This is a genomic window from Tumebacillus sp. BK434, assembly GCF_004340785.1.
Taxonomy (GTDB): Bacteria; Bacillota; Bacilli; order Tumebacillales; family Tumebacillaceae; genus Tumebacillus_A.
The window spans coordinates 1-56,031 of the sequence record NZ_SLXS01000007.1 but is presented as its reverse complement, the minus strand read 5'-3'; the positions used below and the strand labels follow the sequence as shown (position 1 = coordinate 56,031).

Here is a 56,031-nt window from a genome sequence, read left to right as displayed (position 1 = left end):
TGACGGTTCGAATCCGTCACGTTTCCCGGCAAGCGTTTCACCGCCACTTGACGCATCAGCGACTCATCGTGTGCCAAAAACAGATCGGATGCACCGCCAATCGCTTCCAGCAGCCGGTACCGGCCTGCCAAGATTCGCTCGTTCATGCCAATCCCCCCGTCGTATTCCCCGCGCTGCAACCATCGGACAAACTTCGCGGGCCATCATATACGTAATACGTATCAAAACCGTGGATTATGCGGGTAACATTTCTACTAGTTTATACCTTCCCGTCGATAGATAGACGCGAAACGCTAGAATGTAACCGAAATGTTACTTTGGCGTTGAACCGATACGCTCCTTACTTCTTCGTCAAACGCAGCCATTTTTGAGGGTATGCCAGTGCGCGCTCAAAAGTTCCGGCAGTTGCGACAGGTCGCCGATCTCAACGGCAAGCGCCGGGTCGGGGCAGGTCTCTTCCCGCCGGTTCAGCCAGAACGCTTTGATGCCCAGCTGTGCGGCACCCGTCACGTCCGATTGCCACGAGTCGCCGATCATCACCGCCCGCTCAGGCGTCCCGCCCGCCAGTTGCAGCGCCGCTTCAAAAACGCTCCGCTCCGGCTTCTGCGCGCCGGCCGCCTCTGAGGTGAGCAGATGATCGACCAGCCCTTCCATCGCACACTCTCGCAATTTTCCCTGCTGCACCGACGTAAATCCATTCGTCACGACGACGATCTTCGCCCCCTGTTCGCGCAGCCAGCGCAGGAGTTCATGCGCGCCCGGCACCGCGCGGCGCGAACGGCGATACGCGGCTTGGTAGCGCTCCGTCAACGCGTCTATTTCACGTTCCGCGAGCTCCTGCCCGCACCCGGCAAACAGCCGGCGAAAGCGTTCCACCCGCGCCTGCTCCAGCGTCAGATTGCCTTTTAACACTTCGCTGTGCATGCTGTCCAGCATGATCCAAAATTCATGCTCCAGCGCCTCGACCGTCTTTTGCTGCAATGCCGGATGTTCCTGCCACAGCGTGCGGATGCCCGCCTGGGAGGAATGGCGGTGATCGGACAGCGTTTCATCCAAATCGATCAATACCACGTTCATTTTACGATCCCCTTTTGCATAAACCGTTCCCGCACCGCATATCAATCTCGTAAACCACTTGCTAGGAACGGAGGAAGTATTCATGTACAAACACGTGCTGATTCTGCAAAAAAACGCCTGCTCCACCTTGCTGGAAGAGATCTCCGCCGACCCGACCCCGGTCTACGCGGCCGCCGTGCTGACGATCGACTCGTCTGCCGAAGCGGTGCAAGTCCTCGATGGTCTGGTCTGGGAGCATGTCATCCTCGCCGCGGCAGATGCCGACTGCATTCCGGCTTTGGAAGTCGCCGCCGGACTGCCCGGTCGCATCGCCGGACTCCTGCTCTTGAACCCGCCGGAGATCTCGATGGCTCTGCCGGCAGTCGTCCCCACCCTCGTGCTGACGACAGGCGGACACGTTCCGCCCGCCAAACTGATGGCTGAGCACTTCCGCCTGCAGGACAACCCGAGCGGCCAGCTGCGCGAGATCATGAGCGCATTCCTGACACTTCGCGTCGCGTAACCGCTCTCCCTTCCTTCAGTTTGACGAACTATTGGTGGCAAATGTTTCTTCTTTTCCGATATAATAAAGGGAAGAAACAACGCTGAAGGGAGGGACAGCTATGTCGCCGCAAGTGCAAAAGCTGCAGATCAACTACAAGACCCTCGAGGAGTTCCGCAAATTCCGGGAAAACGGTTTGGAAGAGCTGTCGATGATGGAGGATTTAAAAGCAGACCTGGTCGAAGATCAGACTGTCTCGCCCTTTTACGGGATCTACGAAGAAGGCAAACTTGTCGCCCGCATGAGCCTCTACCGCATTCTCGACAAATATGACCGTTACTTCGATCCGCCTACCACCTACCACGAACTGATGAAGCTGGAAGTGCTCCCCGGCTACAAAGGCAAAGGCTACGGCGCGATGCTCGTTCAGTTTGCCAAAGAGCAGGGCCTGCCGGTCAAGACCAACGTCCGGCTTGGCGCACAGGATTTCTTCCTGAAACTCGGCTTTCAACCTGTCAAATACGACCCGGTGCGCGACCGCGGGGAGAACCCGTACGTCTGGCAGCCGCAAGCGTAATCACCTTCCACTGGGCGCTCAACTTTTTGACGCCCAGTTCTTTTTCTTGTAAACTAACGGGGAATTATTTTGCCCGATAGAAAGGAGGCAGCAACATGCTGACCCCTGATAAGATCGAACGCATCAACGTGCTCGCCCGCAAGAAGAAGGCTGGCACGATGACGCCGGAAGAAGCGAAGGAACAACTTGCCCTGCGCGAAGAGTACCTGAACGTGTTCCGCGCGAACTTCCGCGACCAATTAGAAGCGATCGAGTTTGTCGATGACGACGGCTCGACGAAACACTAAACAAAGTGCGCCGACCACAGGTCGGCGCACTTTCTTGTTTTTCGCTTTCGGAAACGGCTGGTGCAGCTCCGCCACCTGGTACGCGACAGGACGAACGTCACGCTGTCCGCTCCTATTTCATCCGCTCCAGATTCCCGTTTTCCTCCATCACAAACGCCGCCGGACTCGCTTCGATCAACGGCTCGCCGACGAATGCCAGTTTGCGCGCCCGCTCCATGATGCCGACCAAGGCGGAGTGGTCTTCCTTGACGAGGGTCAGCTCCTGTCCGACCCGGTTCAACTCCGCCCTTAGCTTGCGGTTCTCCTCGCTGAGCCGGACGTTTTCGGCCGTCTGCACCGCCAATTCGCGCTCCAGTTTGGTGAGCCGAGTCTGCAGCTGTCCGACCGTGCCTTTTTGCCCTTTCAAAAACTTTAGCACCGCCGGCCAATCCAGCGCCGCCACAGCTCCCTCCGCCGCGCTCTCCCAACCGGCCGGCTCAGGAACGGCCGTCCCTTCCGCCTCGGCCCGCCCCTTCACTTCTTTCCACTGCGCCTTGGCGATCTCGATCTGCGCCACATACTCTTTGCGCACGTTCGCATTCCAGCGGTAGCCGGTGGCGGCCGCCGTCCGGCCAAGCGACTTGCTCGCCTCCTGAAACGCGGCCAATTGCGTGCTGCCGCTGCGCACATGGCGCAAGATGACCTCAGCGAGCAAGGAGTCGTCAGCTTGGGACCACGCATCTTGACGCACTTTTTTCATCATAGGGCCCTCCTTCGCCAGATGAATTGTCTGAAAAGTATAGGTTCTATATGTATATGCAATTCAACGAAATTAAACCTCAAGATGCGCGCAACGCAAAAACCACCTCTTTCCAATTTATAGAAAGAGGTGGTGTCCACTACCCGACCTGACGAATCAAACGACGCAGCACATGCCACATCCGCTTGCGGCGGAAATACATGTTTCGAAGCTCCATCACGCCCGCCACGACCCCTGCGATCGTGGAGACGATCCGCAAGGTACGCATCACTTTTACAGCCATCGTCTCACACTCCTCCCAAGAAAATGATGTTCTGGGAGTAGTGTGTCCGCCGCTTGGCGGTACTATGTGGCAGACGAGGGATTACAGGCTTTCGTACCGGGTGAACAAAATCGACTCGGTCTTCTCCAGCGCTTCGGCGATCAGCGCATCGATGTCGAGCTTCTCTTCCGCGCGCTCCGCTTCGTGCAGTTTGGGGCGCGTCTTCGGATTTTTCGGCGTGAAGATCGTGCAGCAGTCTTCATACGGCAAAATCGAAGTCTCGTACGTCCCGATCTTCTTGGCGATCTCCATGATGTCGCGCTTGTCCATCGCCACCAAGGGGCGCAGGATCGGCATGTTCGTCACGTTGTTGATCGTGTACATGCTTTCCAAAGTCTGGCTTGCCACCTGACCCAGCGATTCGCCGGTGACCAGAGCCAGCGCTTTGCGCTGATGGGCGAGCTGCTCCGCGATGCGCATCATGAAGCGGCGCATGATCGTGATCGAATACTCTTCCGGCACATGCTGGCGGATCGCTTTTTGGATCTCCGTAAAATGCACGTTGTGCAGACGCACGCGCGCGCCGTGTTTGGCAAGGATCTTGGCGAGGTCGTTGACCTTTTCCTGCGAGCGCTCCGAAGTGAACGGGAAGGAGTGGAAATGGATCGCCTCCACCGTCGCCCCGCGCTTCATCGCCAGCCACCCGGCGACCGGCGAATCGATGCCGCCGGAGAGCAGCAGCATGACGCGCCCCGCCGTGCCGACCGGCAAACCGCCCGGGCCGTCGATCACGTCGCACATGACGTACGTTTTCGCCTCGCGCACTTCCACCGTCAAGGTCAGCTCCGGCTTGCGCACATCCACTTTCAAACGGCCGTCGCCGATCTTCGACAGGATGTAACGGCCGACTTCCTGCATGATCTGCGGCGATTCCAGCGGGAACAGCTTGTTCGCGCGGCGCGCTTCCACTTTAAACGTGACCGGCGTCTGGCGCTTCTCCAGCGCATCCTGCACGACGCGCAGCGCAGTCTCTTTGATGTTGTCCAGATCCAGGCTCGCTTCCGCCACCGGAGAGATCGAGGAGACGCCCATCACCTGGGTCAGCTGCTCGGCCACTTCCTGCGGGTCGGCCTCGCCAACGTTGACTTCGATCCGACCGCCCGTGCGGGTGATCTTCACGCCCATCCCTTTGACCGAGAGGCGCATGTTTTCCAGCAAAGCTTTTTCAAATTGCGGGCGGTTCTTCCCTTTGATGGCGATCTCGCCGCCCATGCGAACGATAAACGTTGTGTACATAGTCCTACCTCCGTGAAAACAGTCGCAAATCTTCAACACTCGACTTCAAAGCCTGCAGCAGCAAGTCCGCTTCCTCGCGGGTATTCGCCGCATCGAGCGAAATCCTGACCGCGCCTTCGAGCTGCTTCTCCGGCAGCCCCATCACTTGCAGCACGCGGGAGTAAATCTTTTCCTTCGACGAACAGGCCGAGCCGGTCGAGACGAACAGTCCATGCGTCTCCAGCGTGTGCACGAGCACTTCGCCGCGCACGCCTTCAAACGAGACGTTCAGCACGTGCGGCGCCGCGTCCTGCGGCGTGTTGATCCGCACCTGGGGGATCGTCGCCACAATCTGCTCGGCCAGATAGCCGCGCAGCTCGCGCATCGCAGCGGCCGCCTGCGGCATCTCTTTCATCGTCCGTTCGACCGCCACGCCAAAGCCGACGATGCCCGGCACGTTTTCCGTGCCCGAGCGCAAGCCTTTTTCCTGGCCGCCGCCGTAAAACATCGGCGTCAGTTTTACCCCGTCGCGCACATAGAGCGCGCCGACTCCTTTCGGGCCGTGGATCTTGTGCGCGGAGACGGCGAGCAGGTCGATGCCCGCTTCCTTGATCTTGAGCGGCACCTTGCCCAGCGCCTGCACCGCATCGACATGGAACAGCGTTTTGTGCTTGTCCTTGAGAAATGCGCCGATCGCTTGGATCGGCTGCAACGCGCCCGTCTCGTTGTTCACATGCATCACCGACACCAGCACCGTGTCATCGCGCCAGGCTGCTTTGATGTCCTCGACCGACACCACGCCGTCCGGGCCCGCGCTGACAAACGTCACTTGCCAGCCGCGCGCTTCCAATTCCTTGGCCGCATCGTAGACGCAGGCGTGCTCGATGCCGGTCGTGATGATGTGCTTGCCCCGCGAGACGTAAGCCAGTGCTGCGCCAAACAGCGCCAGATGGTTCGCTTCCGTGCCGCTTGAGGTGAACACGATCTCATTTTTCTTGACGCCGAGCGCTTTGGCGACGCGCTCTCTGGCCTTGTCGACTTCTTTTTCGGCGACCAGGCCTTTTTTATGTAAGGAGGACGGATTCCCGTAGTTGGCTTCCATCATCGCGACCATGCTGTCGATCACTTCCGGATACGGCTTGGTGGTCGCGCTGTTGTCCAGGTAAATCTCTTGTTTCATTGCGTAACACCCCACCTCTCGGGGCACTGCCAGCCCATAGTGCTTACTATACTTCCCTGATGTACCGTTCCCCATTATACAAAAAGAGCCGCCCGCTGGCGACTCTTATTGCCAATTTTCCCTGCATTCTCGCTTAGCAGGACACTTTTTCTTGCAATTTCTTGCCGACGAGACGGGCGAGGTCGACCACGCGCTCGGAGTAACCCCACTCGTTGTCGTACCAAGCGACGACTTTCACCGTCTTCTCGCCGACGACCATCGTGGACAGACCGTCGACGATCGAAGAGCGCGCATCGCCGACAAAGTCAACCGAAACGAGCGGCTCATCGGTGTAGCCGAGGATGCCTTTCAGCGAGCCTGCTGCCGCTTCTTTCAGCGCAGCGTTGACAGCATCGACCGTCACGTCTTGAGCGACGTTCGCCACAAGGTCAACCACCGATACGTTCGGGGTCGGGACGCGCATCGAGAAGCCGTTCAACTTGCCTTTCAGCTCCGGCAGCACGAGACCGACCGCTTTGGCAGCGCCGGTCGTCGTCGGGATGATCGACTGGGCGCAAGCGCGGGCGCGGCGCAGGTCTTTGTGCGGGTTGTCGAGGTTGTTCTGATCGTTGGTGTAGGCATGAATCGTCGTCATCAGCCCGTTCAGGATCGTGAACTTGTCATGCAGCACTTTCGCCACCGGGGCGAGGCAGTTGGTGGTGCAGGATGCGTTGGAGATGACATCATGCTTTTCAGGATCGTACATCTCTTCGTTGACGCCCATGACGATCGTCACGTCTTCATCTTTACCAGGTGCAGTGATGATGACTTTCTTTGCCCCTGCGGTGATGTGCTGGCCGGCCGTCTCTTTGGAGCGGAACTTGCCGGTCGCTTCGATCACAATGTCAACGCCGAGTTCCTTCCACGGCAGATTTAACGGGTTGCGGTCGCCGACGATCTTCGTCTCACGGCCGTTCACGATGATGCTGTCAGCGGTCGTTTCGACCTCTGCATTAAATTTGCCCTGTACGGAATCATATTTCAAAAGATGCGCAAGCGCTTTCACATCATGAGTTGCGTTGATCGCCACGATCTCGATTTGCGGGTCAAGTGCTGCTGCACGGAACACCATGCGGCCGATACGGCCAAAACCGTTAATTGCAAGTTTGATAGACATCTATTAGTACCTCCCAGCGGACTGATGCGTTAGTTTCTACCCTATTTTACACAACAACTTGCCAATAATCCACACTATATTCGTCTAAATTCTGAAAAAGTATGTCACAATTGACAAAAATCTAAATACCTAGTCCTAATAACTAGTTCTATGTTATAATTTATAAATCTGTGGAATGGAAGGCGGATGATTATGCTCCGAATCGTAACGGACAGCACTTCAGATCTCACTTCTTCGATGGTCGCAGAGTATGGGATCGACATTGTCCCGCTTAATGTGATCTTCGAAGGTACAACATATGCCGACGGAATCGAGATCAGCAAAGCAGAATTTTATGAGAAGATGGCCGCATCGAAAGTGTTGCCGACCACTTCCCAGCCGAGCCCTGCTTTGATGCGCGACCGGTTCCAGAAGATTTTAGACGCGGGCGACGACGTGTATTATGTCGGCCTCGCCTCCACCCTCTCCGGCACCGTGCAGTCGGCCAGAATCGGGCGTGACATGGTGAGCGATCCGGATCGCGTGACGATCTTTGACACGCTGAACGTTTCCTTTGGCCAAGGCGTCTTGGCGCTGGAAGCTGCGAAGCTGGCGCACGCCGGCAAGAATGCGGAGGAGATCACAGCACGCTTGCAAGATCTAAGAAAGCGCTCTCAATTGGTGTTTTCCGTGGCGACGCTCGACAACTTGCGCAAATCGGGGCGGATCAACAATCTCGCCTTCCTGTTCGGTTCGCTGCTGGCGATCAAGCCGATCCTGATGCTCGATCGAGAAGGTGTCGTGCAACAGTACGACAAGGTGCGCGGCAAGAAAAATGCGCTGGCGACGATCCTGCGCTATGTGCAGGAGCACCAGCCCGACCCGGATCTGATCTTCGGCATCGGCCACGTCGCTGCGCCGGAGCAGGCGCTCGAGCTGCAGGCTCTGCTGCACGAGCAAGGCGTGACCAACACCGCGCTCATCGAGATCTCCGGCGTTGTCGGCGCGCATGTCGGAGCCGGCACGACCGGTCTGCTCTACGTAGCCAAATCATAATAAAAAAAGCCACGGCTCCTGTCAAAAGGAATTCCGTGGCTTTTTTGCATATTCTTAGCCGACCATGTTACCGCTTTTCATAAACCAAAGGCCCAAGGCCAAAAACAACACGCAGAATACAAACAGCGCGATGGACAAACGTTTCAGGAACACAGGCTTGTCACCCCTTTACTGCAATACCCGTCCATTATAGCACAGAGACGCCTCGCGATTGCACCAGCACTTTAAAATGATCGCCGATCCCGCCCGGCATGATCAGCTGCTTGATCGCCCGGTTGCGCTTCATGTCCGGGTCGTTGATCAGGTCGGCGCTGAATACGTCTTTCAGGCGCTGCAAGATGCCGCTCTGCAGCAGATATTTCGCCTGCGAGCCGTAAAACTCGGTCACCAGCCCGGCCTGCTCACCGACCGCTTGCAGAGCGGTAAAATTGACATCGGCCGTCAGATCCATCTCGCCGACGTGCTGAAACGGATCGCTGACCAGCGTGTGCTGATAAAACCCGCGCAGTGTGCCGTCCATCCGGCTCTTGTGATGCAGCATCTCCGCATCGAAGCCATAGTCGATCGTCAGAATCCACCCCTGCTGCAACAGCCCGGCAACTTCTTGATACCAATCCAGCCCCGGCAGCCCCACTTCGGTCACCTGCCCGCGGATCATCCCAGCGGCGTAGGCGGCAGCGTACTCTTCGATCCGAACATCAGAAAGCGCACCGGGAATGACAACATATCTCCCCGGCTCGAAGGCACCCTCATCGTGTACACTCCTGCCGGGCACAGCTTCCGAACTATCCTGCTCCAACTGCTCCCTCGGAAGTCCTGCGGCCATGTCCGCGCGAACTTCCATGTCGAACATCCCGTCCGTCCGCCTTGGCTCCGCTTCCCAATCCACATACAGCTCGGCCAGCCCGCCGTCCTGCTTCACCACCCGGTGCACCGGGAAGGCATCGACAAACTCATTGGTCAGCACCGCCCCGACAAACGCGCCGCCAGCCAGCACCTCTTCGCGCGTCATCCACGCCACTTTGCCGGGATGTGCCCCGGTCAGCTCGGCCTGCCGTGCCCGCAGCGCAGGCGAGATCTCCACGATGCGGTACTCCGCATTCGCGTACAACGCCGGATGCTCCGCCTGCCAGCGGTTCAGGAGGTCGCGGGCGAGCATCCCTTCGCCCGCGCCAAACTCGAGCAGCACAAACGGCTCTGCTGCCACGAGCGACGCTTTTTCCGCCAGCTGATCGGCCAGCACTTCGGCGAAGACCGGGTTGATCCCCGGACTGGTATAGAAATCGCCCGCCTTGCCGAATTTGCGGCGCTCGCCGGTGTAATAGCCCAGTTCCGGGTGGTACAGCGCCCACTCCATAAACTGTGCGAACGGCACCGGGCCGCCTTGGCGGATCTGTGCTGCCATCCATTTCCCTAGTTCGGTCATTTTGCATCCCTCGCTTCCAAACTCAAAAACGGCAGGAGAAGGGTCCCCTGCCGCTTGCAGATCTCTTTATTTCACTTCGTTGATGTTTTCGATCACTTTGTCGATCAGGCCGTACTCCAGCGCTTCCGGAGCATCGAACCATCTGTCGCGGTCGGAGTCGGCCGCCACTTTCTCGATCGGCTGGCCGGTGCGCTCGGAGATGATCTGGTTGATCTTCGCTTTGGTGTGCAAAATGCGCTTCGCCGCAATCTCAATGTCGGTCGCCTGGCCGCGCGCGCCGCCCAGCGGCTGGTGGATCATCACTTCTGCGTTCGGCAGTGCGATGCGCTTGCCTTTCGCGCCTGCTGCCAGCAGGAACGCACCCATCGACGCCGCCATCCCGATGCAGATCGTCGACACGTCCGGCTTGATGTACTGCATGGTGTCATAGATCGCAAAGCCTGAGGAGATCGAGCCGCCCGGCGAGTTGATGTACAGGTGGATATCCTTATCCGGGTCATCGGCCGCCAGGAACAACAGCTGTGCCACGATCGAGTTCGCCACATCGTCGTTCACCTCGGTACCGAGGAAGATGATACGGTCTTTCAGCAGGCGGGAGTAGATATCGTAAGAGCGCTCACCGCGCGAAGTCTGTTCGATTACATACGGGACGAGATTCATCTGAAAATCCTCCTTTTACAACGTGCGTGTTGGTGTGATTTGCTTACTTCTAAGTATACTGATAATTTGCCAAAGGTCAAAGACGGTCAGAAGGTCAAGAAAGGTCAATTTTGGTCAAAAATGAGAAGTACCTGACTCTTTTGCTTACTCCCCTTTTTCAATCTCGCCTTTATACGCTTCCATGCCGCCCGCCAGTACTTCTACATTATGATACCCTTCGTCTTCCAATAACAGCTTTACCTGCCCTGCACGCTTTCCGGTGCGGCAGACCAGCAATATTTTCTCATCCGGCTCCACATCACCCAGCGCAAACGACAATTCCTGCAGCCCGATGTTTTTCGAGCCCGGAATGTGACCGGTTATGTACTCTTCTTCGCCGCGAATGTCGAGGATGACTTTCGGCTGTTCACTCATGACACAGATCTCCTCTCACACAAAAGCCCCTTGTGCACTCCAAGTGTCACAAGCGGGCTTTGAGTTACAGATTCAGTTTAGCCTGTCCGGTGCTGCTTTAAACTGCTTATTTGAAACGTACTCCGAATTTGCCGCGATTGGTACGGTATAATTCCACTTCTTGCGGAGGCTGCTGCCCATAGATCCGCTTGTCGCCTTCTACCCACATCACGGCACAATAGGCCTCGAACTTGCTGTCATACAATCCTGCCCAATAGACCCAAGACAAGCTCCTCACCTCGCTTCGAATTTGAGCTTAGTGTTACCGCGAGGAGAGGGGGCTAACCCTGACAGAAAAAACCTGCCCGGCTACCGGCGGGCAGGTTCGCACACAGCTGAAATTAGACCCAAACGCGGCCGCCGCCGAGGGACAGCACGTTTTCATCGCCCAGAACGAAGCGCATGATCGTGGTCGATTCCCAGCCGCGGGTGGAGAAGGATGCCAAGAGGCGTTCGAGCACCTGTACTTTGAAGCCTGCGTCGAGCAGGTTGTACATGGTCGCCAGAACGGTCATGTCGGAGTCGATGCCGGCCAGATGCACGGTGTCGATCTTGTTGTCTGCCAACAGCTGCTTCATCTCGTCGTTGTACGCGGAATAGCCGCGCTTCTCGACGATGTGCGCCTTCGGATGCTTGAGCATCAAGGTGTTCTCGTTGTGGTTCTCCTCGTGCTTCCAATGCGTCAGTACGATCAGGTCATACTGGTCGCCGGACTTGTCGAGGTATTCTTGACAGAGCGGATATATGTAATCCATGTTGCCGAGAAAATCAGATTGAATATCGGTGATCAACAGAGCTTTTTTCATGATCGACCCTCACCTTTCCAGCCATTCATAGTCGTTTCTATGGTAACAAAGAAGCAATAAGTTGTAAATTAGAGTTTCCAAACAGTGTTTGACGTTATTTTGTCTATTCCAGCCCGTCCAGAATCTTCTGAAGCTCGCCTCGCACCATCCCGGCCATCGTCAGACGGCCCAGCGCCTGTCCGTGGTGCCCGGTGATCTCCACCACGCCTTCCACTTCTTCCAGCGCTTCGCCGAAGCCGCGCTCGGTCAGTTCCGCTCGCATGCCTTCGATCTGGTCATAGTTCTTCTTCATGCCTGCTTTGGCTTGCCCGATGTATTCATCCATCGACTCGATCAGCTTAAGGAGCTGCGCTTTGGTATCTGCCATCTGCACGTTTCCCTCCTGTGTTCTATCGTTTCCCAACAGATCGAAAACTATTATAGCATAACTACTCTCCGCGCGCTTCCCGGATCATCTCTTCGAGCTTCTCCGCCTCTTCTTCGAGCAGTTCCCGCACCAGCTCCAAGCGCTGCGGGAGCGAAGTGTTGCTCAGCACCGCCTGCTTCAGCTCCGGCGGCACGTGCAAAAACGCCGGGATCATCCACGACAGGAGCTCCGGGTCGTTCGGCAGGTTGAGCTTCTCGTACACCGCGTTCAAGGAGTGCGACAACAGCCGGTGGTAGCGGTCGAACAGCTCCGGCAGATCGGCGTTCTCCTTGATGGCCGACGCCAACGTGAGCTCCGGTGTCGGACGGTCTTCCAGCGGCTCCACCTCGGCGGTCAGACACTCTCCGTCATAGGCGGACGAGAGGATCTTGAAGCGCCCTTCGCCGCGGGTGGTGATCAGCATGCGCCCGTCTTCGAGGCGCGTCAGACTCTGGATGCGGGCGACCGTACCCACGTCGGCCGTCTTGGCCCTGCCGCCCGCCTCGAGGCCGGAGAGAATCTGCACGACCCCAAACGGCACGTCATGCTCGACGCACATCTCGATCATCGTGCGGTAACGCGGTTCAAAAATATGCAGCGGCAACAGTCCATGCGGGTAGAGCACCGCATGCAGCGGAAACAGCTGTAAGCGAAACGTCGACATCCCCGGATTCCCCTTCCCTTCTGGCAGTTCTGTTTGCTCCCATTATAAACCCTGACGCGCAGGACTTGTAGAAGCACATTGAAAATCGTACTATAGGATGAGTACATATCAGATCTGAAAAAAGAGGTGTTCCTTCTATGTATATCAACATGTATGACGATCAGGAAGAAACGATCACTCGTTTCGTCGGTTTCGTCGGCAACCACCGCTGGGACCTGGCGATCACCCAAACCAAGCAATTTTACGGGAAAAGCATCGTCACCAACATCCAGTCCGGCCGCAGCGCCATCCTCGACAAAGAGGACCTCGAAGAGGATAAGCTGCACATCCTCGCCGCGCAGTTCGGACTGACCGACCAGGAAGAGACCGAGGAGTTGGCCGAATTTTTGCTCGGCAACCTCCCGAAATAAGCAAAAGGCATGTCTTTCGTGCGAGCTACGAAACGACATGCCTTTTTTCTGTTACGAGAAGATGTGCCCGTAGCGCTCCTGAATGTGTTCGACCACTTCGCGGTACTCGTCCTCGTCGGTGATGTTGGACAGCTCGTAATCGCCGGTGCCGGTCGCGACGGCGCGGAAGAAGATCAGCTCGGCATTCTCGAGGTTCTCACGGTCATAGAACAAAGCGTACTCCTTGCGCTGACAGGTGAAATACGCCCCCAGCGCATAGCGTCCTTCGCGGTGCTCTTCACTGACCTGCACGAAGAAGATCGACGTGATGATCTCTTTGATCTGCTCGATGTACAACTCGCCCGGATACTCTAATATGTATGTGCCATCCGCTTCCTGATCGTCGATGCGGTAGATTTCCTTTTTCTCGTCGCGTTCAAAATCGATCATCAGCAAGTGAACGTCTTCATGGAAAAACGCATACTCACGGCCTTTTATGAACCGAAACTTGTGGTGTTCCACACGTGTCACTCCTTTTTCGGAAAAACAGCAGGGCTGTTCGCACGGCCCTGCTGTCAGAGGTTGGGATTAATTTTCCCAGGATTCGTATTGCTTTCGAACTGCCTTCTCGGTGTTTTCCTTCGTAATCGAAGCACACATGAAGAGCAAGCCCAAAACTGCGGCTACGGCAGCGAGCGTTCCGATCATTGCGCGTCGCCCCCTTTCCAGTCTTTCATATACCCTTTACAAAAAAGCGCTATACATATACCCCTTTTAGAATAAAAGTACCATCCATGAACGTCAAGTGAATATCTCTTGAACGACTCGGCAGAAACTAGCTGCGACAAGCAAAGGAGGGTACACATGGACAACTTCCAGCACACCTATCAGACCAAAGTCGGCAACGTCGAACAGTCTACGCGCGGACTGATCAACTCCGCCTTGTTTTACATGAGTGACCCGAGCCTGCCCGACGCGCTGCACAATGCCCGCCGCTGCCTGGAGACGGCCAAATACGTGCTCGAAGGCATCTACATGCCCGGCTCGCCCGCAGAGAGCCTCTCGCCGCTCGCCCATATCGCCGAGACCAAATGGCCGCACGGCCATGTGGAATCGTGGGGATTTCTGAACAACGCCGATTAAATCCAAGCGCCCCACATTGCGACCGATGTGGGGTTTCGTCTATAATGGGAAGAGGAAGAAAAGGAGGTCTTGTCCCATGTCGATGCTCAATCGTTACTTTTTCTACGCGGTCTGCTTCGTGCTGGTCGTCGTCGGGATACTTTCGCATTCATACGCACTCTTGGGCCTCTCCGTTGTTGCCGGGATCGCAGTCGGTTTCATCACTGAACTTTACGACAATAAGCGCGACGAGAAGTTCAAACATTTGAACGCAAACCATCAATACAAGCACTAAATGATCACATCCACATCCCGCCTTGGGGTGTGGATTCTTTCAGTCAGGAGGGTTTTACTTATGAGCACACTCGACCGCAACGAAATCTGGGCACAGGCGTTTGAACTCGGGGAGATGATTCTGCGCACGCCTGAAGTCGATCATTATAAAAAATGCGAAGAGCAGATGCTGGCCAACGCGGAGCTTGCCGCCAAAGTCTCCAAGTTCAAAGAGCTGCAGGAGAACTACGACCGCCTCGCCGAATACTCGCAAGGCCCGCACCTCGACGGCCTGCGCCAGGACATGAAGCAGTTGCAGGCGGAGCTGGACAGCTATCCGGAAGTGAAAGCGTACAAAGAAGCGATGCAAAAAGTGGATGAGCTGCTGCAGGCGGTCACCGAAAAAATCGCCTCGACGATCGCCGCAACGCCGGAAGCGTAGCCCCTGAATCTTCCTGTATTTGACGGCGAAAAACGAGCATGCTATTATTATCCAAGACTTTTACCTAAGGAAGAGAGGGATCACCTCATGTCCGATCATAACCATGTACATGACGAGAACTGCAACCACGACCACGAGCATGAAGAAGTCGTTATCCTGACCGATGACGAGGGCAACGAGCGTGAGTTTATCATCGTTGAGACCATGCAAGTGGAAGAACAGCACTATGCGATCCTCGTCGCTGCAGACGGTACCGAAGACGATGGTTTCATCATGCGCATCGAAGAAGACGAAGAGGGCGAAGAATACCTCATCGACATCGAAGATGAGCAAGAGTGGAACCGCGTAGTCGCTGCTTACGAAAAGATGGCTGACGCTGAGTAGTCGCTGAATTGAAATGCCACTGTTTTCGGACAGTGGCTTTTTCATATCATCAAACGCCTTTGGAGGTACCTTTCATGAAGTACGACTGCATCGTCATCGGCGGCGGACCGTCCGGCCTGATGGCGGCGATCTCCGCAGGCCTGCACGGAGCCAAGGTGCTGCTCCTCGAAAAAGGGGACAAGCTCGGCCGCAAGCTGCTGATCTCCGGCGGCGGCCGCTGCAACGTGACGAACAACAAAGACATCGATGAGCTGATCAAGCATATCCCTGGCAACGGCCGCTTCATGCACGGGCCGTTTTCTGTGTTCAACAATCGCGACATCGTCCGCTTTTTCGAAGACCTCGGCATCAAGCTGAAAGAAGAAGACCGCGGCCGGATGTTCCCGGTCACCGACAAGGCCAAGTCGGTGCTCGACGCCTTGCTGCGCAAGATGGACGAGCTCGACATCACGATCAAAACGAACACGCCGGTCGCCCATGTCCGCTATGAAGACGGCCAAGTGGCCGGCGTCAAACTGCGCGGCGGCGGGAGCTTCGACAGCCGGACGGTGATCATCGCCGTCGGCGGCATGTCGGTGCCGAAGACCGGCTCGACCGGTGACGGCTATGCCTGGGCGCGCGCGGCCGGCCACACGATCACCGAGCTCTACCCGACCGAGGTCCCGGTCCGGTCGAATACGCAGTGGGTTCGCGACCTGCAAGGCTTGTCCCTGCGCCACATCGTCCTGACCGTGCTGAACGCCAAAGGCAAGAAAGTGATCGAGCACGAAGGCGACATGATCTTCACCCACTTCGGCATCTCCGGCCCGGCCGTGCTGCGCTGCTCCCAATTTGTCGTCAAGGAGCTGAAAAAAGGCGGCAGCTCCGTGCAGATGCTGCTCGACCTGTTCCCGGACAAACGGCCGGAAGACGTGCACAGCGAGCTGTTCAAGCTCGCCGAACAGGAGCCGAAAAAAGCGTTCAAAAACGTGATCAAAGGCTACATCCCGGAGCGGATGATCCCGCTTTGCCTGAGCCAAGCCGGCCTGCCGGAAGACACCACTTTCGCCAACCTGCCGAAAAAACCGCTCGCCGAGCTGGCCGCGCTGCTCAAAGCTCTGCCGATCACGGCGACCGGCACCTTGTCGATCGAAGAAGCGTTCATCACCGGCGGCGGCGTGCATCTGAAAGAGATCACGCCGAGCACCATGCAGTCGAAACTGATGCCAGGACTGTTTTTCTCCGGAGAAGTGCTCGATCTGCACGGCTACACCGGCGGCTTCAACATCACCGTCGCCTTCTCCACCGGCTACGTCGCAGGCAAAAGCGCTGCTGAACTGCATTGACAATAAAAAGCCCTGTTCGCTGAGGAACAGGGCTTTTTGCGCGTCTCTATTGGTGCTTCAGCTCTTGCAGTTTGGTCGCCTCTTTCGCCACGCGAATCGGCGCAAGGTTGCCAAGCAGGATGATCAGGGCGCAGACCCCGAAGATCACCGTCATCGACGAGTACTGCGCGGCACCCAGTCCCAGCGTACTGATCAGCGCGACGCCGCCGATGATCAGCAGATCGAACAGCGAATCGGCGATCGACAAAAGCGACAGCGTCGTCGCCCGGCTGCCGGACGGGATGTAGCCGTTGGCCAGATGCGAGTACAGCGGATAGCGGATCGTGCGCGAGATGCGGAGCACGAAGTAGACGGTCAGCGCCACCGCCAGCGAGTTCTGGATCAACGTCGCGGTCAGCACCATCAGGAACGTGGCGATCCCCGTCACCTGCATCAAGGTCACGCGAGAGAAGCGCCCGGTCAGCCAGTCCAGCTTGCGCGCGATCAACAGCGCCACCGCCGAACCGGTCGCATACAGCACGCCCAGCCACTCGACCGGCAGCCCGGACAGGTTGAGATACGGCTGCTCAAACTTGCCAAACACCGCCACCGCCGGGATGAAGACAATGGTGAAGTTCAGGAACAACTTGATCAGGTCGGGCGTCTTTTTGATCACATACATGCCGTTTTTGACATGCTGGAACGGGTTGTCGCGGAAGCTGTCCTCCTGCTTCGGATTGGCCACGCGAAACACCAGCACGAGGCGCACCAACTGCGCCAAGAGCCCGAACAGGATCAGCAGGCGGAACTGGTCTTCCGCCAAGTCGCGCGCCCAGAAAGCGCCAAACAGCGTCGCGGCGATCGCCGGCACATAGATCGCCGACTGGATCTTGCCCATCACGCCGCTCATCTCGTCTTCGCGCTGCTCTTCTTTCAGCGATTCATAGATCAGCGCTTCTTCCGAGCCGGAAAAGAACGTCACCGCCATGCCGCTCAGCACGTTGGACAGACAGAACAAGAGCAGGCTGTCCGCAAAAAACAACACTGCCGTGCTCAGCATGCCGACCAAGCTGCCGACGAGAAACGAAGCTTTCGCGCCGAAGCGGTCGGCAAACGCCCCCGTCGGCACTTCAAACACCAAAACAGCCATGCACCAGCACAGCGTCATCCACAACACGCCGGCTTCCGAGAGCCCCCGCTCAAAATAAAACAAAGTCAAGATCGGTTCCAGAAAATTGACGCTGCCAAACAGCGTGGCCCAAAACAAGATCCGAATGTTATGATCGGCGCGCGATTGCATCTGTAATTGCTTCATACTTATTATTTCCTCCTGTGTTCGGAACGATTTTCATCCATCCCTCCGAAGCGCAGGACACGATTTTACCTAGTCGATCAAATCCTGTTTTTCGGAGGTTACTTGCCTGCTACCTCAGATACCGGATTGATGATTGTCATATGAAAACTCCTCCTTCTGTCTGATTAAATTCCATTATAAGGCACTGCCCAATCTTTGGGAAGCAAAAAAAGCCGCCCGGGCAGCTTGCCCGGACGGCTGTGATCTTAACGGGATTCGACGAGTCGCTTGTACAGCTTCTGCTGCGTCCGCGCTTCCAGTTCGTCGTTGAGCCCTTCCAACTGCACCGACAGGTCTTTGCGCTTCAGCGCCAAGGAGATCATGTGGTCGGCCAGCGCCGGGTTCTTCGCCAAGAGCGGGCCATGCAGGTAGGTGCCAAACACGGTGCCTTGGCGCACGCCTTCGAACTTGTCCTCGCCGCTGTTGCCATAGCCTTTGATCACTTTCATCATCGGCTGCACGCCTTTGCCGAGGTACGTTTTGCCGGAATGGTTTTCGTAGCCGATGATGTTCGTCTTCACGCCGTCGATCTCCATCTCAGCGACAACGTTGCCGACCATGCGCACCTTCGCGCCGACCGTTTCGATGTCGAGCAGGCCGATGCCCGGGATGCGCTGCCCGCCGCTCGTTTCGAAATAGTTGCCGAGCAGCTGGTAGCCGCCGCAGATCGCGACGATCACCGTGCCCTTGTCCACGGCGTGCTGCAGGTTCTCGCGCCGCTTTTGCAAGTCGCCCGCCACGATGCCCTGCTCACGGTCCATGCCCCCGCCCATGACGAGGATGTCGTATTCGGACAAGTCCGGCTCATGGCCGACGGTGATCTCGTCGACGGTGGCGCGCAAGCCGCGCCATTCGGCGCGCTTTTGCAGAATGATCACGTTGCCGCGGTCGCTGTACAGGTCGAGCAGATCAGGATACAGATGCGCGATTTTCAGGTGCAAGTTCCTTCCCTCCTTGGTTCAGCAGATGGTCGCGAATGTTGTAGAGCGAGGTATAGGTGGACAGAATGTACAGCATGTGCCCGTCCGGCAGGTCGCGCAGAGCTTGTTCGACACAAGCGATGTCAGGCTCGACGATCTCGGTGATGCTGCCGAGGTCCGCATAGCGCAGGCGGATCGCAAAGTCTTCCGCCCGCGTCCCGGCGCAGTAGATGCGGCGCAGGTCGGCGAACTGGTGCAGGCGCTCGATGTTCGTGTCCCAGATCCACGACACGTCGGTGCCGTCCGCATAGCGGTCGTTCAGGATGATCACCAGCTCCACCGGACGCTGCTCATGCTCGACCACTTTCAACACTTCGTTGAAACCAGTCGGGTTCTTGACCAAGGTCAGCATCAGGTTGCGCCCGCCGGCCGAGGTCAGTCGCTCCATGCGGCCGAGCTGCGTTTTCATATAGCCCATCTCGCGGACCAGCACTTCGTCCTGCACACCAAACACGGTGGAGGCGGTGATCGCCGCCAGCGCGTTGTAGACGTTGTAGAGCGCCGGAGAGTTGATGAAGCCGGTCACCGAGCCGACTTGGAAACGGATGCCTTCCGCGTGCAGGGCGACGTCTTCCGCCACCACCGATGGGATCGGACGGGTGAAGTCGCAGTCCGGGCAGTCATAGAATCCGAGCTGTCCGTAGTGGTACAAACTGTATTGCAAGTTGCCCCCGCATTGGCGGCAGAACTTGCCGTCACGCACTTCGGAGTGCGACTCGGAGTCAAACTGGCTGGACTCGATGCCGTAGTAGACCACCGTTTTGCCTTCCGGGGCGATCGACGTCACCAGCGGATCGTCGGCGTTCAGGATCACCGTCGTGTTGTTCGGCGCTTTCTTAAGCGCTCGTCCGACCATGTCGACCACCGTGTCCAACTCGCCGTAGCGGTCCATCTGGTCGCGGAAGAAGTTGGTCACCACCACCGCTTTCGGCTGCAGGTGGCCGATCACATTGCCGATCGTCGCTTCGTCGACTTCCAGCACGACCGCCTGATCCTGATGGCGGGCGAAGTTGACGCCTTCGATCAGCGTGGTGGCGATGCCTTGGATCAGGTTGGCGCCTAAGCTATTGGAGATCACGTTCCGACCGTCCTGGCGCAAGAAGTGTACGAGCAGGTTGCTCGTCGTCGTCTTGCCGTTGGTGCCGGTGATAAAGACGGTGCGCTGGCCGAGCAGCTTGCCGTAGACGGCGAGCAGATCGGGACAGATGCGCAAGGCGATCTGCCCTGGCAGGGTCGTCCCTTTGCGGCCCGTGAGCGTAAGTAATTTTTTCGTCATCTTCGCGGCGAGAACTGCCGCTTGGAACCGTAGGCCGTACAAATCGATTCCTCCTATCATCTTTCATCCCTACATGATACACCTGTTATCCTGAAAAAAAAAGAAGCGAGGGTACCGCTCAGGGCGCGCCTCGCAAGCTTTTCTTGGCCGTTTGATCCAAGGATCTTACATTTTGTATAGTTCCAGCCGTTTTTCAAAATCGTCTGCGCTCATCACCCGCGCCGCCCCCAGCACGCGCCCGGCTCCGCTCACCATGACCATCGCCGGGACGTAGGTGATCAAATACTCCTTGCGTATCTCATTCGAGCGCACGAACGACACACGCTCGGGAAGACCTGCATCTTCGCCCACTCCGTCCTCGGAGGCGATCACGATGATCTTCATCTCAGGGTACTGCGCTCCGATATCAGAAAGGCGTGGCAGGATCGAGTGGCAGATCTCGCAGGTATGTAAGACGAACAGGCAAAGCGTCAACTGTCCTGCTGCGAGTTCAACCTTGCGGCCCTGTTGATCGGACGCCCGGATCGGCGGTGCGGTCTCGCCCGGCGCCAGCGCTGCGCGCCGCACCGTGACGGGCTGCAGGCGTACCCGTTTCAAAAATTGACCGATCATGCGCAGAAAAACTCCATACAGGATGAATTGCACCAACGCAAAACACCACAGTCCAACTTGAGACAGCGTCCATGTTTGTTCCATAACCGGCTCCTTTTACTCGTGGTACCACTCTGCCTGCATCATGAAGAGGCGTTTGTACTCGCCGTCCAAAGCGATCAGCTCGTCATGCGAGCCCGCCTCGCAGACCGCTCCGTCCCGCATCACGATGATCCGGTCTGCCATCCGGGCAGCCGCCATTCGGTGCGAGATAAAAACTGCCGTTTTTCCCCGCGTCAAGTGATCGAACTGCTCGAACACCTCCCGCTCGGCTTGCGGGTCGAGAGCTGCGGTCGGCTCATCGAGGATCAGCAGCTGACCCTCCGAAAAAAGCGCGCGCGCCAATGCGATCTTTTGCCATTGTCCGCCGGAGAGATCCTCTCCCTCCCGAAAGCTGCGCCCGAGAAACGTATCATAGCCTGCTGAAAAGCGGGAGACAAACGTCTTGACCCCAGTATCCTCCGCCACCGTTTCCAGCCGCTCGCCATCGGCCGCAGCTGCCAGTTGCCCGATGACGATGTTCTGACGCACCGTGAAATCATAGCGTTTGAAATCCTGAAAGATCACGGTGAGATTGTGAAACCATTCCGTTTCGGCAATCTCCTGCATCGGCACGCCGTCAATGCGAATCCATCCTTCCTGTACCGGGTACAGACCCATCAGGCATTTAACAAGCGTCGTTTTACCCGATCCGTTCTCGCCGACGATCGCGATGCGCTGCCCTGGTGAAATGTGCAAAGAGACATTGCGCAAGGCGTTGCGTTCGCTTCCCGGATAGCGGAAGGAGAGATTTTCGATCGAGACGCCCTGCCGCATGGGAACAGGAAACGGTGCTGTTCCCCGCACCGGTTGATTTCTGAACACCGATTCATCCGCAAATTTAAAAAAATCGGCCAGATACAGCCTCGACTCATAGAGTCTGGCCACCTGCACGGAGATCTGATTGATCGCGCTCTGCGTACCTTGCACCGCCTGCCCCAGCGCGACAAAATCCCCGATCGTGATCATCGTGGTGCGCGCCACCCAAATGATCAAGCCTGCAGCACCAACATAGAACAAAGCGGTGAGTGCATCGGTCAGCGCCAGCATGCCTTTTTCGCGTTTGAATAGCCGCAACTGCTCCTGCTGATTGTGCTGAAAACGCTCCGACCACTCTCCCAGCAGAAAGTTGCGCAATTGAAACAGCCGGACTTCCTTGGCCGCCTGACGCTCCATCATCAACTGCTTCAAATAATTCGCCTCACGTGCTAGCGGAGTCTGCGCCTTCATCAGCGCAAAACGCAGGCTCCCAAAGATGCGCAGCACCAGCAGCAGCGGAAATGCTGCGACAACGCTGATCAAAGCGAGCGACCAATGCACGCTGAGCAGATAAACAAGAAAGGAGAACAAGGTGATCAAGTTGCGCGCGATGTCCATCGACTGCTTGATCGGCGTGAGAAACCGCTGCGCCTGACCGCCGTACACGCGCTCGATCGCATGCTGAAAATCCGGCCGGTCATAGAGTTCAAGCGGCACCCTCGTCGTTTTTTCCAAGATGGTGCGTTGCAGGTCGTGATCCAGCCGCAGATCGGTCTGCTTATCCAAAAGTTCCTGTCCTTTGCCGAGCAGCGGAGCAGCCAATAAGACCAGAAACTGCAGCAGCAACAATTGAAACGCTGCCACATAGTCATCGTGGGCGCCGCTGAATAGATCGGCGACCTGATTGATCAGTTCTTTTGCCACCCACAAGTTCACTATCGGAGCCAGCCCAAGCAAGAGGCTGATCACCGCTGTTACGATCACCCAAGTGCGGTGGCCTTGCCAAATATATCGAATCGCCTGAAGCAGTTCGTTGTTTTTCATTCACTTACCAGCTCCCACGGGATCTGCAGTTAGAAACAAGCAGACCGCCGGAATCAGCTCCCGCGGTCTGCCTGTTGCGTCTTCTCGAACAAGATTAGTATCAAGCCTTAGCAGCAGTTCGGAGTCGGAACGTCACAGTAGTAGGGATTCCCGCTGGAGCAGGAAAACTGACGGTACGGGGTCCTGGAACTGCAATGGTCCTCAAAACATTGGTACGATTCAGGCTGTACCGCTTGCTCCGACGAAACGCCCAGCAGTTGCATCATTTTCGCCAACATGTCGATCACCTCCTTTCAATTCGGCCTGTTCCAGCAATTGTTCGATCGTCGAGGCAAGCCCCATGCCCGTGATGAAGCCTTCCCCGTTGATCAGCACAAAATATGGAACCTGCTTCACTTCGTACAGCTCGATCAGCAGATTGCTCCGAATCAGGGCGACGCCCTCTGGCACCTGCTTGTCCGGTGCGGACAGATCCTCTTGCGCCACTGCTGCGACGCGCAGTGACGGCTCGCGGGCCGTCAGCCTCGACAGCTCCGGGATCAGTTTCTGGCAGACCACGCAGGTATCCAGCGTGAACAGCAGCAAGGTGCGATGTTCTACTCCTCTTTTCAACGTGATGATCTCCCCGCGATGATCCTGTTCGCCGAACAGCGGCGCTTTTTGGCCCAGCACGATCGACGGCCTGTTCGCAGTGCCGCTCGGGGCGTTCATCTTAAATCGTTTGATGAATTCTGACACCGAACGGGTCACGACAAAAAACAAAATCATTTGAATCAGAAACATGCACCATAAGAGCACATTCGAGACGAGTGCCAACACATCCATGTCACGACTTCCCTTCCAGCAAGGTTCGGAACTCTTCCTGAATCGAACCCAATTCGTTTGCGATCGTCCATGCCAGCATCGTCAGCACAGAACACCCGAAGATGACAGCAAAACGCAGATCAAACGCACTTTCCCAGGCTACACCTGCAAGAAGCGCATCGATCGTCCCCTGTGGAATGTTCTGAGCGCCAACCCAGGCTCCGGCGCAAGCGAGAGAGAGATTGCGCAGCACCAGCTTCCATGAGATCCGGTGCAGTCCGGCCACCCCGCCGCAGCCGCAGGACATCTCGGTGCGGCCGCGCCAAAGATTGACCGTGATGGCGCCCGTATAAATGAGCAGCATCACCACACTCCCTGCGGCTGCATAGGGTTGAAACAGCCCGAGCAGCAGCAACAAGCCGAGCAAGAGTTCCACATATGTCTCTGCCTTGGCAAACGGCTCGGTCAGCCGCTCGGGCAAGAGTTGATAGTCGCGGACAACACCGATATGCTCACCCATCGTTTTGTGCTTCGACCATGCGGTCGAGAGGAATAAAAACGCGAGCACGAAGCGAAACCACACCGCCAAATCGTCCATCAACCAGCCCTCCTCTTGGCGGACTGAATCGATGGCAAGATCTTGGCCATTTGGATCTCGACCTGCCGGACGACTCCGTCCGCATCGATCATCACCACCAGCGGTGTGGCAACAACGCCCAGCAGTTGCATCGTCTCCTTAGTGATCGGCTGAATGTGCAAATGTCCAAAATCGGCGAGAAACTTCTGCGCATGCTCTTCCAGATCCGATTCATACAAACACACATACGGAAAGGGCTGCTTCCGATGGGATCGTTCCAAATACGCCAGTTCCTCAGAGCAAAGCGGACAGCCCGGAGCGGCAAATTGCACGATCGCCGCTACTCCCTGCACCGAATCAGGCAGAGTGATCGCCGACTTGAGCGAAGCGCCAAGCATCGCATGCTTCGGGCCGCCATACTGCCCGGCCGGCGGCAATTCATTGATCTCCGCTCGCGCTTGGCGATACAAACGAAACACGATCCACAAAGCTGCAACACATGAAGGTACAAAGACTGATAACCAGATCAAGAGAGCATTCACCACTCAACAGTACCTCTTTTAATTTATTAATTATTTGTATATTTCGAAACGAAATCAACATTTCCTTCTTTTATTTGAAAATATTTCTAAAATATTGAACAAAAAAGAAACCCTATTCGAATCATAGGGTCGGAGGATTCAGGTATGTTGCTTTTTGACGAATACAGAGTAGCATCCACGGTCGGTGTTCCGCTTGCAGATTGAGAGGTTACACATACTCAAGCCTGACGAGATCGGCTTCGAGTATCAAGCGTTTTTTCCTCCTTTCAAAGATAACTTGTATTCGCGCAAAATCCCCAGGATTTCATGAAACCATGGCCCGCCGTACGCGACCAGCACGCCGGCGCAGATGTAGTCCATCGTGTAGGAGATCCACGGCGAGACGCTCATCGACCAGATCGGCGTCAATCCCAAGTAGGAAAGCGGATGAATATTTGCCATCGCAGCGAGGATGAAGCCGTTGATGCCGCAGACCAGATGCACGTTGGCGTGCAGTTTGCCTTCCGCGAGGGCAAGCAGTTGCCCGTCGAGCTCCTGATCGCATGGCTTAGCTTCAAACCAATTGAAGCGCCTGCGCAACTGTTGTGTCATCGTCTGCGCCGAAGCGGATAAAGCGGCCATCACACCGAGAAAACGTAGCAGGTCATCCATTCCCCTTCCTCCCCCGTTCGTTTGATGCGAAATTGTATGAATCCGCACAGCAAAAAAGACCCCCTCTGCTCCCGAGGGGGTCTTGTCCGATGATGTATGAAACTTACGAAGCGGGGATCGTCACGCCCGTACCGCCCGGCAACACCGTACCTGGCAGCGCCTGGCCGGACGATGTGCCCGTGCCCGGCGCTGTCGTTCCGCCGCCCGGCGTGGTTGTGCCTCCACCCGGCGTCGTCGTTCCGCCGCCCGGTGTCGTCGTGCCTCCGCCCGGCGTGGTTGTGCCTCCGCCCGGCGTCGTCGTTCCGCCGCCCGGTGTGGTCGTTCCGCCACCCGGTGTCGTCGTGCCTCCGCCCGGTGTGGTCGTGCCTCCGCCCGGTGTGGTCGTTCCGCCACCCGGCGTGGTCGTGCCTCCACCCGGCGTCGTCGTTCCGCCACCCGGTGTGGTCGTGCCTCCGCCCGGTGTGGTCGTTCCGCCGCCCGGCGTGGTCGTGCCTCCACCCGGCGTCGTCGTCCCACCGCCCGGTGCGGTGCCGCCGTTTGGCAGCGGGTTGACATCATCCGGGTCGACCGCCGGCTGGTTCGGCTCCGGATCTACGTTCGGGTTGGCCGGCACCACCGGGTCCGGCTGGTAGTATTCCTGCGGTTGATCTTCCTCGTCCTCGACGATCTTCGATACATCGAGGCCAAGGAACTCGTACACCGCCTTGCGCACTTCATAGACGTTCGGCAGCAGCACCGACTGCCCGCCGCCTGCCCAGCCGCTCTTGAACGTATCGGGCGGCGGCACCTGCAGCGTCTCGATGTTCGAGGAGTCCACTTCCAGTGCCAGACTGCCCAGCTTCAGCATGTCGCCGGAGGTGATGTTCGTCTCCAGATACGGCTTGATCGCATCGAGAATCTTCGGCAGTTTGACCAGCGCCGTCGGCGTTGCCATCTTGTCGGCCAGCGCGACCATGAACTTGCGCTGACGTTCCGTGCGGGCGAAGTCGGACAATGCATCATGGCGGAAGCGCACGTACATCAGCGCTTTTTTGCCGTCCAGCATCTGCAGGCCCTGCTCAAGATTGATGTCATAGACGCCGTCATCCGCATAGTGCAGCGGCTTCTCGACATCGACCTCGACGCCGCCGACCGCGTCGACGATCCCGATGAACCCTTGGAAGTCGGTCTTCGCGTAATAGTGGATCGGGATCTGCAGCAAATCTTTCAGCGTCCGGATCGTCAGGTCCGGACCGCCCAGCGCATGTGCCGCATTGATCTTCTCATACCCGTAATCGTCCGGGATTTTGTACCAGAGGTCGCGCATGACCGACATGACTTTCGCTTTCTTCGTCTTCGGGTTGATCGAGACGACCACGATGCTGTCGGAGCGCGGATGCTCATCATTGTCCCGGTTGTCCACCCCGAGCAGCACGATATTCACCGGGTCGGTACCGCTCCACTTTTCCACTTCGACCAAAGTCTGATTGGGGTCTTTTTTACCTTGCTGGATGTCGTTAAGAAAGCTGCCGATGTAGTAGGCGTAGAATCCGATGATCGCCACGATCAGAATGGCGATCACTCCAACGGTCCACTTGAATCCTTTCGTCTTCCACCATCGCTTCTTACCGCTCTGAGATGCGGGAGATTTGGTAAGATCGGTCGACTTGGCACTTTTCTTCGGCTTCTGATGCTTGTCTTTTCTGCTCTCCATCTATATCCAAACCCTTCTAGTCTGCGAATTGTAAAAAGTAGCAAGAATGCAAAGATTATAACATACCAATCTCGCATCAGTTGTTACAAAACTCGTACAACGATAAAAAAGAGCTCTTTCGCTAAGAGCTGTGTTTCTCTACTACTTTAGCGAAAGAACCTCCTCGTTGTCTACCAGAAGTTCAATCCACGATTTCCACCAAGGTGCCCGGATGCACATGCTCATAGAGCCACGTGACATCAGCGTTTTTCATGCGCACACAGCCGGCCGACGCACGCGTGCCGATCAATTCCGGCCGGTTGGTGCCGTGAATGCCGTATTTGGAACCGTCGGTGCCGGGGACATCCAGCCCGATCCAGCGCACGCCAAGCGGATTCTCCGGATCGCCGCCGGGGATGTTTTTTTTGAGATACCACGGGTTCTTCACCATCATCACCACGCCATAGGTGCCGGTCGGCGTGTCTTCAGGCAGGATGCCGGTAGCAACGGAAAACGAACGGATCGGCACGTTATAAAAATAGTAGGTCAGCTTATTATCCGATTTGTCGATTTTAATGTAGGAATCACTCACGGGAAGGCTCGCCACATTGGCCAGCAAAAAGAAACCGACCAGGAATGCACTTCGGAGATTCATCCGTCTCTCACCCCCTGTGTGCATACGCTTCCCGATCGGTTTTCCTTTTATGTGCTGTTTTGCTAGCTCAATGTGACTTTGCGGACGGGTGTTTCTTCCAGTTGCAACAAGGTGTTGGTCAAAGCGCGCAGCTTGTGGTCGCACTCCGCCCATTCCTGCTCTGGGTTCGAGTCGGCGACGATGCCCGCTCCGGCTTGAAAATAGGCGACATCTCCTTGCTGGATGATCGTGCGGATCACGATCGCCGTGTTCATATTGCCCAGGAAATCGATAAACCCGATCACTCCGCCGTACGCCCCGCGGTCGAACTCCTCCAGCTCGTCGATCACTTCCATCGCCCGCACTTTCGGTGTCCCGCTAAGCGTCCCGGCCGGAAAAGTGGCGAGGAACATGTCAAACACGTTGCGGCTCGGATCGACCTGCCCTTCCACCGTCGAGACCATATGGTAGACGTGCGAATACTCTTCGACGACCATAAAATCTTTCACATAGATCGAACCCGGTTCACAAAAGCGACCGAGGTCATTGCGGCAAAGGTCGATCAGCATCAGGTGCTCAGCGCGCTCCTTTTCATCGTTGCGCAGGCGTTCGATCAACTGCACGTTTTCCTCGGGGCGCTTGCCTTTGCCTTTCGAGGTGCCGGCGATCGGCCGCATCTGCGCCACACCGTCCTCAAGGCGGATCTGCAGCTCCGGCGACGTGCCGTAGATCTTGTAGTCCCCGTAATCGGCGTAATACATATACGGCGACGGATTGACCTGTTTCAGACGGTGGTAGACCTGCATTGAATCGATCGGCCCGATCACGCGGTTGCGCTTGGAGATCACCACTTGGAAGATGTCGCCTTCCTCGATGTACGCTTTGCACCGCTCTACCCGCTGCAGGAAGTCCGCTTCCTTCACGTCTTCCTCTACGCAAAGCTGCCTTGGGTCATACCCGGCAAACTCCGGCTCGGGATAGACCCGCAGAAACGCTTCGATCTCCGCAAAACTCGGAGTCTGCAGCCCTTCGATCTCGTTGATGTGCACATGGATCACATCGCGCTCAAACTGCAGCACCACCTGATGCACCTGCAGGCGGATGTCATCAAGACCGCGGTCATCCACGGTCGTCTTGGGGATGTTTTCAAAATAGCGGATCGCATCATAAGACAGATGGCCGACGAAGCCGAACGCATATTTGCTCATCGTCTCGCGGTCATGCAGCTCAAACGATTGCACCACGCCGTCGAGCAACCGGGAAACCTTTCCCGTAAAAGCGCTCAGATCGGTGCCGTCCTGCACCAGATTCGCCGTGACTGCTGCGGTCAGCGCCGGTTCGCCTTCGAGGGAGAAGCGGCGGCCTTTGACGCGCACGGTCAGCACCGGGAACAAGGCGATGCTGGACTGGCAGTAACGGGAATAGATGTCTTTGACCGAATCGAGCAGAAAGGCACGTTCTGCACCGTACGTTGCGGTCAGCTTTTGAAACACTTCAAACGATTCGCAGATCCGCGGGTAGCTTTTCTGCCGGGTCTGCACGCCGATCTTGCGGGTCATGCCGACACCCCCGTTCTGCCGGTGACGAAGTTTTGCAGCATGCGCATGCCGCCTTCGGTCAGGATCGACTCGGGGTGGAACTGCAGGCCGGTCACATCCAGCTCGCGGTGGCGCAGCGCCATGATCTCGCCGTCTTCCGATTGGGCGATCACTTCCAGCTCGTCGGGGAAGGACAGTTTTTCGACGACCAGCGAATGATAGCGGGTCGCCGTGAACGGGTTCGGCACGCCGTCCAGAATGCCCGCGCCCTGGTGCGAGACGCGCGACGTTTTGCCGTGCATCATCTTTTGCGCCTTGACGACCTTGCCGCCAAATACCTGACCGATCGACTGGTGTCCAAGGCAGACGCCAAGCACCGGAATCTTGCCGGCAAAATGGCGGATCGCCGCCAGCGAAATCCCCGCTTCATTCGGGGTGCACGGCCCCGGCGAGATCAAAAGATGCGTCGGTTTCAGCCGTTCGATCTCCTCCAAACTGATCTCGTCATTGCGCTTGACCAGCACGTCAGCTCCCAGTTCCCGCAAATATTGCACGATGTTGTACGTAAACGAATCATAGTTGTCGATCACGATGATCATCTCAACTCAGCTCCTCTGTCTCTTCGCTACTTGGCTCAGCTCAACATAAAAAACCGGGCACGCGAAAGGCGCACCCGGCTGCAGGTTCCCGTATGTAGACATACGACACCCGTCTCCGCTCCACTGGCCTCCGCTCGTCTCTGCTCACTGCTGCACTCTGCTCTCACTCTGGATGTCACTGTTTTGAATCGCTCTCAGCTAAAACTCTCTACTAAAAACTTCAATACCACTAATTTACGCTCACCCTCATCATACAAAACGCGGCTCGGCATTGTCAAGAAGACCTAGCGCAGGAAGTCGCAGATTTTCCCGATCACTTCGCGCTCCCACGAAGTTTTGTTAAAGGTGTGGTCGGCGTCTTCGATCAGGTGCACCTGCGCGCGCCCTTCATACGACTGCGCCTGATAAGCAAGCGACACTTGGTACGGCACGGTCGGATCTTTGGTCCCGTGGATCAGCATCACGTCGCCCTTGTACCCTTTCGCCCGCTCCAAAACTTGCAGCGTCTTCAAGTCTTCCGCAAACGCCCGCCCGATCAGGTCGCCGTTGTAATCGTAGACCTGCAAGTCGGGTACGGCCAGCACGCTGTCGATCAGGTCTTTGACCAGCAGATACATCTCGCCGGCCGGACAGAGCAGCACCAGCTTGTGCACGTCTTGTGCGCGCTCGCCGGCGAGCACCGATGCGACCAGCCCGCCCATGCTCATCCCGAGCAGCGTCACCCGCTCCGGGTCGATGCGCGGGTCCTGTTTCACCATGTCGAGGATCGCGCCCGCTTCGGCGATCTCGCCGCTGACCGTCATTGCTTCGAAATTCCCGTCGCTCTCCCCGCTGCCGAGGAAATCAAAGCGGAAGCAGGCGATGCCCATCGCTTCCAGCGCACGGCAGATTTTCAGAAACATCCGGTGCGGCTCCAACTTGTCGCCGGTGAATCCGTGGTACAAGATCACCGCCGGCAGCCGCCCGCCTTCGTTGGGCTCCGGCACGTGCTCCATGCCGCGCAAAATCTGGCCGTCATATTCCAGTTCAATCGCTTTCTGCATCTCAAGACCTCCTTTAGATTCCGAAAAACTTCAGCTCCGACTCTTTGCTTCTTGCAGACAGCTGGTAGGTCGGGATCACCTGATGCTGGAGCAGAAATTCCAGCTGGTGGGCGCATTCTTCGATCGGCCCGTGCACGATCAGGGCCTGGTTCTTATAGGCGGCTTCCATAAAGGCGCGGCTCTGCGCATTTTGCCCGATGATCAGCACCGGGACGACGCGCTTGTAAGTGTGGGTCAACAGATGCTTGCGCGCCAACGCCGCTTCTGCCACCACGTCCGCGCCGAGCGCCTGCACCTGAAACGCTTCGACCGTCTTGACCAGATAGATCACTTCGTCAGACTCGATAAACAGATCGGCTTTCCCTCCGGCCTCGCCCAGCCGTTTGTCCTGCTCGAATTGGCAGTCCTGAGATTGCAGCATCTTATGTAAAATCCCCTTTAGGGACTGCGACTTAAACGACTCGATCACTTGCGATAACAGGCTCATCTCGTGTCTCCTCTTGGCAGTTTCGATAGTTCCATTATAGCAGGATTTTCGACCTAGTTGTCGAAAGCGTACTGGGCAGAAAAGGATATGGAGGAATTGGATACCTATGAAACAGAAAAAGCTCTCCGCTCTGCTCGCCGCGCTGTTGCTGGCAGCTCCCGCCACACCGTTTGCTGCTGCCGACTCCGCCTATGCGGCGACAAAGCTCGCGGCCCCGACCGACGTCCTGTTGCAACCCGACCGCACCGTCACTTGGAAAGCGGTGGAAAATTCATCCGGATACACCGTAAAAGTATATGATGCAGCCGACAAATTGATCGCTGAACGCCATGCCGGGTACGGCACGACCAAGTACGCCTTGAGCGACCTGCTCCTGCAAAACGGCACCTACTATGCCCGCGTCACGGCGGTTGGCAACGCTTACAGCTACACCAACTCCGACGAATCGGCGCGCTCAAACACGCTGACCGTCTCCGTTAAAATGACGCTGCCCGCTCCGGCGCTGCCCGCTTTGTCCGGCACCGGGCTCGTCTCGTGGACGGCCGGCACGAACAACGGTTATGTGCTGAACGTCTACCACTCGCCGAGCAACACGCTCGTCGGCAGCAAGCCGCTCAGCAAGGACGCGGTGACCGCCGAAGTGACCAGCCTGATCCCCGCCCGCGGCAGCTACTATGTCAAGCTGATCGCCAAAGGCGACGGCATGACGATGGAAGACTCTCCGGAGTCTGGCGCTTCCGGCACGCAGGAGCTGCAGCCGGCCCTGCGGTTGACCGCGCCGACGACGCTGGAACTGACCGAGAAACGCCTCGCGACCTGGAGCGGCGTCGAAGGCAACAACGGCTACCGCGTCTCCGTCTACCGGGCGGGCACCCATGCGGTCGTCGGTTTCCTGCAGGCGCCGAAAGACAGCACGCAGCTCGACGTGAGCCCGCTGATTCATGCTACCGGCTCCTACTACATCCGCGTGCAGGCGCTCGGCGCGAACAACAACTCCTCCGACGACTCGGTGCAGTCGGTCGCCAAAGACTATTTTATCGAACCGAACCTCTATGTCGTCCCGCAGGACAACCTGACTGCGACCACCGTGACCACCGATTATGCGGTACATACCGACGTGCAGGTGCAAAGCAACGCTGTGCTGGCCGAGCTTAACGCCGACAAGACCCTGCACCACATGCTCGTGCCGGTCAAGGCGGACAGCGCCGATCTGTCGGTACAGATCCAAGGCAAGATCGCCCTGCAGCTCCTCGCCAACTCGGCACAGGCGAAACTGCGCCTGCACACCGCGCTCGGCCAGCTCGCCCTGCCGGTGCAGGAGATCGCCGACATGGCACACACCAAAGGGATCAATCTCGCCGACTACACGGTGCAATTTGACTTGAAACAGCTGGCGGCGGCACGACCGTCCGACTATGAGACGATCCCCTTGAACCTCGCTGTCAAGCTCGTCGACGCCAACAAGCAGGAGACGGCGGTCACCGACAGCAAGACCTATCTGACGCTCACCCTGCCGGTGCCAAACGCCAAGTCGGCCGACATGAAGTCACTGTCCGGCGTGCGGTTGACCGAGACGTTTGAGCCTGTGCCGACCGTGTTTCGCACCGGCGCGGACGGCAGCGTTTCCGCCGAGTTCCGCTACCGGGGGACGGCGACGTTCGCCGTGAAGAAAAAGGCGGTGAGCTTCCCGGACGTGCTGTCGTCGCACTATGCCAAAGACTCGATCGAATCGCTGGCTGCCAGATCGATCATCGCCGGCTTCGAAGATGGCACCTTCCGCCCGCAGCAGACGGTGACCCGTGCGCAGTTTGCCGCGATGCTGGTCAAAGCGCTGGGGATCAAAGAGGACACCTCGGCCGTCTCCGTCTTCACCGATGTCGCAGCTGGCAAATGGTACAGCAGTGTCGTCAACACCGCGTTCCAAGCGAAACTGCTCACCGGGCGCGGCAACGGCATCTTTGCCCCGGAAGACCTGATCACCGCGCAAGAGATGGCGACGATGGTCACCACTGCGCTGCGCTACGCGGAGTTCTCCAAGACGCTCGATGAGGAGCAGATCTCCAACCGCCTGGTCACCTTGGCCAATACCACGGGCTTGTTCGCCTACGCCCGCGCCCCGCTCGCCTTGTGCATCGATGAGGGGATTCTGACTGGCCCGACTTTCAACAGTTTCAAGGCGACCAAGCCGGCCGACCGCGCGATGGCGGCCGACATGCTGTACCGTATGTTGAAGACGGCCAACTTTATCAATTGATGTTAAAATGTGGAACAGGGCTGGTGCTGCCAGCCCTGTTTCTGTGATTTGCTGGTATAATAGATGCGATTCTTTTCCTGGGAAAGGTGACGACAACTCTATGCGCTTGCGGGAAATCGACTTCATCCGCGCCATCGCCGCGCTTTCGGTGATCGCCATCCACATCACGGCCAGCTACGTGACCGACACGGCGCTCGGGCGGGCGTGGAATGAGATCATGCGGTATGCGGTGCCGCTCTTTATCATCTTATCCGGATTCGTCCTCTACAACATCGAACTGGGCCGTCCACGCCTGTCCTACCTGCAATTTCAGCGCAAGCGGATCGGCAAAGTGCTGATCCCGTATCTGCTCTGGACGCTCTTGTACGTCTTGTACATCGCTCGCCAGTTCCTGCGCGACAACGGCGTCGAAGGCATCCCGAAACTGTGGGGGCCGACGCTGGACCATCTGTGGTACGGGACGGCGTTTTACCACCTGTATTTCCTGATCATCACCTTCCAGCTCTACCTGCTCTACCCGCTGCTGCGCGACGCGATGAACCGCAAACCCATGTGGCTGCTCAGCGGCACGTTCCTGCTCACCTTATATGCGCAAACGTCGCTGTACATGGGCTGGGACACCGGCTGGCGCTTCACGTCCTTCCCGTTCTGGGTCTTCTACTTCGTGTTCGGCATGTATTTCGCCAAGCGCCAAGCCGACTGGAAGCCGCAGCTGCAACGCAAAAGCGGCTGGGTCGCCCTCCTCTGGCTCGGGTCGCTGGCCGTCTTGTTCCTCGACGGCTCTTTGACCAACAAGTGGGCCTACTCGATCAAGCCCAGCGTCATGCTGTACACGATCCTGTCCTTCCTGTTCTTCTACGTCGCGGCGCTGCGCTTTACCGAAACAAAGAGCCGCCTCGGGAAATGGCTCGACTGGCTGTCCGCACAGTCCTTCCTCATCTTCCTGCTGCACCCGCTGGTGCTCAACCTGCTGGGCAACCAGTTGAAAAAATACGGATACGGCGGCCTGTTCGAAGGAAACTTCGGCATGATCGCTCTGTACGTCGTGATCACGTTGCTCACCTGCGGGCTGACCTGGATCGGTTCGCGCATCCCGCTGACCACCTATTTTGGCGGAGTGTACATGCGTAAGACACAAAAAAGAGACCTCCGATGAGGTCTCTTTTTTCACGCTTGCCTTACGGTCTGCTGATGCCTTTCGAGACGTCCGTCTGGCTCAGCGCTTCGGCCGGCTTGCCATCGATCGTGAATTTGACGGTCGTCACCTCCGGGAAATTGTCAAAGACGGTCGAAGGCAGCGCTTCGACGAACATCAGCTCCTCAGCCGAGCTCATGCTTTGCACGTTTTGGCTGACGTCGAGCGTCAGCACGCCGCCTGCGAGCTTGACGCTGTTCAGCGATACTTTCTCCGGGACGGACGGAACGGTGTCTTTGCCTTTCTCCTTGAGCAGGCCGAACAGAACGAGCATCTTCTTCTCCGTGTCCTCGACTTTGGAGACCTTCGCTTTTTCCTTGACGACCGCCGAGGCATCCTGGTTGCCGCGATAGACGGTGACTTCGATCTGGCTGGCATCCGGACTTTCACCACGGTTCGACGAGGGCTGCGTCTGTGACCCGGAAGACGGCTGTTGCGACGAGCCGCACGCCGTCACCATAAGACTTGCACCGATCAAGATCGCTCCCAAGAGCATGCGTTTGTTCAAAGCTGATCATCTCCAATCCGATTGTGTACCTGTAAGACGAGAAACCGCACCGAGAAGTTGCGTCCGTACCGCAAATTGAGACCAAGGACACAACGTATCGTTTTACGGGTGGGAAAATGGTTGTTTTTCGGATGCCCTTTGTCCCTTGCCCTTGGACAGCCTTGTGCATACGATGCAAGAAAGCAGCGAAGGGAGGGAAAGCTGATGATTGTAGGACGTCGTCGCCGGGTGACCGTGATCAACCTGCGGGAAGGGCAATCGATCACCATCCGCTGCGGTCGCCGCACGTTTATCGTACGTTGCCGCCGCCGTTCCATCTAACATGGACGAAAAAACACCTGCCGCTGATGGCAGGTGTTTTTTTTTATTGCAGCGTCTCGTTATGATTAAAATACGGCAGATCCTTCTTAAAGATCAACGCCAACAACTCATCCGCTTTCACCAACTCCTCCGGGGCGAACGTCCCCATCATCAGCTGCGTGAGCACTGCCGGCGACATCGCCGTCTGCGACACCCGATCGCCCCACACAGCATGCAGAGCGCCGTCCTTGTAGGCCAGTTGCAGCGGCACACCGCTCACGCTTGCCAGACATGCATGGCTGGCGAACGCGGTCAGCACGGTTTCCCAATCGAGCACCTGCATCATCCAGGCGGACGGTGCGAAGGAGATCTCCTTCGCACCTCGCAGACGCAGATAGGCGGCGAGGCGGGGCAGATTCTTGTACGGGCCTTTGAGTGTCGGCTTCTGGCGGCGCTCCGCTTCCAGCAGCAGCGCATGCCAGACGGCTTCTGCGTGTTCAGATGCGGCCAGGCTGCACTCGGAGAGGAGCAAAGCGTCCTGTCCCTCGGCGAGATTCGCATAGCCGATGACCGCCTCGCCCACCGTAAACACGCGAAAATCGGCCGGATCTTTGACCGCAAAACTATGCCGGGTGCCCACTGTGGGCAGCAGTTCCCGCTGCCACCACTCGATCGTGCGCACCGGGTTCATCAGATGGCGGCGATGCTCCCCTTCATACAAGGCCATCAGTTGGGGCAAATCGCTCGCAGCGGCGAGCCGGGAAGAAGCGGCCCGCGACCCGTCTGCCGTCCCCGCTGTCATCTCGACATCATGAAAAGGAAACACCGGCACATAGCCGACGCGCGGATAATAGGTCGGATGCCCCAAGACGTGCGACAGCGCGTATCCTTTTTCCTTCGCCCGCTCCAGCGCGAACGATATCACCTGCTCGGCCAGACCTTGGCCGCGATATCCCGGCAGCGTGCCGACCGGTGACAACACCGCCGTCATCAGCTCCTTACCGGCAAAGCGCAGCCGTTTCGGGAGCAAACTGCACATCGAGACGAAGCGCCCGTCGTCCTCGGCGACGATGATCAGCTCAGGATCGAGGTCGGTCCGCGCGTATACCTCGTGAAATGTTTCCTCATGCAACTTGCCGTATTCTGGCACAGGTTCTTTGCCATAATGCGTAAATGCCTCCCGGATCAGGTCCAGCAGACGGGGAAACTCCCCCTTTTCAATCGAACGAATCTTCATCGCCAGCAACGACAACTCCTTTTCCTGTTACCACTTATGCAACCCGCACTGCTTGGAAAACGCGCACAGTTCGTGCAGCTTGCGGCGGTTGATCACGCGCCGTTTCGCGGTGCGGCTGTATTCTGTATACTCCTTGGCCGGCACGAGCAGGCCCAAGCCTGTATGTTCATCATCGATGAAGCCAAGGTAATAGGCGTCATCCTCTCCGGCAAGCTCCAGTCCATCAAAGACCAGGGCACAGCCGGCCGCTGCGAGGCGGTCGATCTCTTCGATGGCAACCACTTCAAACTGAAACCGGTTCTCCTCATGCTCAGCTGCGTCCTTCTGAAAATCCTCGGCCAGCACGCCTTGCAAAAAGGCGAAGTCCCGTTTCTGCAGCGCATAATCGATCAGGTTGTCGCGGATGATCTTCCCGATGTCCATCCCCGTGCCCCCTTCCCGTTTCTGTGGTGCCTTTATTATCCCACGACATCCTAAAACACAACAGAGCCGGAAGGCAGAAAACTTTGTCAAATTGTCTAAAATACAAAAAAGCCCCGCTCTACCGAACGGGACTTACCGTTGTCAATCGGGCAACTGCCCGTTCGATCGACGTCTGCAGATATTCGTGAATCTCTTGCCAAGAGAAGAGCTGCAGCGGCGCCTCCAGCGTGTCAGGCTGATAGGCATAGTCTTGCCGGACCTCCTCCTTCAGGCGCAACACCGCCTCGAACGCCACCTCTTCCAGTTCGGTCCCGCCGTCCGCGCGGAGCAGTTCGGCGAGCACATCCTGTGCACCATACCGCTCGATCAACTGGCCGTTCAGCGTGCGGAAATCTGAATAATACGCAGGCAGAATGCGCGCCCGTTCCTCCTGGCCGGCGAACAGAATGTGCCGCTCAAACACGGTCGTCAGCCAGACATCATCCGCGATCAGATGCGTCAGATAACCCCTGTAGAAATCATCCCCGCCAGCGTCCGCATACTTCGCAGCAAACCGCTCGACATCCACATACTTCCGCTCTTTCTCTTCATCCCACGATAAAAAATGAGACAAGTCTTTCGGTTCCCGCATCAAATGGTGTGCATCCGGCGCGATGCCGCCCAGCAAAAAGCGCGGCAGGTCGGCCACACCGAGCCTGCGCCCTGTCTCAGCAGCGATCAACACATGCATGATTCTCGAACCCATTTCCGGCAACGCCCGCTTTCCTTTTCTTTCCCTCATTATGAGGATAGAAACGGACAGATTGCAAGCCTCCCCGAGCCGAACGCCTATTCCATCGCCAGCGCTCGTGTCACCGTCTCACGCCCCATCTTCCATGCCATCGGCAAGGAAACCAGCAGCGTCACCAGATAGACGGCATCTACGACCAGCCCAATCGTACCCCAAGGCGGCCGCAACGTCTCGATCCCCAGCGCCTGCGTAAATCCGGCCACCATCAGTGCGGCGCCACCAAGTCCGACCAGAACGGCGAGCGTCACATACAGCCCGCTTTGCGTCAGCACCATCTTTACCAACTGCCGGGGCGTCACAGAAATCGCCCGCAAGATCGCATATTCCCGCCGCTTCGCCTGAATGCTGGCCGCCAGCGTGTTGATCATCCCCAGCACGCCGACCAGCATCACCGTGCAGACCACCGACCACAAGATCGATCGTTCCAGCGCAAATCCCTGCTCCTGCTTGTTCATTTCCGTCTGCAAATCGGTATAGCGCAACTCCGCATATTTCCCTTCCAGCGCGCTGAAGCCCGCGAGCACCTCGACCCGCTTCACCGGGTCGATCTCCACCAAGATCGCCAAGGCGTTGTCGAGATCGATCGTAAACCCCGGCCCCGGCTGGATCGGATGGCTCTGGTCCAGATAGACCCCCAGTTCCTGATACGGCTGTCCCGGCAACGTGTCCACGATTGCGCCGACCGTAACCGTGTACGACCGACCGCTGTTCACTTGCAGCCGATCTCCGACTTGCACGCCCAGACCCTCCGCATATTTCCGGGGAAATACGACAGTCTCTGCCAACGTACCTTGCAGTTTCGGCAGCAGGCCAACATTTTCCATTTCTTTCAAATCAACTTTGTTGTAGCCGATCGTCTGATAGCGCGGCACATTGGCAAACGGCGACGGTCCTCCGTTTTCCTCTTTCCATTCCGGCAAGCTGCGGGAATAGTCGTACTGGGCAAGCGTCGCCCCGCTGCCGCTGAGCGAAATGCCGGTTGCCCACTGCACGCCGGGGATCTGTTTGATCTCCTCTGTCACCGCAAGCGAAAGTTCAGAGTTGACCGACTTGCTGCTGCTGACTACAAAATCGGTCACATAGGTCTGGCGCAAGTTGTCCATTGTGCTCTCGTACAGCACATTCAGCACCGTCGTCACCGAGAGCGCCAGCGTGATCCCGATCGCCACGACGAGAATGGTCAGCGTGCTTTTCTTACGCTCGGCGATCAGGTTTTTCACCGCGACAAACGACTCCCGGCCGCCCAGCCACTCCGCCGGTACGGACAGTACGTTGAGCAGAAAAGGAGCCAGGAAAGGTACGCCTGCAAACACCCCGATCACGCCGCTCAAACCGCCGAGCACACTGAGCAAAGCCCGCTCACCGCTGCCATCCTCCGCTCGTTGTCCGGTGACAAAACAAGCAGCGCTCGCCGCTGCAAACACGAGCAGCAACGCGATGCTGGCGACGTTTCCGCCTTTGCCGTCCCCTGCCAGCGCGCTTTCCCGCGCGGCTTGAATCGGCAAGACCTTCACCGCCTTGCGCGCGGGCAGCAGCGCCAGAAGCACATAAAACGCCCAGCCCGCCGCCGCAGTCGCCAGCAGAAACGTCCACGGCAGCGGCGCCTCGGCCATCTGCACGTCCAACAGACCGGCGATCCATGCGCTGGACATTGTTGCGAGCAGCACACCAAGCCCGAGACCGAGCCCTGCACCGACACCGCCGATCAGCGTCGCTTCGGTCAGCACTAGACGGAACACCTGCCCGCGACTCCCGCCGATCGCCCGGAGCGCCGCCAGCTCGCGCACACGTTCCTGCACCGCGAGCTGAAAATTGCTGAGCACGAACAAAGCGGACGCCAGCAGCGCCAGCACGCCGAGCGAATACCCGATCCCTTTGAGGAACACGATCAGCTCTTTCGCTTCGTCCAGCCCTTCCATCAGATCGATGTCGAGGTCGTTCGCTGCCGTCTTCAGCAGCGTGTACGCCGCGTTTTTGTGCATGTCCGGCTCCAACTTGAGCAACACCAGATTGGCCTGCCCCGGCAAGGCGAACCGCTCCTGCAAACTCGTCAGATTGAAGAGCACCATCTCTGGCACCGCTCCTGAGGCGGCGGCGCGCTCCGGCAGCAGTTCGGCCACTTTCCAAGCCTGCGTCTTGCCGCTCGGAAAAGGGATTTGCGCCGTGTCGCCAACCCCGACGCCGAGCCGCTTGGCCAGCTTTTGCGAAAGCGCCGCTTCGCCTGCGCCGAGGTCTTGCGTAAACTTGTAAAACCGCTTCGCCTGCGCCGAGTTGTCCGCGCCGACATAGTACATCCCGTTCGCGCGGCCGTCATAGTCGCTGCTGTACTGCTGCGGGTTGACCAGGATCACGCCATGCTCGGCCACCCCGGCTGTGCCGGTCACCGTTTCGACCAGTTCCGGGCTCATGATCTTCCGCTCATGCCGATACCCGGCCATCAGGTCGGAGTCACCATAGCGCTCGACAAACTGCTGTGCCAGCGCCGCGTCCATCTTGCCGTACAACACGAGCATCGCGGCGAGCAGGCCCACGCCAAACATCGCGCCGAGCACCGAGAAGAGCGTGCGGCCTTTTTTCGCCTTGAGAATGTTCAGGGCCAGCCCTGTCATGTTTGCCCTCATCCTGCCCCCACCTCCGTCACGTCGCGCAACTGGTCCATCAGCGCGAACGCTTTTTCCCGCTGCGAGAGTTCGGCACCGTTGCGATGTTCGCGAACGATCTTGCCGTCGCGGAAGAACAGCACCCGGTCGCCATACGTCGCCACCATCGGATCATGCGTCACCAGCACGATCGACTGCCCGAGCTCTGCGCGCATGTTGAGCAGCAGCTCCAGCATTTCCGCCGAGGTCTGCGAATCGAGATTACCCGTCGGTTCATCGGCGAGCAGCACCTGCGGACGATGCACGAGCGCACGAGCCAGCGCCACCCGCTGCTGCTGGCCGCCCGACATCTCGCTCGGGCGATGCGTGCGCCGCTCAGACAGCCCGACCCGCCGCAGCATTTCCTGCGCACGTTCGCGAAGCTCCTTTTTCGACGCCCCGGCCAAAAGCAGCGGCAAGGCGACATTTTCCTCCGCCGTCAATGCGGAGAGCAGGTTGAAAAACTGAAACACGAAGCCGATCTTCTCCCGCCGGTACTGCGTCGCATACGGCTCCCGGTCAAATTTTTGCTCCCGTGCGCCGCTGAGCAGAATCTCGCCGCTCGTCGGGCTCTCCAGCCCGCCCAATATATGCAAAAAGGTCGACTTGCCCGAGCCGCTCGCGCCCATGATCACCACAAACTCCCCATACTCAAGCGTCAGATCCACGCCATGCAAAGCGGTGACTTGGGCCTGACCTTCGCCAAACACCTTTTTCACGTCTCGAACTTCCAGCACTGTTTTCATCTGTCATCCCTCCTGTCACGATCATAAAAAACCGGTTTCCACATCGTTTCAAGAAGATGTCAAGAAGTTGTGAAGAAAGTTTTCCTGAAAATGAAGGAATTTCGAAAGTAAAATTGAATTTAGCTTCAAGAAGATAAATTCACGTCGCAATGGGGGTCCAAACCACATGGCAGAAATCCAAGCAAGCCCTGCGCTCGCCCACCTGGAACAGCAGTTGAAAAACGGGCATGCAGAAGCGCTGACCGCATTCTGGGACTACATCGCAAAAGAAGGCGCTCCCTTGATCGAAGAGACCGAAAATGAAGATGAAGTCTTGTTGACCTTCCTGTGGCAGGCAGAAGCTGAGGCGGACGAAAACGTGTATATCCTCGGCGGCCCGGCCGGCTGGAAGTTGGAAGAAGCCAAGCTGGTGCAGCTGCTCGATACCAATGTCTATTACCGCACCTTGCGCACCCCGCTGCGCTCGGTCGCCGAATACTATGTATCTCCGCACGACACCTTTGGCGACGACTGGTCGGCGCGCCTGCAGAACTTGCAGGAGGACCCGCTGAACCTCCATTTTCTCGTCCATCCGGCCAACCCGGACAAGCCGGCGACCCAAGATACGACGACCGCCGTGCTGGTCTATCCGGGCTTCGAGCCGAACCCGTACCGCGCCGTGCGCCAGCATGCACCGCATGGCGAGATCACGCAGCACCGCCTGAAGAGCGAGATCTTGGAAAATGAGCGCAGCGTCTGGGTCTACACGCCGCCGGGCTATACGGCCGATGGCGAGCCGTACAGCGTGCTGGTGCTGTTTGACGGCTTCGAGTACGACAAGATCGTCACGGCGCCGACGATCTTAGATAATCTGCTGGCCGATGGAAAAATTTCGCCGGTCGTCACCGTTTTCGTCAACGCCAACGACCGCCGCAACGAAGAGATGCGCGGCACGGCGATGTTTGCGCAGTTTGCAGCCGAAGAGGTCACCTCGTTTGTGCGCGAACACTACAACGTCAGCACCGACCCGGAGCGCGCGGCGATCGGCGGCTGCTCCAACGGCGGCCTGATGGGCCTGATCGTCGCGATGCAGCATCCGGACATCTACGGCAACGTCCTGTCCCAGTCCGGCTCGTTTGCCTGGGGCTACGATGGCGAGCCGGAGTGGTTCATGCATCAGCTGGAGAAAGCCGAGCAGGTGCATCTGCGCGTCTACATGGATGTCGGCACCTGTGAGCAGCCGGACATTTTTGAAGCCAACCACGCCATCCGCGACCAGCTCCGCCAAAAAGGAGCCCGCGTCCACTACGCCGAATTCAAAGGCGGCCACGACTGGGTCTGCTGGCGCGAAACGTTTGCCGATGCGGTGGTAGCGCTGTTTGGGAACTAGCAAAACACCTCTGCCTTTTTCAAAAAGAGCAGAGGTGTTTTTGTTTTCCTCGTCCGTTTCGCTGTAAATTCGTTTAGAAGCCCCGCTTCTTCGCAAAATACGCTGTGCCGAAATCGACCAACGCCCGCTGCCCGATTAGCTTGGCGTCTGCCGAGCCGACCTTACCAGACTGGATCGGGTGAGCCGCTTCGAACTGTTCGCCCGCTTCTGGGAATTGGTCAGAATCGATCTCAATTTCTGCAAACGTCGCCCAGACGCGCTGACCGTCCCTGATAATCGGCGAGCCGAGCATCTCCTTGACGGTGCCCGGCGCACGGTTTTCCGACAGATGCAGCGACGTGTTGCGGTCGTGTCCGACCCCCAACAGCAGCACATAGCCGTCCAGATCATAGATGCGGGCGAGCGGCGACCGATCGCCGAGCCCATAGTCGAGCGAATGGTTGTCCGTCACCAGTTCCTTGTGCTTGCCCCATGCCGCAAACGAAACATGCGGGTGATTGGAGCGGAGCACACCGGGGAAGGTGCGGAACGTATCGACAATCTTGCCCATGTTCCGGGTCGGCGTGAACAGCGGGTCGAACGCCGGCATCGTCTCGCGAATGATCTCATGCCACTCCTTCGGCACCGGCGGATTCTGCCACAAGGCCGGGTCGGAGAACTCCGACGAATGAGTTGGCATGACCAGCGTCCCTTCCTCGGTCAGCACATCCATCAAAGCCTGCACGACGGCGACCGCGCCCCCGCAGACCCAACCCAGCGAGGAGAGCGAGGAGTGGACGATTACAGTCATCCCTTCCTTCAAGCCCAAAGCCCGCAGGTCGTCTGCCAGACTCTGCCGCGTGCGTGGCATTGTAACTACGTCGATTGTATTTTGTTCGCTCATGCTATCTTCTCCTTCGTGTTCCGATCCTGAATGCTTTTTCCATAATTTATGTTGCAATCTTTCGTGCACTCATGTTAGGTTAGATGTCGTATCGGAACTGTTCTTGTTATGACGATACCACGGTATGAATTTTCGGAAAAGGTGGTAGAACCATGAAGCTAGGTGCATTTTGCGTAAGTTTAACTGTCAAAGACATTCACCGCTCAAAAGCCTTTTACGAAAAACTAGGTTTTCACGCCCGAGGTGGCGATATTACTCAAAATTGGCTGGTTATGAAAAATGAAAATTGTGTGATCGGCCTCTTCCAAGGCATGTTTGACAAAAACATCCTGACCTTCAATCCAGGGTGGAATCAAGATGCCGAACACCTCGATTCGTTTACGGACGTTCGTGAACTTCAAAATCAGCTGAAAGAACAAGGCATAAATCTTCAAACTGAAGCAGACGAATCAACTACAGGACCGGCATATTTGACACTTGAAGATCCTGACGGTAATCAGATTCTGATCGATCAGCACAGATAAACAAACAAAGGGAAGGGATTAATGCTATGTAGCACAAATCCCTTCCCTTTTCTCATTTACTTTAATCATCAGAGTTGCCTTCAGCCTCTTTGAACGGTGCCGAAGTAAATTATTACCCTCCTTAACCTCTCATGATTGTTGTTTTCATTTTGAAAGTCGGGATACTTCTCCAGATTTGATTCAATAAAATGATACTGAGGAAACCGTTCAAAAAAACCCTTACTCAACAATTCAATTTGCCGATTTGGGATTTTGTCACCATTACCCTTCAGAAGATAACTCGTCGTTCCAACAATCACAGCGCAATATTCATTAAAGTCAGCGTTCAAACTTTCATCTTCAAGCAATGCAAAATCTCTTTCAAAATCAACCTTTATTTTACTCGTCCCCTCATATGGAAAAGGATTCACCATGATGAATTTATGCATGTCCGATATTATTGATAAAACTTCTTTGTGCCACATCCTCTCCCCCTACATCCTTACCATGTTTATTAAAATTTTTGATAGCCTCATATATTACATCACTTCGGCCAATTCCACTTCAAATATCCCCCAAAATTTCACCTCATATGCTGAGTGCATCAGAAAACCCGAGTGAAATACACCCGGGCTTGCAGTAATTTACTACTGATATTTATCATAATCTACTTTCAGTGCAATATGAACAGCTCTTTCTAGGTCATTGTTATTAAGTGCTACAGCCATTTGGTCTGCTTCATCTTGCCAATCTGGACCATAAAGTAGTAAGTAATCCGAGAATGACTGTAAAGCCAAAACCTTGTTTTCTTCTAGCTGTACCAATCTTTGATAAACTAAGAATCCTAAATGAACCGGTAAAAAATCTTGTTCTTCATTTCGAGAAATAATTTCTTTAATGATAGACGGTACCTGACACGCATTCAGTTCAATCTCAATATCACTTAAAACTCGGTTAAATTCTGCCTCTATCTTCATGAGTTCCATTTCACTAAGACGAGACCAGTCAATCTTTTGAAACAACTGCAAATTGTCGATGTGTTTCAACAACAAAGATATCACCTCACTTAGGATAGTATGTGGAAATACTAACTATCCCATCTTTTATTTTCATAAGATCGTATCCTACGTTACTTCCATTTACCGATATAGTTCTTTGTAATGTGTTTTTCGTGGGTAATGCTACCCTTGATGTAATCAATGTTGTTACATCACTTAATATAGCTCCTTCAATTTCATCCATGGTGCCAATTCCCTGTACGCTACCAGATCTATGACTTCGATTGTACCCATGTCCGCTATTTATTCGGACACTGTTCCCTTCGATTTCAAATGATCGTCTTAAGTGGTCCCCTGTCCCAGTTACAGAACTTGGCTGATACTTACAACTATTATGCGTCCATATTCCTAGATTCGAAACAAAGTACGAATGGAAGTCCTTCACCATAAAATTGTACACGGTCTTGTGTTCTTTTCTAATCACAAGTTTTCTAATGGATAACTCCAGTCCCTTAGATGTGGTTAGTACATCCCCAACTTCAAGGTGCTTAGCTTCCACCCAACCCTTCCCAACAATCCAGAATGGATGCTCGTCAGTTGTTGTAAGAACCTCGTTACCCACAAAAACATTATATGTTTCTTCAACATTTCGTTTGAATAGCCATTCAACCTCCTTAAAGGCCATCTCGCCTGAGACATCGTTTTTGGCAAGTACAAGATCACCTACTTGAATATCCTCGATAGGCCTCTCCCCCACATTAGTGAGAACCTTGGTGCCGGCGGTAAAGCAATTGCAGCCCTTTTTCCCTACTCCCTCAAAAAGATCGTCCACCCACTTCTTTGCCTTAGTAACCCCTTGCTTTATTTTATTTCCCAAATACCCGAATGCTTTTTCCAACCCATATGCCAGCCCATAACCAACAGACGAGTTACCGCCACCTGACCCACCGTATTGACCTGGCTCTTGGTCTGCAAGCCCGGTTGGGTCAACAATGGTTACTGGATTGTTGTGCACATACACATACTCTGGCATTTGAGACAAAGGATCTTTACTAAGCAAACGTACCGCTGTTGGATCGTAATATCTAGCATTTAGGTAATACAGCCCTGTTTCCCGATCATACCGATACCCCGCATACAAATACGGATTGAGCTTCGCAGCAGCCCCTGACTCGGATAGGAGCACGCCCCACGTATCATACTCGTACGTTGCCGCAATATTGCCTTCCGCATCTGTCAGATTAATGACATCCCCGCGGTGATTATGAACGGTGTAGTAGGTAGCGCCGCCGCCATAGCTGTCCGTAATGCTCAACAGTTGTCCCGTAGGACTCCATGTGTAGTACTTCTGCAGAACACCGCCGGAAAACTCGGCTACAACACGGTTGCTGTTGCCGTTGTATAAAAACTGAGTGGTATGCTCCCGGATTCGTTCCACCACACGGCGGCCCAAGTGGTCATACTCGTACGAGGCTACAGCCGAGTTATCTGCTGCGAGTTTAATCGCTGTGAGACGGTCTTCTGCATCCCAGTCGAAGAGGAATTTTCCGTTCGACTTGAGACGGCCGGCTGCATCGTACGACCACGCAGTATCATTGACTTTGACCAACTGAGTGTGGGTCGGATCATATTGATACGTTGTGATCGTCTCCGTACCGTCAGCCAGTTTTTGAACCCGCTGTTCCCGGTTCCCAAATGCATCGTACGTGTAGGACACTTCATTGCCGGTCGAGCTGACCTCTTTCTCAAGTTCCCCTGTCGGCGTATACACGAAGTTCAACGTCTTACCGCTCTGATCTTGGATCGAGGTGAGGTTGCTCTCTTCATCATACTGGTACGCAAACGAAGATAACAAAGCGCCAGAATTCGTCTGGTTGCGCAACTCAGTAACTTGCCCCAGATTGTCATACTCCGCGCGCATGATCGTGTTGTTGCCCTTTTGCAGCGTGGAAAGCTGGTCGTGCTCGTTAAACAGGAAGCGGATCTTTTTGCCATCCGCATCGGTCATCGCGATTGGCTGATCGACCAGATTATAGGAGAACCATTCTGTCTTCCCGCTGGTGCTGCCAAGGGGGGTGAAGGTTTTTTGCGTGACATTGCCAACCTGATCATACGAATAGGAGACTTGTGCCTGGTTGTCTTTCCAGAGTGTCATGCGGTTCAATTCGTCATAGTTTGCCAACCAGGAGAAGGCCAGACCCAGGTCTTTGACCTCTTTGATGTTCCCGTTCGCATCGATGTTTGAGTACTGATAACGCTTTGTGCCGTTATGCAAAACATCGGTCATGCGGTCCGCTTTGTCGTACGCATAGGAAACGGTCTGCCCGGTAGGCAGATTCGTTTGTTTCAAATTCCCATTAGACGTGTAGGAGTACTTGATGGAATTCCCAAGCGGATCGATCGTTTCAGCGATTTGATCAAGTACGTTGTACTTGAATTTCGTCTCTCTGCTCTCGCCGGACACCGCCTGATCTTTGATCGAGAGCAGTTGTCCGTCTCGGTCGTAGGAGTATCGAGTAGTCAAGGCACCTCCCGGAAGCGTTACCTCGGACAATCGATTCAGAACATCGTAGCTTTGGTTCGTGACATACCCTTTCGGACTGGTGATCACTTTCGGATTGCCCGAAGCATCATAGTCGTACGTGATGCCGTTCCCGTTCGCGTTGGTCGCTTTGCTGATCCAACCGGTGCCCGTCTTGTATTCATAACGGGTCGTCACGCTTTCTGACTGCAGGCGCACATTGTCAAAATAGACGGTTCCTGTCGCAGTCCCTGTTCGAAGCAGCGGTTTGAGAGTTACTGTACCCGCTACTGCCTGCCCTTTCGGCAACTCTACCGCTAAACGCTTCCAGTCACTCGTGCCATACTGGCTGTTCGAGACAGCTTCCAGCAAGGTGCCATTTGCATCAAACATTGCAATTTTAAGGGTTGCGGTTGCGCCGCTCACGGTTTTGGCAAAAGCGCTGAAGTTGTACGCCTTGTCAGATTCATACGGGATCATCTGCGCATAGTTATACCCCGTCGAACCTGTTGTATCACTTGTGGTCGCAACAGACAAGGCGCGACTGCCCGCGTATACATTCGTTCCCACGCCCGGTACGGCAGTCACCCATTTATAGTCTCCACTGAGTGCGGTTGGTTCCCAAGATTCCGGGAGTTCCACACCTGCCGCTTTGCGCTCGAAACTGGAATTATCGAGCAGGTTGTAGGCAGTGTCCACCGGATTTTGCTGCAACTGGACGGCATCAAAATAAGAACTGCCTGCACCCGTACTGTTTGCATTGGCCAGCTTCACGCGCACTTTTGCCGTATTCGCCGGGAAGTCGCCTGGCCGAATCGCCGTGTTCCAGCGCTGCCACCCAAACGATCCGTTTAGGCTGAGCTTGCCGACTTCGCCAAGGTACACATCGCTGCTGCTGTAGACCATCACGGACAGTACAGTGTTCTGCGTGCCCGACTGCTGGGTTGCCTTCAGATAGCCTGCAAGAACATATTCCGTTGCAGGATTTACGGTTACAAGATCTGACTGTAGCACCGTGTAGCCAAGGGAATTGCTATTCGCTGCAGACAAACGGATTGCTTGTTTGCCTACAAAAGCATCCGCCTCATGTGACCACATCTCTTTCTGCCCTGCGTTAAAGCTGAAATGAGCCGGAGTTCCGTCAGCGTTTGGCGCGTTTTCAAAACTGCTGTTGTCGACGAGATTATCCGCCCAGCCGAGGAAGTTGGTTTCACTGGTCGGATTGCCGTCCGCATTGTGCTCTTTGGCTTGGCTCGTGTAATACGGGTCACGGGACGTCTTTTGATTTTTCCCGCTGTCATACGTGTAATAGAACTTTTCATTACTGCCGCGCGGACCTTGGTGGGCGACAAGGTTTTGAGCCGCGTCGTAAGAGTTCCATTCTTCATGGCTGAGCGGATCTTTGCTGTAGGTCAGACTGCCCTGATCATTGTACTGATAGGTCCATACGCGTCCCATCGGGTCGGTATGGGACGTTCTTTCATTCGAGCTCCAGCTGTATTTGTCGGTTAGTTTCATACCTGACGGATCGCGCTGCAGCATCTCCATATTCATGTTTTCATTGTATTGGTACAAGTTTTTCTTGCCTTCGCCGTCATAGCTTGCAGCTTGCTTCGTCGGCGCGTAGGCGGTGTACTGTGCCCCGGAGACGAATTCGCCTGCCTCAGAAGACTGTTCGAACTGGATGGCATCAAACCAGCTCGTCCCGGCTCCCGTTCCATTTGTGGCAGCCATTTTCACGCTGACAAATGCGGTTCCCGCCGGCAGCGACGTGTACGTCTTCGCGATCTGCTTCCAAGCAGCCGTCCCTTGAACCGTAGGGCGCGCGGCCTGCTCAACCTCTCCGATCAACGTTCCGCTTGCGTTGTATGCGAGCAAAGACAAGATCGTATAGTGGGCACCCGAGGATTGAGTAGCTTTTACATATCCGCTGAGCGTATGCGGTTGCGCCGGGTTGACCGAGATTTTTTCCGAAAGGTAGACCGAATATGGCGTGCTCGAACCTGTAGCAACGTTGACTTTTATCGCTTGACCATAAGGCGAACCTGCAGTTGTATCTTTAAGCCCTGTCGGCTGCCCCTCGCTTCTGATCAAATGATCCGGGATCTGGTCGCCGTCCGAATCAACTTCGAAGTTGCTGTTCGTCATGCCGTTTGCAGGGTTGATCGCAGTAATGACGTTCTCGTCTGCGTACTGATAATACGTGGCCTTTCCTTCCGGAGTCACCGACGCGACCAGCCTGCGGTCACTGTCATAGCGATAAACGAAATCACCGCCCACAGGCGCCGCCGCCGGCTCGGTCACCTTGGTCAGGTTGCCGGAACCGTCATAGAAATACGACCACTGTTTCGCCGCCGGATCGGTCGCAGCCGCTACCTTGCCGTTGGTACCGTAGGTCAAGGTGATGGCGTTGCCTTTTTTGTCTTTGATGCTGCTGACCTTTTTGTTAGCATCTCGCACATAGGTGACGGTGTTGTCTGCAGCGTCACGGATTTCGGTCAGCCATTCGTCGACAAATGTGTAAGTCGTTTTCTGCGGGGTCTTGATCAGCCAGTTCGTGCCCGATTTCTCCAGCGTCCAGTACAATCCAGGCAGCGGCTGATAGCCTGTCTTCGCCGCATTCTGCTCAAAGAAATGAATCGTACCGTCCGCTTCCTTCAGCCTGAACGAGCCATCATCCAACTTTTGAAGTTGAACATCCAGCGGTGAACTCCACCCGTAACCGAAGACACCAGACTCCGTGGATCTGCTGTTGTAGGCACGGTAGAGATTGAGATCAACCCCGACTCCCGGATAGGAAATGTCGGTGCCGGACAAGTAGAGATTGCGGTTGGCCATATTCACCGGGCCGTCAAACGTCCAATAGGACTGACCGCCCAAAGGATCAGAAACATACGTGATTTCCAAGGCCGGCCCGTAATGTGTGCCATTGTTTGCATAGGAAGCGATCAGTTGTCGCAAGACGAGCGATTCGTTCTGATAGCGCAATTCCATACCGTAATTCGGCTGTTTCAGATCGTACCAATCTTTTGCGATCTTGGTGACATCGAAATACCACCAGTCACCCGGGGTTGCTTTGGCGGTATAAGAAGCCTTGTTCACATCATCAACAAAGCCTGCTGTATTGGCCTGATTCCAGGTCACCGTATCATGCACCCACGGTTGTTTGATACGCCGTGCTTCGACAACCGGTGTTTCATTTGTTACCCAAGTGGTGTCATTTTGTACAGCAAAGTAGGCGTTGCTAACCACTGCACCGTTTGGTAATTTAGGCAATTGAAACTGATAGAGCGAACGTGTATACCCGTGGTCAACACCGTAGCCGATCAGCGTGTGATCCCAATCGGTGAATTTCACACAGGTTCCATTTTCATTTCTGCATGCAGAATTCGGACTGAATGACTCAACCGTTGTGTCTTTCACTTGCGCGTTATATTCAGCTTCGATCGTAGGGTCGATTTGAACCGGATATGCACGTTCTGGATCTTGCAACCATGCGGAATCGGCCACAACGTCCAGATACGTGGTTCCTGTTCCTTCATCGGTGTGAAATTGATAATCGACATCGTACGAAATGTTCTTATTGGCATCCACCATAAACGGTGTTTGCAAATTCAGCGTTGGGACGCTCTCTCCTTTTTTAAAGAAAGAGACGGAGCCGTCCTCGTTCTCTTGATACGAAAGATTGGATGATTTCATTTCAAACGAATAGACAGCAGGTGCGGATGCGTCCTTGAGGATGATCGTTTCTTTTAATCCGTTTGCTGTCACATCGTAGGTCAGATCAGAATTGGGCGCTACATTTTCATAGGTCAGTTCATTTCCTTCGACAGCAGCATTGACTGCTCTTGCAAAGAGTGGGCGAAAAGACAGCCCCGTCCCTTCGTAGGTAAAATCAACAAAACCTGCGTTTGCCCGGTTTTTTAACTCGACGGAAAATCGGTTTGCTTTGTTTCGCAAGTGACCGTTCGCTTTGACCTCCAAATTGGAGTCGATCGGAAGCCAACGATCGGTGTTCGGGTCTTTGTAATGAATCCTTTGCCCATACACTTTGACGGTCGTGCTTCCATCCGGGTTGCGAAAGCTTTTGGAGTTCTCCGTCCGCTCTTCGACCAGTTCGACCGGTTCTGTTGGCGGCTCGGAAAACGAAACATCTTTACCAAGCTTCGGCAACTCTTCTGTCGCCTGCGCGGTGATTGTAGTCCCCTGCAGGGTCCCCAGCAGAAGCGCTGCGGATAATAAAATGCTCATTGCTGAGCGGAATCCAGATTTCCTAAACACTTACATTCCCCTCTCATGCTGTCTTCACAAAGTTGTAACATAGCTCTACCATAATAGCTGAATCTGTGAAGAATTCAGATGAGTGAAAAATGGGTTTATTAGGTGAAATTGGTATAATGCTATTGTTTATACACATTGGGAAATCCTATAAAAAACTATCATCAACTCCTGTTATTCAAGTGGAGCACATCGGAAAAGTTGCAAATTCATTCCGCCACAGCGCCGGGAAATTGTTGCGCACGAAAAGACCTTGTAGGCATTTGCCTACAAGGTCACGTGCTCTCATATTTGGTTATTTGAAAAAACATCCTGACCTTCATTCCAAGTTGGAATCAAGTGCCGAATACCTCGATTTGTTTGCATAAACAAATGTTTCACAATATCGATATTCCAATGCAAGTTGGTATTGTTCGCCAGCTGGTTTCGGAGTCTGCACAACAAATTACCCTTTCAAGGTTAAAAACTCATTTCTCGACACCTGTTCTCCTAAAATATTCATCATAGGCCTCATCAATCTTTTTCCGACATACCTCTTCCCAAATTTTTTAAACTCTGTGATTTTGGTATCACCAATATCTTGTGGAACCATTTCACCACCAAACCCGATCCAAGCATCGGAATCCGGCACTTCACCGTACTCTGCTGAATATGCAATTTCATGCGGGGCATAAGTAAAGCTAACATGCTTACAATTGTTCTCTAAACAGTGGTAACCCGGCTCACCAAATCCGTTTCTGCAGTATGCGGGCACACCATCCTCATTCGAATTTTTGGAGCATAGTAATTCTAAAAGTACGTGTTTGATCGTCATCGATCCACCTCAACATTGGATAGCAAATCCATCAACGCCTTCACCACTGTTATTTATCATATTTATTTTTAGTGCATTGAGATAGTCCAAAACATCATGGAATAGTACATTGATGAATTTCAGGTGATGCTCCGCAACGTTTCTTAATCATGCCTGCCCATAAATCATTCAAGTGATCTTGAAGGTTCTCCATCATCTCCTCACTTCTACCACTAACATAGTTCCCTTCCGGAAGAAACAAAAAACGTCACCGGCCTCCCGGTGACGCTCATCCCCCTCTTACTGGAACGCTTGTTCAACATTGCCGAGCACGGCGTTGGCCATCGCATCGTTATCATTGGCGATGACCCATGTGCCCTCTTTTTTGATCAGATTGATGGTTGCGTCGGTGACAGCATTATTTTCGATGTACGGGCAATAATGAATGGAAAGCGCCCACATGGTCATTTCGCTCATGCAGGCAGTATTCCCCGGCTGGATAACATTAACCATAAAACGAGCGCATAGCCGTGACGTTGAAACCACAGACTATGTCCGGTGAAATGCAGTGCTTGCATAGAGGAGGTACGCAAACTATGAACCAACAACTGATGCAAGATCTCCAGCAAATCCGCTCCATCTGCCAGCAACTGTCGCAAAATGAGCGGCAAAACGCGCAAATGTTCGCTCAAAATCCGGGCATGCAAGCGATCGCCCAGCGCGAAAACTTCGCGGCCAACCAACTGCAAAACTGCGTCAGCCTGTGCAACCGCATCGAACAGTCGCTGCTGCAAACCAACGCAGCTTCCTACAATCCGCTCAGCAGCTTCAATAATGTCAACTTGCCGTTTTCCAACTTCGGCCGCTAAGCCTGATCTAAAAAACGAAGGAGGTGCTCCCCATGCCATTTGGAGCTCATGAAACGATGGAAGTCCACGAGGTGCTAAATGAACAGATCTGCCTGATCGACCACCTCGCGATGTATGCGGAGATGTGCAGCGACCCGGCACTGTTGCAACTGGTGCACCGTCACCGAACCCACGCGCTGACTCATTACAATCAACTGGCCGCCTACACGCACGACTACCGCGCCGCCGTGCCGAACGAGGTGCAGTTCTCCCAAGTCACGTCGCCGCGCAACATTCAGTACGGGCTGCACAATCCGGCTCCGGTCGCTCCGATGGGGCTCGACCAGTTCTACGATGCGCAGATCGCGCGCTCACTGTTGCTCGCCCACAAAAACTCGGCGAAAAACCAGCTGTCCGCTTCGCTGGAATGCGCCGACCCGTACATTCGCCAGATGCTGCTCAACGGCGCCAACGCCTGTAACTACCATGCTTATGAGGTGTTCGAATATCTGAACGCGCGCGGGATGTACCAAGTGCCGACGATGAGCGATCACACGGCGAAGACGTTTTTGCACACCTACCAAACGCGCTAAACACCGAAACACTTAAAAAGCAGATCGGCCATCCGGCCAATCTGCTTTTTAGGTTATTTCATCTGTGCTTGCTGTTTCGAGCGGGCACGCTGATTCCATTCGTTCGTTGCCGCTTCCACCTCTTCGATCAAGGCATTCAGCTCCTGCGCGTACGCCGCCTGATCGGTGGCGATCGACAGAGTCGAAGCGGTCTGATCGTTCATCTCCGCCACCTGCTTGATGATGCGCTCGACCGAGCTCTGGATGTCTTTCGAAGAGCGCTTGACCTCTTCGGACAGCTTGCGCACTTCGTTGGCGACCACGCCAAACCCGCGCCCGTGCTCTCCGGCGCGCACCGACTCGATCTGCGCGTTCAGACCCAGCAGGTGCGTCTGGTTGGCGATGCCCATGACCAAGCGGATCACCGACTCGATCTCCTTGCTGTAGCCGGTGAGATTCTTCATCGACTCCGCGATGTTCTCCTGCGCATGGGACAGCGACTCCGCCGATACCGCATAATGCGTCGCAATCGTCGACACATGGCGCATCGACGTCTCGATATCATTGGAGATCTGCTCCATGTTCTGACGGTACGTGTTGTCGTACTGCTGCAAGATGATCGAGGAATCGAACAGCAGACGCTTCGTAAACGCCCGCAGCAAGGCGACCTCCTCGTCATGCCCTTCCACCAGCTCAGAGAACAGGCTCACATACACGTTGGTTGCACTCATGAACCAGTCCGGCGTCAGTCCGATGCGCGCATGCACCAGACCGATCCGTTCCCGCGTCGCCACATAGGCATCGTCAATCACGCCGCCGGCCAGCGAGAGATAGTAGTCGATCTGCGTTCCCTTCAAGCGATCGATCGTGCTGTGATCGTGCACGATCTCCTGCAGCGCAGGATGCTTTTCCAGCTCCTCATAGAAGCGGTCGACCACCTCACGTTTGCTCGCCTCAAACAATTGACGATGCGATGCCAGCACCTGCAGATCTGCTTCGCGCAGGCCGCTGTATTTCCACACCTTTGCCCATTGCTGACTCAATTGAACCGCCAAACCCATCCGTCCCTTCTTCTCTCTCTTTCATACGATTAATTATAACATTGAAAGCAGGAGACTCGTAGCAGGAACTCACACAGCCGGTCGCGAATAGTCACAAGATCTGGGAAATACAGGAGGATTTGAGAGCATGGCCTCGATCGACAAAGCAAGAGAGTTCGTCTACAAACACGGCGCTCTGTGGGAGCGCAGCCTGTTCGCCTATCTCTTTGACGGCGGTTCGCTCGACCACTTGCAGCAGTGCCTGCTCGCGTATAAAAATGCGGACGGCGGCTTCGGCCACGGCATGGAGCATGACATCAAGTGTCCGGACTCCAACCCGCTGGCACTGGAATTTCTGCTGACCGTCGTCCGCGAAACGGGCATCCCGGCCGGCAACCTGTTCGATGGCACCGCCACCTGGGTCGAGCAATACCTCGCCGATGACGGATCGCTGACCAACCCGCCCACCCTGCACAACTACCCGTACGCTCCGTGGTGGAGCCAAGGCGGCCAGACCATTCCCGCCTCTACGGTCGGCAACTTGCGCCGCCTCGGCCTTGTCACTCCGTCGCTGGAAGCATCGACCGCGAAATGGGCGGCGGAGCACTTGAGCGTGGAGAAAATCCGAGCCACCGACTGGCTGTTCATGGCCTACCACGCCTACGATTACTACCTGACGCTTGAAGACACGCCGGAGACGCGCCCGCTGCGGGAAGCGACGATCGCCACGATCATCCGCCTCGCGGAAAACGCACCGGAGAAGAGCTTCTTCACGCTCTGTCACTATGCGTACGATCCGAATTCTGAGCTGACCCGCGCCCTTCCGCCCGCACTGCTTGAGAAACTGCTCACTCACCTCGAGGGCACGCAACGCGAGGACGGCGGCTGGAACGATGAACACGACCTGATGTACTGGCAACCGTACATGTCGACCCTGATCCTGCTCACCTTGAAGAACCACAACCGACTGTAAGAAAAAGCCAAGGCAGCCTGGTCGTAGCCCCGTCAAGTAGACAGTAATAAAGGACACGTATTATGCAGCGAGCGCTTTCCGGTACTCAACGGGGGAGCGCTCGCTTAATTTAG

The 56,031-nt window shown here is 55.8% G+C and carries 59 protein-coding genes (1 of these 59 only partly in view); 17 read left to right on the top strand and 42 right to left on the bottom strand.

Annotation, left to right across the window (positions count from 1 at the left end; genetic code table 11):
- Together EV586_RS16300 and EV586_RS16295 are read right to left on the bottom strand one after the other, a co-directional pair.
- A protein-coding gene (locus EV586_RS16300) for a PASTA domain-containing protein (protein WP_132946176.1) crosses the window boundary here: on the bottom strand, positions 1-146 show its beginning. It extends 1,348 nt beyond the left edge of the window; only the first 146 of its 1,494 coding nucleotides appear in the window; the start codon lies at positions 144-146; its stop codon lies off the left edge, out of view.
- 205 nt (positions 147-351) lie between these two features.
- On the bottom strand, positions 352-1,077 hold the full coding sequence (locus tag EV586_RS16295; RefSeq protein WP_165898656.1) for an HAD family hydrolase: 726 nt from the start codon (positions 1,075-1,077) through the stop codon (positions 352-354).
- An 82-nt stretch (positions 1,078-1,159) separates the two neighbouring features.
- Here EV586_RS16295 and EV586_RS16290 point away from each other — a divergent pair, with 82 nt between their 5' ends.
- The 3 genes from EV586_RS16290 (at position 1,160) to EV586_RS16280 (ending at position 2,422) form a co-directional block, all read left to right on the top strand.
- Positions 1,160-1,579, top strand: coding sequence for a hypothetical protein (locus EV586_RS16290; protein ID WP_132946174.1), 420 nt, complete (start codon positions 1,160-1,162; stop codon positions 1,577-1,579).
- A 100-nt stretch (positions 1,580-1,679) separates the two neighbouring features.
- The gene (locus EV586_RS16285) at positions 1,680-2,135 is read left to right on the top strand and encodes an N-acetyltransferase (protein ID WP_132946173.1); all 456 of its coding nucleotides are present in this window, start codon (positions 1,680-1,682) and stop codon (positions 2,133-2,135) included.
- 95 nt (positions 2,136-2,230) lie between these two features.
- Positions 2,231-2,422, top strand: coding sequence for a DUF896 domain-containing protein (locus EV586_RS16280; RefSeq protein ID WP_132946172.1), 192 nt, complete (start codon positions 2,231-2,233; stop codon positions 2,420-2,422).
- A 112-nt stretch (positions 2,423-2,534) separates the two neighbouring features.
- Here the strand turns inward: EV586_RS16280 and EV586_RS16275 are convergent, their stop codons facing one another.
- The 5 genes from EV586_RS16275 to EV586_RS16260 all read right to left on the bottom strand — a co-directional run bounded on the left by EV586_RS16275 (position 2,535) and on the right by EV586_RS16260 (position 7,034).
- Positions 2,535-3,161, bottom strand: coding sequence for an RsfA family transcriptional regulator (locus tag EV586_RS16275; RefSeq protein ID WP_132946171.1), 627 nt, complete (start codon positions 3,159-3,161; stop codon positions 2,535-2,537).
- Between the two features lie 139 nt (positions 3,162-3,300).
- Entirely contained in the window at positions 3,301-3,444 is a 144-nt protein-coding gene (locus EV586_RS21220; RefSeq protein WP_165898655.1) for a hypothetical protein, read from the bottom strand.
- Between the two features lie 81 nt (positions 3,445-3,525).
- Positions 3,526-4,719 (bottom strand): tRNA uracil 4-sulfurtransferase ThiI, encoded by a 1,194-nt coding sequence (gene thiI, locus EV586_RS16270; RefSeq protein WP_132946170.1) that lies wholly within the window; start codon positions 4,717-4,719, stop codon positions 3,526-3,528.
- A 4-nt stretch (positions 4,720-4,723) separates the two neighbouring features.
- Positions 4,724-5,878, bottom strand: coding sequence for a cysteine desulfurase family protein (locus tag EV586_RS16265; RefSeq protein ID WP_132946169.1), 1,155 nt, complete (start codon positions 5,876-5,878; stop codon positions 4,724-4,726).
- A 133-nt stretch (positions 5,879-6,011) separates the two neighbouring features.
- Positions 6,012-7,034 carry a glyceraldehyde-3-phosphate dehydrogenase gene (locus EV586_RS16260; RefSeq protein WP_132946168.1) on the bottom strand — a complete coding sequence of 341 codons (1,023 nt, stop codon included), beginning with the start codon at positions 7,032-7,034 and terminating at the stop codon, positions 6,012-6,014.
- A 192-nt stretch (positions 7,035-7,226) separates the two neighbouring features.
- On the opposite strand from EV586_RS16260, the gene EV586_RS16255 reads away from it, so the two are divergent.
- Positions 7,227-8,069: a DegV family protein gene (locus EV586_RS16255; protein WP_165898654.1), complete on the top strand. Its 843-nt coding sequence runs from the start codon at positions 7,227-7,229 to the stop codon at positions 8,067-8,069.
- 187 nt (positions 8,070-8,256) lie between these two features.
- Here EV586_RS16255 and EV586_RS16250 read toward each other — a convergent pair whose 3' ends face one another.
- From EV586_RS16250 to EV586_RS16225, 6 genes are all read right to left on the bottom strand, one after another.
- Positions 8,257-9,495: a class I SAM-dependent methyltransferase gene (locus EV586_RS16250; protein ID WP_132946166.1), complete on the bottom strand. Its 1,239-nt coding sequence runs from the start codon at positions 9,493-9,495 to the stop codon at positions 8,257-8,259.
- A gap of 66 nt (positions 9,496-9,561) precedes the next feature.
- Entirely contained in the window at positions 9,562-10,155 is a 594-nt protein-coding gene (gene clpP, locus EV586_RS16245) for an ATP-dependent Clp endopeptidase proteolytic subunit ClpP (protein ID WP_132946165.1), read from the bottom strand.
- Between the two features lie 144 nt (positions 10,156-10,299).
- A complete protein-coding gene (locus EV586_RS16240) occupies positions 10,300-10,569 on the bottom strand; it encodes a rhodanese-like domain-containing protein (RefSeq protein ID WP_132946164.1) in 270 nt (89 codons plus the stop codon).
- 380 nt (positions 10,570-10,949) lie between these two features.
- Entirely contained in the window at positions 10,950-11,414 is a 465-nt protein-coding gene (locus EV586_RS16235) for an isochorismatase family protein (protein WP_132946163.1), read from the bottom strand.
- Between the two features lie 103 nt (positions 11,415-11,517).
- Complete coding sequence (locus EV586_RS16230; protein WP_132946162.1) at positions 11,518-11,781, bottom strand: hypothetical protein; 264 nt, start codon at positions 11,779-11,781, stop codon at positions 11,518-11,520.
- A 61-nt stretch (positions 11,782-11,842) separates the two neighbouring features.
- The gene (locus EV586_RS16225; RefSeq protein ID WP_132946161.1) at positions 11,843-12,484 is read right to left on the bottom strand and encodes an LON peptidase substrate-binding domain-containing protein; all 642 of its coding nucleotides are present in this window, start codon (positions 12,482-12,484) and stop codon (positions 11,843-11,845) included.
- Positions 12,485-12,621: 137 nt separating this feature from the next.
- Here EV586_RS16225 and EV586_RS16220 point away from each other — a divergent pair, with 137 nt between their 5' ends.
- Entirely contained in the window at positions 12,622-12,894 is a 273-nt protein-coding gene (locus EV586_RS16220; RefSeq protein WP_132946160.1) for a DUF3055 domain-containing protein, read from the top strand.
- A gap of 51 nt (positions 12,895-12,945) precedes the next feature.
- On the opposite strand, the gene EV586_RS16215 is transcribed toward EV586_RS16220, so the two are convergent.
- Positions 12,946-13,395 (bottom strand): DUF1292 domain-containing protein, encoded by a 450-nt coding sequence (locus tag EV586_RS16215; protein WP_132946159.1) that lies wholly within the window; start codon positions 13,393-13,395, stop codon positions 12,946-12,948.
- A gap of 342 nt (positions 13,396-13,737) precedes the next feature.
- Here EV586_RS16215 and EV586_RS16210 point away from each other — a divergent pair, with 342 nt between their 5' ends.
- The 5 genes from EV586_RS16210 to EV586_RS16190 all read left to right on the top strand — a co-directional run bounded on the left by EV586_RS16210 (position 13,738) and on the right by EV586_RS16190 (position 16,419).
- Entirely contained in the window at positions 13,738-14,016 is a 279-nt protein-coding gene (locus EV586_RS16210; protein ID WP_132946158.1) for a hypothetical protein, read from the top strand.
- A gap of 76 nt (positions 14,017-14,092) precedes the next feature.
- A complete protein-coding gene (locus tag EV586_RS16205; protein WP_132946157.1) occupies positions 14,093-14,290 on the top strand; it encodes a hypothetical protein in 198 nt (65 codons plus the stop codon).
- 60 nt (positions 14,291-14,350) lie between these two features.
- Entirely contained in the window at positions 14,351-14,710 is a 360-nt protein-coding gene (locus tag EV586_RS16200) for a YlbF/YmcA family competence regulator (protein ID WP_165898653.1), read from the top strand.
- 87 nt (positions 14,711-14,797) lie between these two features.
- Positions 14,798-15,094: a DUF1292 domain-containing protein gene (locus EV586_RS16195; RefSeq protein ID WP_132946155.1), complete on the top strand. Its 297-nt coding sequence runs from the start codon at positions 14,798-14,800 to the stop codon at positions 15,092-15,094.
- A gap of 74 nt (positions 15,095-15,168) precedes the next feature.
- The gene (locus EV586_RS16190; RefSeq protein WP_132946154.1) at positions 15,169-16,419 is read left to right on the top strand and encodes a BaiN/RdsA family NAD(P)/FAD-dependent oxidoreductase; all 1,251 of its coding nucleotides are present in this window, start codon (positions 15,169-15,171) and stop codon (positions 16,417-16,419) included.
- Positions 16,420-16,465: 46 nt separating this feature from the next.
- On the opposite strand, the gene EV586_RS16185 is transcribed toward EV586_RS16190, so the two are convergent.
- From EV586_RS16185 to EV586_RS16115, 15 genes are all read right to left on the bottom strand, one after another.
- The gene (locus EV586_RS16185) at positions 16,466-17,713 is read right to left on the bottom strand and encodes an MFS transporter (RefSeq protein WP_132946153.1); all 1,248 of its coding nucleotides are present in this window, start codon (positions 17,711-17,713) and stop codon (positions 16,466-16,468) included.
- Between the two features lie 245 nt (positions 17,714-17,958).
- Positions 17,959-18,693, bottom strand: a complete 735-nt coding sequence (locus EV586_RS16180; protein WP_132946152.1) for a type 1 glutamine amidotransferase — start codon at positions 18,691-18,693, stop codon at positions 17,959-17,961.
- On the bottom strand, positions 18,662-20,050 hold the full coding sequence (locus tag EV586_RS16175; protein WP_165898652.1) for a MurT ligase domain-containing protein: 1,389 nt from the start codon (positions 20,048-20,050) through the stop codon (positions 18,662-18,664). The genes EV586_RS16180 and EV586_RS16175 overlap by 32 nt, the downstream gene beginning before the upstream one ends.
- A gap of 123 nt (positions 20,051-20,173) precedes the next feature.
- Positions 20,174-20,704 (bottom strand): TlpA family protein disulfide reductase, encoded by a 531-nt coding sequence (locus EV586_RS16170; protein WP_132946150.1) that lies wholly within the window; start codon positions 20,702-20,704, stop codon positions 20,174-20,176.
- A gap of 12 nt (positions 20,705-20,716) precedes the next feature.
- A complete protein-coding gene (locus tag EV586_RS16165) occupies positions 20,717-22,501 on the bottom strand; it encodes an ABC transporter ATP-binding protein (protein WP_132946149.1) in 1,785 nt (594 codons plus the stop codon).
- 219 nt (positions 22,502-22,720) lie between these two features.
- On the bottom strand, positions 22,721-23,326 hold the full coding sequence (locus EV586_RS16160) for a TlpA family protein disulfide reductase (RefSeq protein ID WP_132946148.1): 606 nt from the start codon (positions 23,324-23,326) through the stop codon (positions 22,721-22,723).
- A gap of 1 nt (position 23,327) precedes the next feature.
- A complete protein-coding gene (locus EV586_RS16155; RefSeq protein WP_132946147.1) occupies positions 23,328-23,903 on the bottom strand; it encodes a MauE/DoxX family redox-associated membrane protein in 576 nt (191 codons plus the stop codon).
- Positions 23,903-24,361 (bottom strand): redoxin family protein, encoded by a 459-nt coding sequence (locus tag EV586_RS16150; RefSeq protein ID WP_165898651.1) that lies wholly within the window; start codon positions 24,359-24,361, stop codon positions 23,903-23,905. The genes EV586_RS16155 and EV586_RS16150 overlap by 1 nt, the downstream gene beginning before the upstream one ends.
- Positions 24,362-24,670: 309 nt before the next feature.
- Positions 24,671-25,075 carry a hypothetical protein gene (locus EV586_RS16145; protein ID WP_132946145.1) on the bottom strand — a complete coding sequence of 135 codons (405 nt, stop codon included), beginning with the start codon at positions 25,073-25,075 and terminating at the stop codon, positions 24,671-24,673.
- A gap of 103 nt (positions 25,076-25,178) precedes the next feature.
- Positions 25,179-26,768 (bottom strand): LCP family protein, encoded by a 1,590-nt coding sequence (locus tag EV586_RS16140; protein ID WP_132946144.1) that lies wholly within the window; start codon positions 26,766-26,768, stop codon positions 25,179-25,181.
- A gap of 181 nt (positions 26,769-26,949) precedes the next feature.
- Positions 26,950-27,402 carry a L,D-transpeptidase gene (locus EV586_RS16135; RefSeq protein ID WP_132946143.1) on the bottom strand — a complete coding sequence of 151 codons (453 nt, stop codon included), beginning with the start codon at positions 27,400-27,402 and terminating at the stop codon, positions 26,950-26,952.
- Positions 27,403-27,464: 62 nt separating this feature from the next.
- On the bottom strand, positions 27,465-28,940 hold the full coding sequence (locus tag EV586_RS16130; protein WP_132946142.1) for an anthranilate synthase component I family protein: 1,476 nt from the start codon (positions 28,938-28,940) through the stop codon (positions 27,465-27,467).
- A complete protein-coding gene (locus EV586_RS16125) occupies positions 28,937-29,518 on the bottom strand; it encodes an anthranilate synthase component II (RefSeq protein WP_132946141.1) in 582 nt (193 codons plus the stop codon). Before EV586_RS16125 ends, EV586_RS16130 begins: the two co-directional genes overlap by 4 nt.
- Before the next feature lie 284 nt (positions 29,519-29,802).
- Positions 29,803-30,561: an alpha/beta hydrolase family protein gene (locus tag EV586_RS16120; protein WP_132946140.1), complete on the bottom strand. Its 759-nt coding sequence runs from the start codon at positions 30,559-30,561 to the stop codon at positions 29,803-29,805.
- A 13-nt stretch (positions 30,562-30,574) separates the two neighbouring features.
- Positions 30,575-31,048: a hypothetical protein gene (locus EV586_RS16115; protein WP_132946139.1), complete on the bottom strand. Its 474-nt coding sequence runs from the start codon at positions 31,046-31,048 to the stop codon at positions 30,575-30,577.
- Positions 31,049-31,154: 106 nt separating this feature from the next.
- Between EV586_RS16115 and EV586_RS16110 the strand changes: the two genes are divergently transcribed.
- Together EV586_RS16110 and EV586_RS16105 are read left to right on the top strand one after the other, a co-directional pair.
- Complete coding sequence (locus EV586_RS16110) at positions 31,155-33,302, top strand: S-layer homology domain-containing protein (RefSeq protein WP_132946138.1); 2,148 nt, start codon at positions 31,155-31,157, stop codon at positions 33,300-33,302.
- Between the two features lie 100 nt (positions 33,303-33,402).
- Positions 33,403-34,458, top strand: coding sequence for an acyltransferase (locus EV586_RS16105; protein WP_165898650.1), 1,056 nt, complete (start codon positions 33,403-33,405; stop codon positions 34,456-34,458).
- A gap of 22 nt (positions 34,459-34,480) precedes the next feature.
- On the opposite strand, the gene EV586_RS16100 is transcribed toward EV586_RS16105, so the two are convergent.
- The 6 genes from EV586_RS16100 to EV586_RS16075 form a co-directional block, all read right to left on the bottom strand.
- Positions 34,481-35,005: a GerMN domain-containing protein gene (locus tag EV586_RS16100; RefSeq protein ID WP_132946136.1), complete on the bottom strand. Its 525-nt coding sequence runs from the start codon at positions 35,003-35,005 to the stop codon at positions 34,481-34,483.
- Positions 35,006-35,369: 364 nt separating this feature from the next.
- Positions 35,370-36,542 carry a GNAT family N-acetyltransferase gene (locus EV586_RS16095; RefSeq protein WP_132946135.1) on the bottom strand — a complete coding sequence of 391 codons (1,173 nt, stop codon included), beginning with the start codon at positions 36,540-36,542 and terminating at the stop codon, positions 35,370-35,372.
- 27 nt (positions 36,543-36,569) lie between these two features.
- Positions 36,570-36,965, bottom strand: coding sequence for a hypothetical protein (locus tag EV586_RS16090; protein ID WP_132946134.1), 396 nt, complete (start codon positions 36,963-36,965; stop codon positions 36,570-36,572).
- Between the two features lie 118 nt (positions 36,966-37,083).
- A complete protein-coding gene (locus EV586_RS16085; protein ID WP_132946133.1) occupies positions 37,084-37,695 on the bottom strand; it encodes a zinc dependent phospholipase C family protein in 612 nt (203 codons plus the stop codon).
- A gap of 98 nt (positions 37,696-37,793) precedes the next feature.
- The gene (locus EV586_RS16080; protein ID WP_132946132.1) at positions 37,794-40,376 is read right to left on the bottom strand and encodes an FtsX-like permease family protein; all 2,583 of its coding nucleotides are present in this window, start codon (positions 40,374-40,376) and stop codon (positions 37,794-37,796) included.
- A complete protein-coding gene (locus EV586_RS16075; RefSeq protein WP_132946131.1) occupies positions 40,373-41,140 on the bottom strand; it encodes an ABC transporter ATP-binding protein in 768 nt (255 codons plus the stop codon). Before EV586_RS16075 ends, EV586_RS16080 begins: the two co-directional genes overlap by 4 nt.
- Positions 41,141-41,306: 166 nt before the next feature.
- Between EV586_RS16075 and EV586_RS16070 the strand changes: the two genes are divergently transcribed.
- Positions 41,307-42,509 carry an alpha/beta hydrolase gene (locus EV586_RS16070; RefSeq protein ID WP_132946130.1) on the top strand — a complete coding sequence of 401 codons (1,203 nt, stop codon included), beginning with the start codon at positions 41,307-41,309 and terminating at the stop codon, positions 42,507-42,509.
- A 73-nt stretch (positions 42,510-42,582) separates the two neighbouring features.
- Here the strand turns inward: EV586_RS16070 and EV586_RS16065 are convergent, their stop codons facing one another.
- Positions 42,583-43,392 (bottom strand): AAC(3) family N-acetyltransferase, encoded by an 810-nt coding sequence (locus EV586_RS16065; protein ID WP_132946129.1) that lies wholly within the window; start codon positions 43,390-43,392, stop codon positions 42,583-42,585.
- Positions 43,393-43,544: 152 nt separating this feature from the next.
- On the opposite strand from EV586_RS16065, the gene EV586_RS16060 reads away from it, so the two are divergent.
- On the top strand, positions 43,545-43,916 hold the full coding sequence (locus EV586_RS16060; protein ID WP_132946128.1) for a VOC family protein: 372 nt from the start codon (positions 43,545-43,547) through the stop codon (positions 43,914-43,916).
- Positions 43,917-43,996: 80 nt separating this feature from the next.
- Here the strand turns inward: EV586_RS16060 and EV586_RS16055 are convergent, their stop codons facing one another.
- The 5 genes from EV586_RS16055 to EV586_RS21215 form a co-directional block, all read right to left on the bottom strand.
- Complete coding sequence (locus EV586_RS16055; RefSeq protein WP_132946127.1) at positions 43,997-44,380, bottom strand: YxiJ family protein; 384 nt, start codon at positions 44,378-44,380, stop codon at positions 43,997-43,999.
- A 162-nt stretch (positions 44,381-44,542) separates the two neighbouring features.
- Positions 44,543-44,944 (bottom strand): hypothetical protein, encoded by a 402-nt coding sequence (locus EV586_RS16050; RefSeq protein ID WP_132946126.1) that lies wholly within the window; start codon positions 44,942-44,944, stop codon positions 44,543-44,545.
- Positions 44,945-44,957: 13 nt separating this feature from the next.
- Positions 44,958-51,665, bottom strand: a complete 6,708-nt coding sequence (locus EV586_RS16045) for a polymorphic toxin-type HINT domain-containing protein (RefSeq protein WP_132946125.1) — start codon at positions 51,663-51,665, stop codon at positions 44,958-44,960.
- 472 nt (positions 51,666-52,137) lie between these two features.
- Positions 52,138-52,506 (bottom strand): hypothetical protein, encoded by a 369-nt coding sequence (locus tag EV586_RS16040; RefSeq protein WP_243653064.1) that lies wholly within the window; start codon positions 52,504-52,506, stop codon positions 52,138-52,140.
- 279 nt (positions 52,507-52,785) lie between these two features.
- A complete protein-coding gene (locus EV586_RS21215; RefSeq protein WP_165898649.1) occupies positions 52,786-52,962 on the bottom strand; it encodes a hypothetical protein in 177 nt (58 codons plus the stop codon).
- Positions 52,963-53,081: 119 nt separating this feature from the next.
- On the opposite strand from EV586_RS21215, the gene EV586_RS16035 reads away from it, so the two are divergent.
- Positions 53,082-53,354 carry a hypothetical protein gene (locus EV586_RS16035; protein WP_132946124.1) on the top strand — a complete coding sequence of 91 codons (273 nt, stop codon included), beginning with the start codon at positions 53,082-53,084 and terminating at the stop codon, positions 53,352-53,354.
- Between the two features lie 32 nt (positions 53,355-53,386).
- Positions 53,387-53,926: a spore coat protein gene (locus EV586_RS16030; protein ID WP_132946123.1), complete on the top strand. Its 540-nt coding sequence runs from the start codon at positions 53,387-53,389 to the stop codon at positions 53,924-53,926.
- A 53-nt stretch (positions 53,927-53,979) separates the two neighbouring features.
- Here the strand turns inward: EV586_RS16030 and EV586_RS16025 are convergent, their stop codons facing one another.
- Positions 53,980-54,960 carry a globin-coupled sensor protein gene (locus EV586_RS16025; protein ID WP_165898648.1) on the bottom strand — a complete coding sequence of 327 codons (981 nt, stop codon included), beginning with the start codon at positions 54,958-54,960 and terminating at the stop codon, positions 53,980-53,982.
- A gap of 133 nt (positions 54,961-55,093) precedes the next feature.
- On the opposite strand from EV586_RS16025, the gene EV586_RS16020 reads away from it, so the two are divergent.
- Positions 55,094-55,918: a hypothetical protein gene (locus EV586_RS16020; RefSeq protein ID WP_132946121.1), complete on the top strand. Its 825-nt coding sequence runs from the start codon at positions 55,094-55,096 to the stop codon at positions 55,916-55,918.
- The last annotated feature ends 113 nt before the right edge of the window (positions 55,919-56,031 follow it).

Excerpts from the sequence above, each read along its gene's own strand:
- EV586_RS16065 (WP_132946129.1), bottom strand. The coding sequence starts at position 43,392 with ATGAGCGAACAAAATACAATCGACGTAGTTACAATGCCACGCACGCGG.
- EV586_RS16190 (WP_132946154.1), top strand. The coding sequence starts at position 15,169 with ATGAAGTACGACTGCATCGTCATCGGCGGCGGACCGTCCGGCCTGATG.
- EV586_RS16020 (WP_132946121.1), top strand. The coding sequence starts at position 55,094 with ATGGCCTCGATCGACAAAGCAAGAGAGTTCGTCTACAAACACGGCGCT.
- EV586_RS16115 (WP_132946139.1), bottom strand. The coding sequence starts at position 31,048 with ATGAGCCTGTTATCGCAAGTGATCGAGTCGTTTAAGTCGCAGTCCCTA.
- EV586_RS16280 (WP_132946172.1), top strand. The coding sequence starts at position 2,231 with ATGCTGACCCCTGATAAGATCGAACGCATCAACGTGCTCGCCCGCAAG.
- EV586_RS16275 (WP_132946171.1), bottom strand. The coding sequence starts at position 3,161 with ATGAAAAAAGTGCGTCAAGATGCGTGGTCCCAAGCTGACGACTCCTTG.
- EV586_RS16235 (WP_132946163.1), bottom strand. The coding sequence starts at position 11,414 with ATGAAAAAAGCTCTGTTGATCACCGATATTCAATCTGATTTTCTCGGC.
- EV586_RS16155 (WP_132946147.1), bottom strand. The coding sequence starts at position 23,903 with ATGGACGATTTGGCGGTGTGGTTTCGCTTCGTGCTCGCGTTTTTATTC.
- EV586_RS16120 (WP_132946140.1), bottom strand. The coding sequence starts at position 30,561 with ATGCAGAAAGCGATTGAACTGGAATATGACGGCCAGATTTTGCGCGGC.
- EV586_RS16090 (WP_132946134.1), bottom strand. The coding sequence starts at position 36,965 with ATGGACATCGGGAAGATCATCCGCGACAACCTGATCGATTATGCGCTG.
- thiI (WP_132946170.1), bottom strand. The coding sequence starts at position 4,719 with ATGTACACAACGTTTATCGTTCGCATGGGCGGCGAGATCGCCATCAAA.
- EV586_RS16160 (WP_132946148.1), bottom strand. The coding sequence starts at position 23,326 with ATGGATGTGTTGGCACTCGTCTCGAATGTGCTCTTATGGTGCATGTTT.
- EV586_RS16030 (WP_132946123.1), top strand. The coding sequence starts at position 53,387 with ATGCCATTTGGAGCTCATGAAACGATGGAAGTCCACGAGGTGCTAAAT.
- EV586_RS16130 (WP_132946142.1), bottom strand. The coding sequence starts at position 28,940 with ATGACCCGCAAGATCGGCGTGCAGACCCGGCAGAAAAGCTACCCGCGG.
- EV586_RS16250 (WP_132946166.1), bottom strand. The coding sequence starts at position 9,495 with ATGACCGAACTAGGGAAATGGATGGCAGCACAGATCCGCCAAGGCGGC.
- EV586_RS16185 (WP_132946153.1), bottom strand. The coding sequence starts at position 17,713 with ATGAAGCAATTACAGATGCAATCGCGCGCCGATCATAACATTCGGATC.
- EV586_RS16085 (WP_132946133.1), bottom strand. The coding sequence starts at position 37,695 with ATGCATGTGTTGATCGCTGCTGAGACAGGGCGCAGGCTCGGTGTGGCC.
- EV586_RS16170 (WP_132946150.1), bottom strand. The coding sequence starts at position 20,704 with ATGGAACAAACATGGACGCTGTCTCAAGTTGGACTGTGGTGTTTTGCG.
- EV586_RS21220 (WP_165898655.1), bottom strand. The coding sequence starts at position 3,444 with ATGGCTGTAAAAGTGATGCGTACCTTGCGGATCGTCTCCACGATCGCA.
- EV586_RS16110 (WP_132946138.1), top strand. The coding sequence starts at position 31,155 with ATGAAACAGAAAAAGCTCTCCGCTCTGCTCGCCGCGCTGTTGCTGGCA.
- EV586_RS16200 (WP_165898653.1), top strand. The coding sequence starts at position 14,351 with ATGAGCACACTCGACCGCAACGAAATCTGGGCACAGGCGTTTGAACTC.
- EV586_RS16040 (WP_243653064.1), bottom strand. The coding sequence starts at position 52,506 with ATGACGATCAAACACGTACTTTTAGAATTACTATGCTCCAAAAATTCG.
- EV586_RS21215 (WP_165898649.1), bottom strand. The coding sequence starts at position 52,962 with ATGAGCGAAATGACCATGTGGGCGCTTTCCATTCATTATTGCCCGTAC.
- EV586_RS16125 (WP_132946141.1), bottom strand. The coding sequence starts at position 29,518 with ATGATCATCGTGATCGACAACTATGATTCGTTTACGTACAACATCGTG.
- EV586_RS16220 (WP_132946160.1), top strand. The coding sequence starts at position 12,622 with ATGTATATCAACATGTATGACGATCAGGAAGAAACGATCACTCGTTTC.
- EV586_RS16295 (WP_165898656.1), bottom strand. The coding sequence starts at position 1,077 with ATGAACGTGGTATTGATCGATTTGGATGAAACGCTGTCCGATCACCGC.
- EV586_RS16075 (WP_132946131.1), bottom strand. The coding sequence starts at position 41,140 with ATGAAAACAGTGCTGGAAGTTCGAGACGTGAAAAAGGTGTTTGGCGAA.
- EV586_RS16105 (WP_165898650.1), top strand. The coding sequence starts at position 33,403 with ATGCGCTTGCGGGAAATCGACTTCATCCGCGCCATCGCCGCGCTTTCG.
- EV586_RS16045 (WP_132946125.1), bottom strand. The coding sequence starts at position 51,665 with ATGAGCATTTTATTATCCGCAGCGCTTCTGCTGGGGACCCTGCAGGGG.
- EV586_RS16255 (WP_165898654.1), top strand. The coding sequence starts at position 7,227 with ATGCTCCGAATCGTAACGGACAGCACTTCAGATCTCACTTCTTCGATG.
- EV586_RS16055 (WP_132946127.1), bottom strand. The coding sequence starts at position 44,380 with ATGTGGCACAAAGAAGTTTTATCAATAATATCGGACATGCATAAATTC.
- clpP (WP_132946165.1), bottom strand. The coding sequence starts at position 10,155 with ATGAATCTCGTCCCGTATGTAATCGAACAGACTTCGCGCGGTGAGCGC.
- EV586_RS16145 (WP_132946145.1), bottom strand. The coding sequence starts at position 25,075 with ATGGATGACCTGCTACGTTTTCTCGGTGTGATGGCCGCTTTATCCGCT.
- EV586_RS16205 (WP_132946157.1), top strand. The coding sequence starts at position 14,093 with ATGTCGATGCTCAATCGTTACTTTTTCTACGCGGTCTGCTTCGTGCTG.
- EV586_RS16260 (WP_132946168.1), bottom strand. The coding sequence starts at position 7,034 with ATGTCTATCAAACTTGCAATTAACGGTTTTGGCCGTATCGGCCGCATG.
- EV586_RS16225 (WP_132946161.1), bottom strand. The coding sequence starts at position 12,484 with ATGTCGACGTTTCGCTTACAGCTGTTTCCGCTGCATGCGGTGCTCTAC.
- EV586_RS16265 (WP_132946169.1), bottom strand. The coding sequence starts at position 5,878 with ATGAAACAAGAGATTTACCTGGACAACAGCGCGACCACCAAGCCGTAT.
- EV586_RS16060 (WP_132946128.1), top strand. The coding sequence starts at position 43,545 with ATGAAGCTAGGTGCATTTTGCGTAAGTTTAACTGTCAAAGACATTCAC.
- EV586_RS16165 (WP_132946149.1), bottom strand. The coding sequence starts at position 22,501 with ATGAAAAACAACGAACTGCTTCAGGCGATTCGATATATTTGGCAAGGC.
- EV586_RS16140 (WP_132946144.1), bottom strand. The coding sequence starts at position 26,768 with ATGGAGAGCAGAAAAGACAAGCATCAGAAGCCGAAGAAAAGTGCCAAG.
- EV586_RS16230 (WP_132946162.1), bottom strand. The coding sequence starts at position 11,781 with ATGGCAGATACCAAAGCGCAGCTCCTTAAGCTGATCGAGTCGATGGAT.
- EV586_RS16035 (WP_132946124.1), top strand. The coding sequence starts at position 53,082 with ATGAACCAACAACTGATGCAAGATCTCCAGCAAATCCGCTCCATCTGC.
- EV586_RS16210 (WP_132946158.1), top strand. The coding sequence starts at position 13,738 with ATGGACAACTTCCAGCACACCTATCAGACCAAAGTCGGCAACGTCGAA.
- EV586_RS16240 (WP_132946164.1), bottom strand. The coding sequence starts at position 10,569 with ATGAGTGAACAGCCGAAAGTCATCCTCGACATTCGCGGCGAAGAAGAG.
- EV586_RS16135 (WP_132946143.1), bottom strand. The coding sequence starts at position 27,402 with ATGAATCTCCGAAGTGCATTCCTGGTCGGTTTCTTTTTGCTGGCCAAT.
- EV586_RS16095 (WP_132946135.1), bottom strand. The coding sequence starts at position 36,542 with ATGAAGATTCGTTCGATTGAAAAGGGGGAGTTTCCCCGTCTGCTGGAC.
- EV586_RS16080 (WP_132946132.1), bottom strand. The coding sequence starts at position 40,376 with ATGAGGGCAAACATGACAGGGCTGGCCCTGAACATTCTCAAGGCGAAA.
- EV586_RS16070 (WP_132946130.1), top strand. The coding sequence starts at position 41,307 with ATGGCAGAAATCCAAGCAAGCCCTGCGCTCGCCCACCTGGAACAGCAG.
- EV586_RS16195 (WP_132946155.1), top strand. The coding sequence starts at position 14,798 with ATGTCCGATCATAACCATGTACATGACGAGAACTGCAACCACGACCAC.
- EV586_RS16285 (WP_132946173.1), top strand. The coding sequence starts at position 1,680 with ATGTCGCCGCAAGTGCAAAAGCTGCAGATCAACTACAAGACCCTCGAG.
- EV586_RS16290 (WP_132946174.1), top strand. The coding sequence starts at position 1,160 with ATGTACAAACACGTGCTGATTCTGCAAAAAAACGCCTGCTCCACCTTG.